The organism is Paenibacillus oenotherae, assembly GCF_019443105.1.
GTDB lineage: Bacteria > Bacillota > Bacilli > Paenibacillales > Paenibacillaceae > Paenibacillus_Z > Paenibacillus_Z oenotherae.
In genome coordinates this window covers 1-48,022 of sequence record NZ_JAHZIJ010000030.1, presented here as the reverse complement: position 1 = coordinate 48,022, position 48,022 = coordinate 1, and the positions used below count along the sequence as shown (strand labels likewise).

The following is a 48,022-nucleotide window of genomic DNA, read 5'->3' as shown; positions in this document are numbered from 1 at the left end:
ACATACAACGCTCGTTCAGAAACCCCGCTTTTGTTCATAAAAAGTCGTGGCCCACTGCTTCTACGAGAATCCGTGTACAGCGAATTGCCGCTCTCTATAGGTAAGCTAACTCTTTGCAAAATTTCTGCCTTAACGGCCGATTTTTTCCCAAATTCATGCATGATTGCAGGCATTGTATCATTTATGGCGTCTTGTAACCGAAATTCATGCACATTCGCAGGCTTCTTACTCCGCCACTCTGCCTAACCACACTTGGAGAAGGGGCGTCCAGAACGTTGTTGGATGATTTCAGAGGCTCCACTAGATCCCCTATGCAATAATAAAGATGCTTCCAGTTCCACTTATCAGTGGTTTGGAGGCATCTTTTTTATCATTTGGGTTTGACTCATTGGGATATTGGACTTTCGGACAGCCCCTTTGCAATGATAGGATTCTCAATGAAAATGTGATAAAGTAATGAAAGCTATAGAGATACCAAGATGGGATATCAACCGTTTGGTATCTCTTTGTGTCATACTTGAGGAATTTAGGTGATACATTAGATGGACTTATTTGACTTAAATCCAACAACAGACCACCAACCGCTTGCCGAACGTATGCGTCCCCAGACGCTTGATGAATATTTTGGCCAATCCCATATCTTGGCGCCAGGCAAAGTGCTGCGGAAGATTATTGAAACAGATAAAATCACGAGTATGATTTTGCAGGGTCCCCCAAGTAGCGGCAAGACAAGCCTTGCTTCTATCATTAGCCAGTCCACTAAAGCCAATTTCGTGCGTTTAAATGCGGTTTCCTTAACGGTTGCGGAACTTAGAGAAGCAATTAGCACTGCAAAAGACAATTTAAAATTGTACGGTCAAAAAACTATTGTAATGATAGATGAAATTCACGCTATGAAAAGCAATGTTCAGATGGCATTGCTCCCCCACGTAGAAGACGGAACGATTGTACTTATCGGACTGACCACAGAATCAATCAGTCATGATTTGATTCCGCCGCTGGTTTCCCGCTGCCGTACGTTTACCTTAAAGGCATTGGACCACAATGATTTACAAGAAATCATTCTTCGTGCGCTGAAAAGCAGCAAAGGTTTGGAAAATAAGTTTCAAATTGCGGATGAAGCGCTGGAGTATTTGGCTGATGTTTGTAATGGCGATGTGCGGAGCGCCTTTAATGCCCTGGAGATGGCAGCGTACTCGCTTCACGAAGGAAACCTGATTGAGCTGCTGCATATTCGCGAAGCATATGATTCCAGAGTGAACTCCATTACCACCACGGACTTTTATGATATTGTATCGGCGTTTTGCAAATCGCTGCGAGGCTCCCAAACGAATTCCGCTCTTTATTGGCTAGCACGAATGCTGGACTCTGGTGTGGATCCACTTTACATTGCCCGCAGACTTGTTGTTCACGCATCAGAAGACGTTGGGATGGCTAATCCAAATGCTCTGCAAATTGCTATGGCGGCGCAACAGGCCGTTGATTTTGTAGGAATGCCCGAGGGCCGGTTGGCCCTTGCTCACGCCACCGTCTACATTGCGGAGAGTCCGAAGTCCAACTCGGTCTATAAAGGGCTTGCAAGGGCTTTTCAGACGGTTAGAAACCATCGTGCTTATCCTGTCCCGGACAACATCAGAGATGGCTCCAAAAGCTATATAAACCCGATTGATAATCCCAACTCTAGAATGCAGTACCTACCGTCCGAAATCCAACACGAAAAGTTCTACTCCCCGCAAAATTCAGGCACCGAATCAAAAATATATGTCCGGTATCATGATAAAGAAAACAAGAAGTAATGCCTCCATACGGGGGCATTTTTTCATTTCCGAAAATTGGACTAACTTTAAACTTGACGCTCAAACAAAAACAAAGTATAGTCTTTTCATACCCATACGGGTATATGTATAAGAAGGTTCAATCGTTAGGATACCGTAAAGTTATAAATTTATTTGGCGGAATGAATAATTGGGTTGGAGAAATCGAATAAGGAGGCGTTAGTTCATGGCTATTAAAGTGGATAGAGTGTTGGATGCAAAAGGTCTCGCTTGCCCGATGCCCATCGTCAGATCGAAGAAAGCACTTGAAGAACTTGCAGCTGGTCAAGTGCTTGAAGTTCAAGCAACAGACAAGGGCTCGCTAGCAGATATTCAAAGTTGGGCAAGAACAACCGGTCATCAATATTTAGGCTCAAATCAAGAAGGAGACATCCTTCATCATTTTGTGCGGAAATCTGATCCCAGTGAGGTGAAAGAACAACGCAAATACCCAAATACAATCACAAATGAGCAGTTAGAACAGCGAATGAAGGAAAACCCCAATGTGAAGATTCTTGATGTGCGCGAGCCTGCTGAGTTTGCTTTTTCCAGAATACCTGGTGCAATTTCAATCCCTCTTGGAGAGTTGGAGCAACGGATCAATGAACTTGATCAAGAAGATGAGATCAACGTGATTTGCCGCACAGGCAACCGAAGCGATATGGCTTCACAGCTATTAAACGAAAAAGGGTTTAAAAATGTGAAGAACGTTATATCTGGAATGTCCGAATGGAAAGGCTTCATTGAATAGGAGGAGAAACCATAATGGAAACTATTGGATTAAAGGGAATGACTGCAGGGGAATTGACTAAAAAAGTTCTGGATAATACTGAGTTGTTTATCTTGGATGTGCGCAACGACAGTGATTATGATGACTGGAAGATTGAGGGTGCGACTATCGAGAGCATCAATGTTCCTTATTTTCATCTTATCGATGGTGTAGATGATGTTTTGGATAAAATTCCAGATGATAAAGAGGTAGTGGTTGTTTGTGCAAAAGAAGGTTCATCCGTATTTGTAGCAGGGCAGTTAGTTGAACAAGGAAAGCATCATGTTTCTTATCTTGTTGGAGGCATGAAGGCTTGGAGCGAGCATTTGGAACCAGTTAAAGTTGGCGATTTACAAGACGGTGGTTCTATTTACCAATTTGTGCGCATCGGCAAAGGTTGTCTATCTTATATGGTAGTCTCCAACGGTGAAGCTGCCGTTATTGATACATTGCGTATGACCGAAGTATTTGAGAATTTTGCAAAAGAACAAAATGCGGTTATTAAGCACACGCTGGATACCCACCTTCACGCTGATCATATTTCTGGTGGTTTGAAATTAGCTCAACATACAGGAGCAAAGTATTGGCTTCCGCCAAAAGACGCTGACGAAGTGGTCTTCAACTATAACCAGCTCGATGAACATGCAGAGATTACGGTGGGAAATACAAAAATTCATATTCAACCGGTTTATTCGCCAGGACATACAATTGGCAGCACTTCATTGATTGTTGACAATCAGTATTTGCTCTCAGGCGATATCCTGTTTGTTCAATCCATTGGAAGACCCGATTTGGCTGGCAAAGCCGAGGATTGGGTAAGCGACCTTCGCAATACTTTATACAGCCGTTATAAGCGATTGTCTGAAGATTTGATTGTTCTCCCCGCTCACTTTGGCAAAGCGACCGAATTGGGGGTAGGTGGTAAGGTATCTGCGCGTTTGGGTGATTTGTTCAAAGAAAATCCCGGTTTGAATATGGAAGATGAGGCAGAGTTTAGAAAAGCAGTGACCGAGAACTTGCCTCCTCAACCTCATGCCTATCAGGAAATTAGACAAGTCAATATGGGTAAAATTACACCAACTGATGAAGAGCAGCGTGATATGGAAACAGGCCCAAACCGCTGTGCCATTCACGATAAATAATAAGGAGGTCATCACTAATGCAAACAAAAATTACTGTTGATACGAAGGGAATGGCATGTCCTATGCCAATTGTAAAGGCTAAGAAAGCACTTGATAACTTAGAATCAGGTCAAATTATGGAGGTTCTATCAACCGATAAAGGCTCGGTAAACGACTTTCAAGCGTGGGTGAAGCAAACCAATCACGAACTAATTAAGCACGAAGAAGACAATGGTGTATATAAATTTTTTGTAAGAAAGAAGTAACCCTATTCTACTTGAGCTTCAATTCGAATTCTGCAAAGAAGGAGGATTTTATGGATGGACTACTATATCTAACTATGCTAATTCTTGGATTAGTTGGATCCTTCTTTTCGGGTTTATTAGGGATTGGTGGAGCGATTATTAATTACCCGCTGTTATTATTCGTACCGGCTTTTCTCGGGATTGTGTCGGGTATAGTCGGTGCTGGCGGTGCTTTTATTTTAATCCCCATTATGCTGACCGTGTTGAAAATACCGATAAGAACAACGATTGCTTCATCTCTTGCCATAGTATTTATTTCTGCGGTTGGTGGTGTTGTCGGCAAGGTATCAGCAGGACATATTCCTGTCGTACCTACGCTGTTCGTCATCCTGGGGAGCTTGATTGGCGCACCATTTGGTTCAAAAATAAGCTCAAAAATCAATGTAAGTGTATTGCGTTATGGTCTAGTTATCCTGATCGGGGCAACAGCAGTGAAGATTTGGTCTTCAGTTTTATAGTAGCGGGGTATATTTTTTTTAAACAATCACATACCCATACGGGTATATGTAAAGTAACGAACAGGGGGTTTATACAATGGAAAATGAAAAACAAAAAACAACTATCGTTTTATTTAGTGGTGATATGGATAAAGCAATGGCTGCTTTTATTATTGCGAACGGAGCGGCTGCTTATGACCACGAAGTAACTATTTTCTTTACATTCTGGGGCCTGAATACGATGAGAAAAGATGAAGTCGTCAAAGTGAAAAAAGGATTCCTGGAAAAAGCTTTTGGCTGGATGATGCCACGTGGACCTGGAAAGTTAGGTTTATCCAAGATGAACTTTATGGGAATGGGTCCTAAATTGATTCAGCACGTAATGAAGAAGCACAATGCGCTGACCCTACCTCAGCTGATCGAGTTAGCCCAAGAACAAGGAGTAAAACTGGTTGCATGCACAATGACGATGGACTTGTTGGGATTGAAGCAGGAAGAGCTAATAGATGGCCTTGAATATGCAGGTGTTGCCGGATATTTGGGCGATGCTTCAGATGCAAAAGTTAATTTATTTATCTAATATGGGTTTTTGTCTATAATACCTGTATAGGTATATAAATCAATTTGAAGGAGTGCAGATTCAGATGGGATACAACTACAATGATGATATAAAGAAGCGTTTGAGACGAATTGAAGGACAAGTCCGTGGAGTCCTCCGATTAATGGATGAAGAAAAACAGTGTAAGGAGGTTATTGCTCAAATTTCGGCGATCCGAAATGCGGCTGATAAGGCGATCGCTCAAATTGTGGCAGAAAATCTTCAACAATGTATTATCGAAGCGCAACAATCTGGTGAAGATTCGAATAAACTTGTTCAAGAGGCAATTGAGTTATTAGTCAAAAGCCGTTAATCATATCATAGGGAGTAAGCTGGCTATGGATTCAGGCGAAACATGCGAAACGGCATTAATTTTCTTATTTTTGGCCCCATGAAGGTGAAATGCCTGCCAGCGTGCAGGTATTTCACCTTCGTTTCCCCTTAACGGCCGATTTTTCCTCAAATTCATGCTTCCTCGCAGGAATGTTACCAATACGACGTCTTATAACCGAAAATCATGCACATTCGCAGGCTTCTTACTTCATCTGAATGAATTTGAAAGCCAGAAAAACAGGAGCGAAGGTCAAGATTAGGCAAAATCAGGCGCATAGAAAGTGAGAATAGCGGCCTTATCTCACATAAACGGAAGCAGGAGCAAGAAAATGGCGCATAATGACCAACCTTTGCCTCATAAACATTACTAATGACCGGAAAATGGCGAACGACAGCGTTTGAGCGGTTTGACGTAGCGGTTCGCTTCGACTAATCTTATATAAAGATCATTTATAATTTCGGATTCCAGAAGGAGGTGCACCTGTCGCTGTGATAGCTGTTCTTACACAGCAGCGGTTGACAGGGAATCGTTGAGTAGTGACCCGTTACCCTTATTGTTGAATGGTATTTTGATTTTATTTCTCGTATTTTTGAATGGCTTTTTCGTCGCAGCAGAATTTGCTATGGTGAAGGCGAGAAGCAGCCGGATCGACACAATGGTATTAGACGGCAACCGAAGGGCCCGTTTCGCCTCATTATTGACCAACAATCTGGACGCTTACTTGTCCGCGTGTCAGCTTGGTATTACACTAGCATCTCTTGGTCTTGGATGGATCGGAGAGCCAGCTATTGCAAGCGCGATAGAACCTTTCCTGCTGAAGCTTGGTTTTAATGAGGTTACTATTCATACCGTTGCGTTCATCATTGCTTTCTCGATCATCACGGTTCTCCACATTGTGCTTGGAGAGCTGGCGCCGAAAACCTTTGCAATCCGCAAAGCCGAAACGGTTACATTGTGGACCGCATTGCCGCTCATCGCCTTCTACAAAATCATGTATCCATTTATCTGGTTACTTAATGGTACTGCCAACTGGATGTTGCTACGAATTGGAATCGAACCGGCGAATGAACACGAGTCGGCTCACACGGAGGAAGAGATTCGGATCCTTATGAAGGAAAGCCACAAATCCGGATTGATTGACAACACAGAATTGACGCTTGTGGACAATATCTTTGATTTTGCCGAGACGAATGCCAGAGAAATTATGATTCCCCGCACGGAGATGGTATGTCTCTATGCCAACCTCAGCTTTGAGGAGAATCAGGCGATTACCCTCAAGGAGATGCACACGCGCTATCCGGTGTGTGATGGCGACAAGGACAATATTATCGGCTTCGTGCATATTAAGGATATGCTCAAGGTTACGGCACAGGGACTTCATGATATTCGTCCGATGACAAGAACGATCACAACGGTGCCTGAGTCCATGCAGATCAGTACTCTGCTCAAGCTCATGCAGAAGAAAAAGACGCAAATCGCCATTCTGATCGATGAGTATGGCGGGACGTCCGGCCTTGTTACGCTGGAAGACATCATGGAAGAGATCGTTGGCGAAATTCAGGATGAGTTTGATGAGGAACGCGCGGATATTGAGCGCAAGGATGATGATTCTCATTCCATCAATGGACTTATGTTAATTGAAGAAGTGAACAGCTATTTTGGATTGGATATTTCGAGCGATGATTACGATACGATCGGCGGCTGGCTTTATGCCCAGATTGAAATTCCGCCTTCTCGTGATCTGAAGATCTATCATCCGGCTGGCTATGATTTCATAATAGAAGAGACGGATCATTTAAGAATCTCCCGCATTCTTATTCGCAAGCGGGATGAGGAGCAGGAACCGGAGCTTCAAGCCGAGACCGGCTAGCAAGAACAAAGGGGCTGGACTATTCCGGGAGGATAGAGCCGGATAAGCTGGTTCTATCAATCCATGTAGAAGCAGCGGCGAACAGGACTGCGTAAGAGCAGGTTTTTCGCTCGTCACCACCTTCATAAGCCGAAATGCCTGCCACAGCGCATGCATTTCGGCTTATTTGTTTGTGATCAGCACATTTCTCCAGCTATTGCTGCGTCATCGCAGGTTTTTACTTCCTTTGGGCTGTTTTTGATGGAAATGGCTGCACTTTCGCAGGAATTCTACTCAGTTCTGGTTAGTAGTTCTGCTCCGTTCTGCTCTGCTGCAGCAAAAAAGCGCGAGTGCCAAGGGGAAATAACCCCGTACACTCGCGCTTTTTTCACAGATTAGCAGGTATTATGTTTGATGGACGATATCAATCGTGCCCCCGCCAAGACAAACCTCGCCATCATAGAAGACAACCGCCTGTCCCGGTGTAATGGCTTTTTGCGGGGTATCGAATACGACCAGTGCCGAGGAACCGTCAGCGTTCATCGATAAGGTTACCCCTTGATCAGGCTGACGATAGCGGAACTTGGCTGTGCAGCGCACAGGCTCTTCAGGTTTATGGGGCGAGATCCAGTTAATGTCGCTCGCTGTCAAGCTGTGCGAGTACAGGCTGGGATGTCTGTCGCCTTGTGTCACATAGAGCACGTTGTTCTCCAGATCCTTCGCTGTAACGAACCAGGGCTCACCTGTGCCTGAGCCGCCAATGCCAAGCCCCTGGCGTTGACCCAGCGTATAATACATCAGGCCGTCATGACGGCCCTTGGTCTCTCCGGTAAGAATATCGACCATATTGCCGGGCTGCGCTGGGAGATAGCTGCTCAGGAATTCCTTGAAGTTGCGCTCGCCGATGAAGCAGATGCCGGTGCTGTCCTTTTTCCTGGCAGTGGCAAGACCGGCTTCTTCTGCGATTCTTCGAACCTCCGGTTTCGGCAGATGGCCGATAGGGAACATCGCTTTGGCTAATTGGTCCTGGCTTAACGCATGAAGGAAATAGGTTTGATCCTTGTTGGAATCTACACCGCGCAGAAGCTTCGTTTCGCCATCCGCCGTCCGCTCGACACGGGCATAGTGGCCTGTTGCGAGATAGTCGGCACCCAAATCAAGCGCTTTGCGAAGGAAATCGCCGAATTTGATTTCCCGGTTGCACATTACATCAGGATTCGGGGTGCGTCCGCGTTTGTATTCTTCGAGGAAATAAGCAAATACTTTATCATGATAGGCCTGCTCGAAATTAACGGTATAATAAGGGATGCCGATGGCATCGCATACCCGGCGGACATCCTCAGCGTCCTCTTCAGCCGTGCAGTGGCCGAATTCATCGGTATCATCCCAGTTCTTCATGAAAATGCCGATGACATCATAGCCCTGCTGCTTCAACAGAAGTGCAGTTACGCTGGAATCCACCCCGCCGGACATGCCGACCACAACCCGAATGGATTTATTTGTGCTGCTCATAGCTCATTCACACCACCTTGTATAGAAAACAATAAGTTTTCTCATTGTATCACAAGTTGAACAACATTTTCATGAAGAAGACAACCTTTTTTCACCACAGCGTCCCGTAGTATGTTAACATAGAAGTGATATGGGAATACCATGAATTAGAAGCCCGCTTGTACACAAACAACCTGCACTATATATAACAACTGATGATTGTTCGTCGGAGAAGAGGTGTCGCTAATGAAAATTTCAACAAAAGGCCGCTATGGCCTGACGATTATGATGGAGCTATCGGGCAAATTTGGCGAAGGTCCTACATCACTAAAAAGCATTGCAGAGCGCAACAGTCTTTCCGAGCATTATTTGGAGCAATTGATCGCTCCTTTGCGGAATGCAGGACTGGTGAAGAGTATACGAGGCGCATATGGCGGATATGTATTGTCGCGCGAACCGGAATCGATTACAGCTGGCGATGTGATCCGCATTCTTGAAGGGCCTATATCTCCTGTCGATTTTACGGAGGAGGACGACCCGGCTAAGCGTGATCTGTGGCTGCGGATTCGCGACAGTATTGCAGAGGTGCTTGATTCCACCACACTGGCGGATCTGATCAACTTTAAAGGCGAAGGTCACCTGGATTCATATATGTTCTATATTTAATGGACTCCCGATGCATTCTTTTGGAGCCGTGTAAGGAAGAGATGCTCAATGGCACGATTTTATTTTGACCATGCGGCGACTACGCCCCTTCATCCGGAAGTCGCTGAGGCGATGATGGAAGTATACAGAGATACGACGGGCAATGCATCCAGTACGCATAGCTTTGGCCGTGATGCCCGGCTGCTGCTCAATCGGGCTCGCGACAAAGTCGCAGCCCTGCTGGGATGCTCGCCAAGCCAGCTTGTCTTCACTTCAGGCGGCACGGAAAGCGATAACCTGGCCATTATGGGCACGGCCAGAGCAATGCGCAAACGAGGTAAAACCCATATCATCACATCCGCAGTGGAGCATCATGCGGTATTACATACTTGCGAAGCGATGGAAAGTGAAGGCTTCCGCCTGACAGTGCTGCCTGTCGACGCTTTCGGCCGCGTATCGGCGGCTGATGTTGAAGCTGCGATCGGGCCCGATACCGGGCTTATTACGATTATGTATGCGAACAATGAGACAGGCACGATTCAACCGATCGAGGAGATCGGCGCCATTGCAAGGGCGCATGGCGTGTGGTTTCATGTAGATGCGGTGCAAGTGCTGGGCAAGGTTGCGATTGATCTTCGCACATTGCCGGTGGATCTGATGAGCTTCTCGGCGCATAAGGTGAACGGTCCCGTTGGTGTCGGGGCGCTCTTCGTTGGCGGACAGGTGCCGATCGAACCGATTATGCATGGCGGATTGCAGGAACGCAAGCGCCGCTCCGGTACTGAGAATGTGGCAGGTATTGCCGGATTGGCCCGAGCGTTTGAACTTTCTGTGAAAACAATGCAAGAGAAGAAACTTTTTCTGGACGAGCTCCGTCTTAAATGGATAGATAGTCTGCAAAAAGCGGCAGGTCAGCAGCAACTGGAGATTAATGGCCATGAATCGCTGCGGCTGCCGAATATAGTTAACATCAGCTTTATCGGAATCGATACGGAGACGATGTTAATGAATCTTGACATGGAAGGCATCGCTGCATCTAGCGGCTCTGCCTGCACGGCTGGTGCGCTTGAGCCCTCGCATGTGCTTCGCGCAATGGGAATTTCGGAAGAAAGATTGTCGTCTGCTGTGCGATTCAGCTTCGGTTTGGGGAATACTTTGGAGGAACTCGAAATTGCGGCTCAGAAAGTTGGAACTTTTCTGAACCGGATTCGTAGTACTGTCTAGGAGGCCTCTCCAAACTGTGATACGACTTCAGCATTTGATCGGTCTTCCTGTTATTGAAGTAGGCGCCGGCAAGCAGGTCGGACATGTTAAGGACGCATGGTTTAATGAGCATTGGCAGCTGGATGGCATCATTCTTGATGCCGGCAGAAGATTTCTGTCTGCGATGAAGGCTGTTCTATGCCGGGAAGTGCTTGTGTTCGGCGATGACGCTGTCCTTATTATGAATGAAAGCTCTGTTAGCAGGATGGAAACGGCTATCGTTCAGCGCTCTTTTCATACCGGCGTCATACGTTTAAAGGATCTGCCTGTAGTTACGGCCTATGGCGAACAGCTTGGCCGTGTGTCGGATGTTTATTTTGACGAATTACAGGGTACACAAATAGTAGGCTATGAGCTGACAGACGGTTTCATAGCGGATTTGATGGAGGGCCGCAAGTGGCTTCCCGCTCCGCTGGATGCTGACGCTGTCATGCTCGGGGAAAATGTTATTATCGTTCCGGCTGGCAGCGAAGCAAATTTGGAGCCGGTCGCCGTTTCTGATTTGAATATAGGGAGAAATGAACCATGAGATGCCCCAACTGCAACTCGAAGGATATCGGGAAAATTGGTTCTCATCAGTTCTACTGCTGGGGATGCTTCATTGAACTGAGTGTCAATGGTGAGAAGATGTCTGTCTACCAGGTTGAAGAAGATGGCACATTAAGCTCGCTTGACGATCTGTTCTTTGAAGACGAGATGCCGCAAGTACATGCCAATTAACAAACTTATTTAAGGAGACGGCCTTCTGGATGAAGGTCGTCTTTCTTTGTGTCTGGACCCCGGCAGTAATGTCTCAGGTGGCGGGGATGATTTGTCCATCTTGTACATATACTGTTATAAATCCATTATCGGACGGGCACATCGGAATTTTTACTGGAACTTGCAGGAAAGCGAGGAGGGGCGAGGCTGTGGAACGTTTTACGAACAACAGGTTATTCGGATGGCTGGTCTATACCATTCTTGGCTTGGTCACGCTCTACCTGCTGCTCCTGATCAAGCCGATTATCGTCCATGTATATGTGTTTCTGAAAGCTGTGCTTGCACCATTCCTTATCGCCATGATTATTTCTTATGTGCTCAACCCTATCGTTAGCCTTCTTAATGAACGCAAGGTGCCACGGACGATAGCTGTTCTGCTGATCTATGCTGTGTTCTGCGCATCGCTTGCTGTCGTGCTGCTTAACGCCATTCCCATGTTTCTTGAGCAGCTGCAGCAGTTGAATCACCACATGCCGGATTTGACGATGCGGGCACAAAATCTGGTCAATGATCTCAACAATTCGTCCTTTCTGCCGGAGAGCTTGCGAAGCGGAATTAACAATTCCCTCTACAAGCTGGAGAAACAGGCTTCGGAGGCGACCTTTGATTTCATTAACAATATCGGTGCGATGCTGAATGTGGTGTTTATTGCTTTTATTATTCCTTTTCTGGCGTTCTACATTTTGAAGGATTTCGAGGTGTTCGAACGAACGGTACTCACCTATGTGCCTAAGTCGCACCGGAAGCATGCTGTCAGGCTGCTCAAGGATATTGATAACGCGCTTGGCAGCTACATACGCGGCCAATTTCTCGTCTGCGTCATTGTCGGCGCTCTGGCTTATATCGGCTACCTCAGTATCGGCATGCCCTATTCCCTGCTGCTTGCAAGCGTCGTGGCCATTACGAACATCATTCCTTATCTCGGGCCTTTCTTCGGTGCGGCTCCTGCGCTTCTGGTCGCTTCGACTATCTCGCTCAAAATGATGCTGTTCGTGGTCGTGATCAACACGATCTGCCAAATACTCGAAGGGAATATCATTTCCCCGCAGGTTGTCGGGCGCACGCTTCATATGCACCCGTTATCGATTATTTTTGCGCTATTGGTCGGGGGGCAGGTGGCAGGTATTGTGGGGATGATTCTGGCTGTTCCGATCTTCGCTGCCATGAAGGTTGTCGTCCAGCATATGTTCGCCTATTATGTCAGGCGAAAGACGATTTGACATCATCCTGCAAGTCCCGATATACTAGTGAAAATAGGTAATTGCGCAACTGCATTATTGCAAAGCGATGAAGAAACTTTAGTAAGCCATAGCCCGCCAATCAGAGAAAGAATTCCAACGTGTGCGCATGAGCGCGCCGCTGGCTGCGAGAATTCTAATGGCGAAGAATGGCCGAATGCTGGTTTCGGAGTGTGAACGAACTTCACCGGATGGACCCGTTAACGTCTGTTTGAGGAGATTGCTTGTTTCCCTGCCGTCAGATCGGCCTGTGGAGAGCAATAACCAGGGTGGTACCGCGAATTGATTCGTCCCTGTTTTTGGGGGCGTTTTTTTTATTTTCATTTACTATTGGAGGCTGAATCGTATGAAAGCAAGTGAAATCCGTTCCAAGTGGCTGACTTTCTTCGAAGGCAAAGGCCATACAATCGAACCGAGCTCCTCGCTCGTGCCGCATAACGATCCTTCGCTGCTCTGGATTAACGCAGGCATGGCGCCGCTCAAGGCTTATTTTGACGGGCGCGTAATTCCGGACAATCCGCGGATCGCCAACTCGCAGAAATGTATTCGAACGAATGATATCGAGAATGTTGGGAAGACTCGCCGTCATCATACGTTCTTCGAGATGCTTGGCAACTTCTCTATCGGTGATTATTTCAAGGAGGAGGCGATCACCTGGGCATGGGAGTTTCTGACGGGCCCGCAGTGGATCGGTTTCGATCCGGAGCGCTTGTCGGTTACGGTCTATCCTGAGGATGAAGAGGCTTACCGCTTCTGGAATGAGAAGATTGGAATTCCGGCCGAACGAATCTACAAGCTGGATGAGAATTTCTGGGACATCGGGGAGGGGCCTTGCGGTCCTTGTACAGAAATATTCTATGACCGCGGCGACAAGTACGGTGATCTCAATGATCCGGAATGCTGGCCGGGCGGCGAGAACGAACGCTTCCTGGAAGTTTGGAATCTGGTGTTCTCGCAATTCAATCACAATAAGGATGGCAGCTACACCCCACTGCCTAATAAGAACATCGATACCGGAGCGGGGCTGGAGCGGTTCGCTTCCATTCTGCAGGATGTTGACTCCAACTTTGACACCGATCTTTTCCGTCCCATCATTGATCAGACCTGTGCTGTAGCGGGCGTGAAATATAAAGAGAATGAAGAGCATGATGTGGCGCTCAAGGTTATCGCTGACCATATCCGTACGGTTGCCTTCGCTGTCGGAGACGGCGTAGTGCCAACCAATGACGGACGTGGATACGTTATTCGCCGATTGCTGCGCCGTGCTGTCCGCTACGGGAAGAAGCTTGGCGTTGATCGCCCATTCCTCTATGAGCTGGTCGATACTGTCGGCGAGGTGATGGGCGTCTATTATCCGGATGTGGTGGAGAAACGCGACTACATCAAGAAGATTATCCGGATGGAGGAGGAGCGATTCCATGAGACATTGTCTGATGGTCTTGCCCTGTTGTCTGATCTGGTAGCGGCCGCTCCCAAAGCCGGCAAGAATGAGATTGGCGGCGCCGACGCATTCAAGCTGTATGATACGTTCGGTTTTCCATATGATTTGACGGAGGATTACGCTTCCGAGAATGGATTGACGGTTGACCGCGCTGGCTTTGATGCTGCGATGGAAGTGCAGCGCAGCACTTCACGGGGAGCGCGCCAGGATACGGGCGGCATGAATGTCCAGGGCGGCCCGCTGGCTGACTTTACGACGAAATCCGAGTTTATAGGCTACAGTGAGCTGGTTAATGAAGGGGCATCCATTATTGCGATCGTGGAAGGCTCATCCCTGGTAGATTCAGCCGGAGAGGGGAGCCAGGTGCTCGTCATTCTGGACCGGACACCATTCTACGCCGAGAGCGGCGGCCAAATCGGAGATAAAGGGATCATCACCGGCAGGGGCTTTACGATAGCGGTTGAGGATGTTACCAAAGCGCCGCATGGCCAGCCTGTCCATCATGCGGTTGTAACGAGCGGGACGGTCACTGTCGGCAGTTCGGTACAAGCTGCAGTTGCGGCTGACGTGCGGGAAGATATTATTAAAAATCATACAGCGACACATCTGCTGCACCGTGCGCTCAAGGATGTGCTTGGCGGGCATGTCAACCAGGCAGGCTCGCTCGTAGAGCCGGATCGGCTGCGGTTCGACTTCTCGCACTTCGGCAGTATCACTGCGGAAGAGCTCGCTGATATTGAACGCAGAGTCAATGAACAGATATGGCGTGGAACAGAGCTCCAGATCGACTTCAAATCGCTTGCTGAAGCGAAAGAGATGGGGGCAATGGCGCTATTCGGCGAGAAGTATGGCGATGTCGTGCGTGTCGTGCGTGTCGGGGATTACAGTCTTGAGCTGTGCGGCGGCTGCCATGTTGCGAATACGGCTCAGATCGGCCTCTTCAAGCTGGTGGGCGAGAGCGGCATCGGTTCAGGCGTACGCCGTATTGAAGCGTTGACTGGCCGCCACGCCTACTTGTATCTTGAGGGCCAGCTTGATCTGTTGAAGCAAGCAGCGGGACTGTTGAAGTCCAACGTCAGCGAGGTTCCTAAACGGATCGAAGCGCTGCATGCGCAAGTGAAGGAGCTCGGCCGCGAGAATGAATCGCTGCAGAGCAAGCTCGGACGGATTGAAGCGGGCTCTCTGGAGACGAAAGCGAAGACGGTTGGCGGTGTAACGCTGCTCGCTGCTGAGGTCAATGCTCCATCCATGGATGCGCTGCGAGGTATTGTCGATGAGTTGAGAGCAAAGCTGAGCAGTTCTGTCATCGTGCTTGCCGCAGCGTCAGAGGGGAAAGTGAACCTGGTGGCAGCGGTTTCTCCTGACCTTGTGAAGCAAGGATTTAACGCAGGCAAAATCATAAAAGCAGCAGCAGCAGCCTGCGGCGGCGGCGGCGGAGGGCGTCCGGATATGGCGCAAGCCGGGGGCAAAGATCCATCCAAAATGAATGAAGCGCTCCAAATTGCCGAAGAACTGGTTCTCTCACAGTCAAATGTGATATGATAAGGTTATGAAACGGCTGTTAAGCGGCTTGGAAAGTGAGGTGCTGGTGATGAATTCAATGGACAAGACGATGAAATTCGACGTGAAGGCTGAAGGAATGGAAGCTTCTTCTAAGGAGATCTTGCTGTCTGTATATGATTCGCTGCAGGAGAAGGACTACAATCCTATTAACCAGATCGTTGGCTATTTGCTGTCCGGAGATCCCGCATACATTCCGCGTCATAATAACGCCAGAAGTTTAATTCGCAGAAAAGAACGTGATGAGCTGATCGAAGAACTCGTTCGTTCCTATTTAAGTCAGCACCGCAGCTAACGTTTTGTCGGAAGAGAGGTCGTGAGTCGTATGCGCATTATGGGGCTGGACTACGGAGACCGGAATATTGGAGTCGCCGTCAGTGATGCATTCGGCTGGACCGGGCAAGGCGTCGGAGTCGTTCAGAAGCGACGTGACAACGGTGAGTTTGAAGCCATCGCGGACTTGGTTCGCGAGCATGAAGTGAGCGAGATCGTAGTTGGTCTACCTAAGAATATGAATGGCACTATCGGTCCGCGTGGCGAAATTTGCATCGCATTCGCACAAGATTTGCAGCAAAGGCTAAATGTACCCGTTCACCTTTGGGACGAACGGCTGACGACGGTCGCGGCCGAGCGCACTCTGCTCGAAGCGGACGTCAGCCGTAAGAAGCGAAAGCTAGTAATAGACAAAATGGCGGCAACGCTAATTTTGCAAAATTATCTCGATTCTAAAACGAAAAGGTGAGGGTAACGATGACAAAGGACGACATGCAGTACGAAGAGCCGGAAATCATCTATATTCCGGATGAAGAAGGCAATGAGGAAGAATTCGAGGTTGTCATGAAGTTTGAGGTAGACGGCTCTGACCAGAAATATATGATGGTGGTTCCGCTTAATTCCGAATCAGAGGATGAAGAGGCTGATGAAGTTTACGCTTTCCGTTATGAGGAAGAAGGCGACGAACTGAAGCTGTATACGATCGAGGATGAGGAAGAATGGAACATGGTGGAAGAAACATTCAATACGCTGCTCGCGGAGATTGATGAGAACGATTAAAGGATATCCTTGGTGCAGAAGGAGTGCTTGATGTGTCCGAGGTTGTGAAGATTTCCAAACTTAAGGATGTCTACGGTCGAGAAGTCGAGCTTGTTAGTGAAGAAGGCAATACAGAACCGTTCCGCATCGTTGCTGAGTTTGCCATTGGCGAGACGATGTATGCGGGACTGCAGTCTGATGCGATGCGCAAGCAAGACGAGGTTGCATTTTTCCGGTTCGTCATCAGCGGTGAAGGAGAGCCTGAGCTGGAATCCATTGATGATGAAGAGGAATGGGAAGTAGCAGCCGAAGCATTCGATGACTTAATGTTTGCAGGGGATGAGCGCCCGTGAGAAGCGTTCAAGATCCTGCAATTGAATAAGCAATGGAAGGGGCGGCCCCAAACCGCCCTTTTTCCGCGAATCTTGATGTAGTGCAGAATCGGAGGATAGGGCATTGGATCGATCAGAACAGCCGCCGGTTAATAATAAGCCGGTTCAGAACAAGAAACGCAAGGGGGGCCCGTCGAAAGCTCGTATTACAGCATGGGTTATTCTATCCCTGATCGGCATTATGGTTACCGTTGTGGCGGCATTTGCTCTCTACATCTGGAATGGCCTGCGGCCAACATCGGATGGCGCTGTTATTCAGATGGAGCTTAAGAAGGGGATGTCGCCCTTTGATTTTGCCGAGGAGCTTGAAGAAAACGGGATCATCCGGGATGCCTTCATGTTCAAATATTATTTGCGCTTGAAGGACGAAGGGCCGAATTTCCAGGCAGGCGTATACGAGCTGGCACCTGGAATGGATCGGGATGCGATTATTGCGAAGCTGAATGCGGGGGAAACCTTGAAGAAGGAAACGGTCCGCTTTACGATTCCGGAAGGCTTCACGGTTGAGCAGATCGCAGATACGCTCTCGACTGCAGGAATCGTGGGGAAGGAAGCTTTTGTCGCTTTGGCTGATACGGACAAGGTATGGGGAGATATTGATACGGTTCGCAGCATCCCTAAGGACAATAAGCAGCTGCGCCATCGTCTCGAAGGCTATCTGTTCCCTGAAACGTATGAGTTGGAGATAGGAAGCAAGCCGGAGGCCATCATTCTTCGCATGCTGCAGGAGATGGATCGCAAGCTGGACGCCTTGCCGGAGAATTGGGAAGAGACGCTCGCCGAGCGCAAGCTGGATTATCATTCGCTGCTGACCATTGCTTCACTTGTAGAACGGGAAGTTGTTGTTGATGAAGAGCGGCCCATCGTAGCAAGCATTATTTTCAACCGGATGAAGGAAGGCATGCCGCTGCAGATCGATGCGACGGTGCAGTATTCACTGGATAAGCCCAAAGAGCGTCTATATGAGAAGGACCTGCTCGTAGACAGTCCTTACAATACGTACCAGGTGAAGGGTCTGCCTCCGGGACCGATCGCTTCGCCGAGCTTGAAATCGATTGAGGCTGCCCTGTATCCGGCGGATACGGATTACTTCTACTATGTGACCAAGAAGGACGGCAGCAACGCGCATTTGTTCGCACGAACGCTCAGAGAGCATAACCGTAATATTAAGTTGAGCAATGAAATTGCCAAATAGGGAGATACAGAAGATGACAACAAAGCCGGAGCTGCTGACAAGCGCCGCTTCCTTAGAAGAGATGGAGCGTCTTATAGAGGCGGGAGCGGATGCGTTTGTTATCGGTGAATCCCGTTATGGATTGCGGCTGGCGGGCGAATTCGACGCTGCCATGATCGCGGAAGCGGTGAAGCTGGCACATCCGAGGGGTGTGCGGATCTACGCTGCTTTAAACAATTTGATGGACAATGTAACCGTTGGCACATTGCCTGATTACATTCGCAGTCTGCATGATGCTGGTGTGGATGCTCTGGTGTTTGGCGATCCGGCCGTTCTTATGGCGGCGCGCAGTGCAGCACCAGGCATGGCGCTGCACTGGAATGCAGAGATGACATCAACCAATTACGAAACGGCCAATTACTGGGGACGCAGAGGCGCTGTCCGAGTCGTGCTTGCCCGAGAGCTTAATATGGATCAGGTGCTGGAGGCTAAGGCGCACACATCACTTGCGGTACAGGTTCAAGTGCATGGCCTTACTAATATTTATCACTCCAAGCGTCCGCTAGTTCACAGTTACCTGGAGCATCAGAATGAGTCAGACACGAAGCCGCAAAAGGCGGAATCCAATTCCGGCCAGCCCCGTTATCGGGAGAATGAGCGGTATCTGATTGAGGTTGAGCGTCCGGACGAGCAGTTCCCGATCTATGAGGATGATAATGGCACCCATATTATGAGCTCGGACGACCTGTGCATGATTGAGAATTTGCAGGAATTGATGGAGGTCGGCATCGACAGCCTCAAGATTGAAGGTCTGTTGAAATCGATCGAATATAATGAAACGGTCGTCAGAGCCTACCGCGCTGTGATTGATGCTTATTGTGCCGACCCTGAAGGGTACACATTCCAGGAGCAGTGGCTGGACGCGATCAAGGAGCTGCAGAATCCAGCGAGAGAGCTTTCTTACGGTTTCTTTTACAAAGAGCAAGTGTATTAAGTGGAAGAACGAATAGCCCGGTCCATAGGTGCTGTTCAAATAAGATGCAGGAGATGAACGAGGATGTCAATCCAAACGAAGCCCCGCTACACAGGGAAACGTCATCGGCTTTCAAAGCCGGAGCTGCTTGCGCCTGCAGGCAATTTGGAGAAGCTGAAATTCGCTGTTCATTACGGAGCGGATGCAGTCTATATCGGCGGGCAGAAATACGGGCTTCGTTCCAATGCGGATAATTTCAGTTTTGCTGAAATGAAGGAAGGCGTCGAGTTCGCAAGCCGATATGGAGCGAAGGTATTTGTAGCTACGAATATTTATGCGCATAATGAGGATATTGCCGGCCTGGAGGATTATTTGCGCGCTCTTGAGGAAGCCGGAATCGCTGCCATTATTGCGGCCGATCCCATCATCATTGAAACGGCGCAGCGTGTAGCTCCCAAGCTTGAGGTGCATCTCAGCACGCAGCAATCGACCTTGAACTGGCAGGCTGTCCAGTTCTGGAAGGAAGAAGGGCTGCCGCGCGTCGTGCTTGCCCGTGAGACCAGCTTCGAGGATATCGCCGCGATCAAGGCGAATGTGGATATCGAGATTGAAGCGTTTATCCACGGCGCCATGTGCTCTTCTTTTTCCGGTCGCTGCGTATTATCCAATCACTTCACGGACAGAGATTCCAATCGCGGCGGATGCTCGCAATCATGCCGGTGGAAGTATGACATCTTTGAAGAAGACCTGCCTATGTTCAGTCCGGAAGAGGACAAATTTACGATGGGCTCCAAGGATCTGTGCATGCTTGAGTTTATACCGGATCTTATTGATGTCGGGGTAGACAGCTTCAAAATTGAGGGCCGCATGAAGAGTGTGCATTATGTTGCGACGGTTGTGAATGCTTACCGGCAGGCAATCGATTCGTATATGGCCGATCCGGAGCATTACGAGCTGAAGCAGGAATGGCTTGAAGACATACACAAAGCGGCGAACAGGCCGCTCAACACAGGATTCTTCTATGACACGCCGGGAGCTGAGGATCATATTTATGAGCCCGAGGATAAGCAGGCGCCATATGATTTTGCCGGGGTTGTATTGTCCTATGATGAGGAAAGCGGGCTTGCTGTTGTTCAGCAGCGCAACCATTTCAAGCCGGGACAAGAGGTGGAGTTCTTCGGGCCGCACGGAACCTTCTTCAAACAAACAGTCGGTGATATTGCTGATGAAGCCGGAAGCAAGCTTGATGCTGCCCGTCATCCATTGCAGCATATCGTGATGAAGACGGAGCACCCCGTGAAGCCGATGGATATGATGCGCAAGCGTGTCCGTCCATAGATCTGTAGAGCCTATCAGTCATCCAACCCTTTTCTGTACGTAAAGCTCGGCGGAAAAGGGTTTTTTGTGCGCTGTCCGCCTCTGTAATCGTCAGCTCTTATAACATATGGGATTGAAACAGCCGATATAAGAGTTAAGGTATTGCTGGAGTGTGTAGAAAGTCTTAGGTAATAGGGAGGATTTGGATTCATTACGTCGAATCTTTAACTAGAATTACATAATGCTTTGTTACGACAGCGACACATACCCACAGATCGATGACAACGTAGGATTCTAACATTAAGTAAGGTGGTGTCCATGATGCTGAAAAAAATCAAAAAAATGAAAACGCAACCAACCCAATCGGAATCACCTGCACAATCCCGCTACTCATCAGCAATTCAAAGCCTGAAAGGCATGAAGCTTGGCAATCCCATCAAATCGATCGGGGTTAAATTGTTTTTAATTATTTTCAGTGCGATTCTGATTTGTGTACTTATTGTAGGCTTATTCTCCTATTCGACTTCGAAGTCGATTATACAGGACAAGGTGACGGACTCCAGCTCTGTAGCTATCGCGCAGTCAACCGGCAAGCTTGATTTGATGTTCGACAACTACGAGAATCTGACGATGCAGATGCTGATGGACAAGAACCTTCAGGATGAATTGCGTGTCTTGACCCGGAGCAAGGACGAATATGAGAAGTTTCAAGGGAAGAAGAAGCTGACCGATATGCTCTTTACTTATCTAATGGGCAACAAAACCATCGCGGGCGGCAGTATTATTCCGATCAAAGAGGGAGAGAGCGGCATATCGTTCGGTATTACGACTCTCGACGTTCCTGCTGCGCAGAAATCGGACTGGATGAAAGCGATCCGGGATCAGGACGGGCGCAGCATATGGCTTCCGACGAAGCTGAAGGGGTACAACGGAGACTCCAATAAAGCGACTTTCGCAATTGGCCGGGTGCTGAAAAATTTAACGACCAGTGAAAGCAACTTTATATTGATTATCGAAGTATATTTGGATGAAATAGCGAAGCAGCTTGAGGATTTGCAATTGGGAGTCGGCAGTGATGTCACCATCATTGACCAGAATCACAGGGTCATATTTGATCAGAATGAAGAGCATCTGGAGAAGGAAGCTCTTGTCAAAATTCCTGCCGAGGAGACGAGCGGTTCGTTCGAGATGAAAGCAGCGGGCGGAGAAGATTTGCTCACGATCTATAACACATTTGAGTCTACGAAATGGCATTTGGTCGGCTCGATTCCGGTAGATGAGCTTGTGAAGGATGCCAAGCAAATTCGCAACATGACGTATATGATGGCAGGTCTGGCTGCTCTGCTGGCAATCTTGATTGGCCTGCTCGTCATCCGTATCGTAGCGATTCCGCTGATCAAGCTTCGCAATCTGATGAATGAAGGCGAGCGCGGCAATCTGTTTGTCAGATCCGATGTGAACAAGAAGGATGAGATTGGGCAGCTGTCACAGAGCTTCAACCAGATGATGGCTCAGATTACGACACTCGTTACCCAAGCCAATCAATCGGCACAGGATGTGCTGGCAACCGCAGGTCAGTTGACCGAGGCATCGAAGAAAACAGCGACCTCTGCCAGGGAAATTGCTGTAGCTACAGAGGAAATCGCAGGCGGGGCAACCAACCTGGCTGTTGAAGCCGAGAAGGGCAGCGATTTGACAGGCGAGATCAGCCAGCAGATGGCGCTTGTTATTCATGCCAATGAGCATATGGGGGCCGCGGCTTCCGAGGTGGAGAGAGCGAGTCAGCAAGGGACGTCGTACATGAATATTCTCATTGAGAAAACCGGCGTAACGGAAGAGATGACACGTTCCATGGTCGAGAAGGTTGACCGGTTGAAGGAGAGCACGCGCTCCATCCGGAAAATTCTTGAAGTGCTGAACAACATGACGAAGCAAACGAATATTTTATCCCTGAATGCAACGATTGAGGCGGCCAGAGCCGGTGCTGCAGGCAAAGGGTTCATGGTTGTTGCCGACGAGATCAGGAAGCTGGCGGATCAATCCCGTCAATCTATTGATGTAGTAGGCCAGATTACAGATATGATTCAGAAGGAAATTGATGAGACTGTTCTTGTGTTGTCTGATGCCTATCCGATCTTCAAGGAGCAGATCCAATCCGTTAAGGAAGCGAATCAAATTTTCTTGACGGTTCAGAACCATATGGGAGGTTTTGTGACGAAGCTGGAATCAGTCACGGAATCCATCAGCAATCTTAACCAGTCACAGCAGGTTCTATCCGGGGCAATGGAGAATGTCAGCGCGGTTGCTGAGGAAGCATCAGCTACATCGCAGGAAGTGGCGTCTCTTAGCAATGAGCAGACGAGTATTAGCGAAGGGCTCGTGGAGCTGTCTGACAAGCTCGGGACGGTATCCGCTGAGCTGAAGGAATCACTGTCACGATTCCGCACAGAATAATCGTATTCCGCTTTCCGTAAGGCTAGTTGAATAAAAAAGTATAAGAAATCGTTCCTTGAGTCAGTCGGGAGTTCAGTCCTCGATTGGCAATAAGGAGCGATTTTTTAATTTCCAAACGGGCCAGTAACGTGAAAGAAAGAAGGGGGCTGTCCCGAAAGTCCTTATTGGAAATCTCAACTCCCACTTTAAGAAGCTGTAAGATGTAGAATGTCTGCGATCATGGGACTGTTAACGTTCTCCTCGCCAGAGGACGATCCGTATTTCAAACGCCGATACAAACGAGATGCGAGCTAGGCGAAACATGCGAAACTGCAGTTTTTTTCTTGTATCTGACCCCATGAAGGTGAGATGCCTGCCAGAGTGCAGGCATTTCACCTTCATTTCCCATTAACGGCCGATTTTTTCCTAAATTCATGCATGATTGCAGGAATATTACTATAATAGCGTCTTGTAACCGAAATTCATGCATATTCGCAGGCTTCTTACTCCGTCTCTCTGCCTTCTAAACACTTGGAGAAAGGATTGTCTAGAAAGTTCTTCGATGAAGAGTCCTATTAAGTCCCCCATATACAATAAAAAGATGCTTCCAGTACCACTATTTGGTGGTTTCGGGAGCATCTTTTTACATCATTTGGAACTGACTCATTGGATATTGGACTTTTCGGACGGCACTCTTGATGTCAGGTATTCTCCGGCAAGCAGATTGTTAATCGCGGTTGGAGGAGAAGATCATAATATATTTCACCAGTGTAAGCAGTGAGATGAGCGCTGCTGCGACGTAGGTCAGGGCAGCTGCATTCAGAACCTTGGCAACACCGCGCTCCTCTTCATTGCGGATAAAGCCCTCCGCAACCATAAGCTCGCGCGCTCTGCTGCTGGCATTGAATTCAACAGGCAATGTCACAAGCTGAAATGCGACAGCTGCGGAGAAGAAAATAATGCCGATGCCGACGAGATTCATCGAGCTGAACAGAAATCCAGCTATCAGCAGAAAGGGCGCCGCTCCGGAAGCGAACCGGACAACGGGAAACATGCGGTGGCGCAGTGTCAGCATAGGATAATGCTGTTGATGTTGGATGGCATGGCCAACTTCGTGGCACGCCACTGAGATCGCCGAGATTGAGCTCTCGTAGTAGACAGGCTCGGACAATCTGACGGCACGGTGAATGGGATCGTAATGGTCTGACAGCTTGCCAGGGACGGCCTCGACAGGCACGTCGTGGAGCCCGTTGCTATCGAGCATCCTTCTGGCTGCATCGTATCCTGTCAGGCCGCTCATATTCTTAACCTCCGACCAGCGGTTAAACGTGCCGCTAACCCGGAATTGGGCCCATAACGAAAGCGCAAAAGCGATAATAATAAGGAAGTCCATCGGATGAAAGAGAAGCATAACTGATTCCCCCCATTATGTTGTGATGTGAGAGCCGGATGGTACTTGTTACATTAAACCGCTCTTATTCATTAATAACATAAGTGCTTCAACACAGGCCGCTGATTGCGGCACGATCCTCTTAAAAAGCAGTTGAGCCTGTTTAGGCTTGAGCTGGTTAATGACCGGTTCAAGCTCCTGTACTTCGCGCTGAAGCCGCTCTAGCTGCATCTGAAGGTCTGTGAGCTTGCTGGATACTTGCTCCTCTGAAGAAACCTTGCCCCAATGGTTCAAATTCTCCCTGATTTCATCAAGTGAATATTTGTCTTTCTTTAATTGAACGATACGTTTGAGGCGCAGCAATGTTTCGTCGCTATATAAGCGGTAATTCTTCGCTGAGCGCCGTTCCGGTTCAATTAAGCCCATAGAGGTGTAGAAATCAATCGTGCGGGGGCTGATTTCTGCTAGCTTAGCCAGCTCTCCGATTCGGTATAACGGCTTGTTTGCCAACGTCTTCACCTTCTTTCATAACATTCATGTGGGACGTGTACGCGTATTTTATTGTTCTATCTTATGATACCGAATCCCTAACCATACAGTCAAACGTTCTGCTTCTGTTGGATGAATCTGTAACAATCCTGACATACATTTTAATGTAAACATAGGGAGCGGAAATTAAACACAGCCATGGTGCTTAGGTGCTGGTAAAAGAAGTGAAAAGGCGAAGAATGAAGGCGTCAAATCGGCATTTTCCCAGCTAATTCGTGAAAAAACTTAACATTCGACCTTTTTAGAGAAGCTAATGTTAGATTTTTTTTATTAAAATGAAAAAACTATATTGTCAAATTGAGCACTTCTGACTATAATGACATTAAGCCTTTCATTACATGTGAATAAAGATAACATTTAGGGAGTGGTCGTAGTGATCAAGAAATTAGCTCTAGCTTCAGGTGTTCTATCTCTAGTGTTCCCGACAATGGCTTTTGCAGCGGATGAAGCATCCTCGCAAATGCTGAACATGGGGTTGAACACACTATGGATCCTCATCGCAGCAATTCTCGTTATTCTTATGCAGGGCGGCTTCATTCTTCTGGAAGCTGGTTCCACACGAATGAAGAATGCAGGTCACGTTGCAGGTAAGACGATCTTTACAATAGGACTTTGTTCCCTCGTTTATTGGGCAGTCGGTTATGGCATCACATTCGGTACTGATAATGTCGAGAATGAAACTTTAAGTAAAATAATCGGTTGGGGCAGCTTCTTCTTCGATCCTGCCATTGCTGGCGACCCGGCGAATGATAATTATCCGACCTCGGTATTCTTCTTGTTCCAACTGGCATTTGCAGCGATATCGCTGTCCATTGCCTGGGGCGGATTCGCAGAACGTGCGAAATTGTCCTCTTACCTCGTATTTACGGTTCTGTTCACAGCTGTTATTTACCCGGTTGTTGCACACTGGATCTGGGGCGGCGGCTGGCTGGCTCAAGATGGCGCGCAAGACTATGCAGGCTCGACAGTTGTTCACTTGACCGGAGCGCTCGCGGCGTTCGCAGCTACCGTATTGCTGAAGCCGCGTATCGGCAAATTTAACAGAGACGGCTCCGCCAATGAAATTCTTGGTCACAACCAAGTGTTCAGCGCTTTGTCCGTACTTCTCCTGTGGGTTGGCTGGTTCGGCTTCAATGCGGGCTCAGCAGTATCGGTTGGCGATGGTTTCTTCGCTTATGTAGCATTCAATACGCAGCTTGGAGCAGCGGCTGGTGCAGTAGCAGCGCTTCTAATCTCCTGGCTCATTACTGGCAAGGCTGATATCACGACAACTTTGAATGGTGCGCTTGCTGGTCTGGTTGCCATTACTGCATCCTGTGCATTCGTTGATCCGTGGGCAGCGGTTGTCATTGGTCTTGTCGCTGGCGTTCTTGTATTCTTCAGTGTCAAACTGTTCGAGAAACTTAAAGTCGACGATCCGATCTATGCACTGTCGGTTCACGGTATGGCCGGTATTTGGGGTACGCTTGCCAACGGTATCTTCGCTACACAAGTTCTTGCTGACAAAGTCGGCGTAGGTCAAGGCGGTCTGATCGATACAGGAAGCTGGTACCAACTGTGGGTTCAATTGGAATCTGTTGTTGTCTGTGGTGCATACGTACTTGGCGCTTCGTTCTTGATTCTTGGTGTAATGAAGCTTGTCATGGGATTCCGTGTAACGGAAGAGCAAGAAATTATCGGTCTCGACCTTTCCGAGCATGGTACTTACGGTTATCCGGAGCAAATGAAAAAAGCTCAACAAAATCTGTAATCCGTAAGTTGGCCTTGCATTCATCATGATTGAGAGGAGAGAGCCCCATGAGTGATCCGGTTGGTGCACAGCTTCTGTCACGAATCGGTACGGCCGATGAGGTCGTCACACTGCGCAGCTTGCGGGATAGAATCCACGAGCATATGGAGGGTCTTCTCTCTGAGCAACCGGTCGAACAATTTTATACGAATCTGAATGAGGCGCATGACGCATTAATAAAGCGTGCGATTGCCCTCGCAGAAGCGAATTTGGCACGGATGGGAAATTCTCCACCCGTGCCTTACGCTTATTTGTTGTTCGGGAGCGGCGGAAGAGAAGAGCAGACACTATCAAGCGATCAGGACAGTGGAATCGTATATGCGGATCCCGATGACGAATCAGGAAGGGAAGCTGCTGCACAATATTTCTCCCATCTGGCACAAGCAATTGTAGAGATGCTTCAGCAATTAGGCTATCCGCCTTGTGATGGCAATGTTATCAGCACGAATCCGGAGTGGTGTCTGTCGTTAACGGACTGGAAGAATAAGCTTAATGAATGGTTCGAGGAGCCGGATTGGGAGCGTGTCAGATATTTGCTCATTGTTGCAGACAGCCGCTCGATCTATGGAGAGGGCGGGCTGCTTCAGAAGCTGAAGGATCATTTCTATTCCGATATGCTGGATAATCCGGTCATTGTGCGCCATATGCTCAACAATACAATGCGTCACAAGATGCTGATCGGCGTGTTCGGGCAGCTGCTTCGCGAGCGCTATGGTGAGGATGCGGGGAGCCTGGATGTGAAATATGGCGCTTATATTCCGATGGTCAATGCGATTCGGATGATGAGCATACAATCAGGATTGCGCGAAACCTCGACATTAGCCCGAATACATAGCCTGCAACTGAAGGGAAAGCTGTCGGCAGAGGAGGCTTCTTCCTATGCGAAGGCATTCCGCTTGTTCATGCGGCTGCGGCTGCTGGCTACGGAACGGAATGTGGACGGGATGTACACGAATAATGGCAAGCTGTCGCGCAGGAAGCTTACGAAGGTCTTGATTGAAGAGCTCAAGCACGGACTGCGAACCGGCAAAAAGCTGCAGCGGCGTGTTTTTAAACAAACTAAAGTCAGGGTTTAGGTAAGGCGGAGGGATAAGCATGAAGGAGCAAAAAGGCGTCGGCCGGATGTGGCATCTATACAAAATGGGCGGCATTACACCTGCTATCGCCTCGATGCTGGGTGCTCAGAATGCTCAGCAGATGGCGTTTATTCGTTCGATGTCCAAAGGACAGCGCAAGGAATCCATTATGGAGCAGCCTTTGCGCGAACTGGAGGTCGTTGTATTTGATCTGGAGACAACGGGGTTCTATCCGAACAATGGGGATGAAATTCTGTCCGTAGGCGCGGTCACGCTGAGGGGCGGAGAGTTTGTCGAGAATCGCTCGTTCTACAGCCTGGTCAATCCAAAGCGCAAAGTACCCAAGCATATCGCGGAGCTGACAGGCATTACGAACGAAATGGTTGCGGATGCGCCTGATTTAATGCAGGTTCTTCATGACTTTATGGAGTTCGTCGGCAAAAGAATGATGATTGCCCACGCCAGCAGTCATGACAAACAGTTCCTGGACGCCGCCCTATGGCGGACCTCCAAGGTTAATCTCACGCACCGGGTGCTGGACACGATGATGGTAGCCAAATGGCTGGAGCCCAAACGGGACAGCTACAGTCTGGATGATCTTCTGATGAGCAATGGGATCGAAATAACGCAGCGGCATCATGCATTAGAGGATTCCGTTATGACTGCCAAGCTGTGGCTGCAGTATCTAAAGCGTATTCTGGCGCGGAATGTAGTGACGCTTAGTGACTTATATGCCTATTTGAGCAAGCATTAATGGCCGGAATGACTGGTCGCTGCTGCAGTAGCGGTACGGTTGAACAATTGGGGATTGTGGGTTGATCAACGATATTATCCAATAGGACATCGTAGCGCTGAAAGAAATGCCGGCATGATCTGCCGCAGATGGAATTGGCAAGGAGCCGGGATGACTATGGAACAAGCCGACAAGCGATTGTCGGTTTTTTTGCATGAGGTAGAGGGTGTCAATCCAATCCTGAGGATGGAATTGAAAGCTGTGCGCGGCAGCTGCTGCCACGTTGCGGATTGTATGAATGCGATTGACGGGAAGCAGGGAATCAACAGGGCACGCTGAGACAGTTGCAATATCTTCATCCATGCTGCATGCCAGAACACCGCAAGCTTCATGAGGCAGCCCCGCCTGACAGACTGCAATTAGTTGCCTGTATGCGCCTGCTGTTATTGTGGCATTAGCTTGAATGTGATTCATCGTTGTGTGCTCTCTTTCCGCTGGATAGATAGGCCAATTATAGCGTAATCCAGGGATTCATGAAAGCGCCGCAAACGCTTCGGCTAACCCTTTACTTGGTCAGGAGGGTGCACCAGGCCGGCGATCAGGCAGAGTCCGATGACAGATAAAGCGGCCACCACGCTGTACAGCAGCGTATCCGAACGATCGGCAAGCATGCCGAACAAGGGCGGGCCAAGTGCGACTCCGAAAAATCGCAGGCTGCTGTATAGCGAGGTAATCATCCCGCGATGTGACCGGTCTACAGCATTCGTAATGAGCGTATTGAGGCAGGGAAGCAGCAGTCCGGTGCCGATGCTGCTGAGCAGTGCGAACCCGATGAGGGCATACAGATTGCGGTGCATGAAAGCAGCAGCAGCCAAGGAGCAAGCCATCAAGGCAAGTCCGAGGATCATGAGCCGTCTCATCAGACGGCCGTTGCTTTTGATTCGATGTCCGGTCCAGTATGCTGTTATGACAAGTCCGAGAAGCGGGATCGCCAGCACACCGCCTTTGGCAACTCCATCGATATGATGCGGAGGATTCTCCAGCACATCGGACAATCGGAACAATACCCCGAACAAGATAAACAAGCCTAAGGAGCCGGAGGCGAAGGCGGCCAGCAGAAATCGGCCCTTCTCACGGAACAGAGCTGCAATATCCTTGAGATATTGCCCCACGGACGGTTTGTCCTTATCATTGGGCGGTTCTTGAATGAGCAGCAGCATGGCGAAGAAGGCGGCCGCGCAGAACAATGGGAACGCGAACAGGGGGGCAAACCATGCAAGCAGCGCCAGTACGGAGCCGAGTATGGGACTGATCACTTTGCCAGCGCCATTGGAGGCTTCGATCAGGCCGAGTGCTTCGCTTTCCTCGCCGTCCCGATACATGTCGCCAACGAGCGCCATAGCGATGGGAGCTGTTCCGGCAGCACCGATGCCTTGTATGGCGCGTGAGAGGATGAGCAGCGTGTAGGAGCCCGAGACGGCTGCGATTCCGGCTGCGATTCCGGCGATGCCATACAACGCCAGCGACGGGAGAATAATGGCCTTTCGCGAGAAGCGGTCTGACAGGTAGCCGGCGAAAGGAATGACAATTCCGGCTGCTACAGAGAACAGAGTGATGACCATGCTGGCTTGCAAAGTAGTTACGCCGAGCTTGCGCTCCATGTCCGGCAGTATAGGGACTAGCATGGAGTTGCCGAGAACGAGTACAAGCGGTACGGATGACAACGCAATATATTCGCGCAGCTTGGAGCCGCCTTTGTTGGAATTGGATACTTGCTGTGCCCGGTGCTTGCTGCTCTGGCTGCCCGTCCAGCTGTTTTTGACTTTTGTGCTCATATGTTATGCGCTCCCATGGATATACATTATGGGGGTAATATGTCCATCAACTTGAGCTTCCATTCCTCGTCATGGTAACATAATGGAGGACAGAGAATTGAATTAGCGGAAGGAAAGAAGGATTAGTATGAAACGGACGATTGTGCTGCTTTTTATAGTAGTCGTATTGACGGGCGCTGCGATATATCAGAATAATGACAAGAAGGAAGCGGCAATGGCGGCCTCATCGGAGATGAAGCCCAAGCCAGGCTTCACCGCTCCTGCCCTTGAGCTGCCTGATCTGGACGATAAGCCGTTAGCGGTAGGCGGGAAGAAGGATAAGCTGCTGCTGCTCAACTTCTGGGCGTCTTGGTGCGGCCCCTGCGAGCTTGAAGCGCCTGATTTGCAAGCCCTCTTCAAGAAGTACGGCGACAAGGTGGAGCTGTACGGGGTGAATGGGACTACCTATGACAAGGAGCGGCAGGCCAGGGAATTTGTGAAGGAGTTCAAGCTGACGTTCCCGATCTTGATGGATCGTGAAGGTGAAGCGACAGACCTGTATAAGGTAACGACCTTTCCAACAAGCTTTATTATCGACAGCAATGGTATCGTCAGGGAACGGATTCCGGGTGTTATCTCCATGAACGAATGGGAAGATTTGCTGGAGAAGTGGATTAAGGTGGAAGAGGAAAAGAAAGAGAAGGCTGCCGGGTAATGTACGACTGCAGCAGCCAGACATGAATAAAGCCAAGACATGGGCGCGCTGCGCTGCTGTCTTGGCTTTATTCATTCCCTGCTGATTAGTGATTCACGAGGCCAAGCTGTGCTCTCGGCTCTGCATGAATACTGTCTACCTTGGACATCGTGAGCAGTGCATAGCGGAAGCTGTCCACTAGAGCTTCCCAGCTCGCTTCGATAACGTTGCTTGATACGCCAACCGTATTCCAAGTGTTCTTGAAATCGGTGGATTCCATTAATACGCGCACCTTCGCGGCTGTAGCATCCTTCTCATCAATAACCCGCACTTTATAGTCGGCAAGATGGATGTTGTTGATGCTGGGATAGAATTGTACAAGCGCCTTGCGAAGCGCGTTGTCCAGCGCGTTGACGGGTCCGTTTCCTTCCGCTGCGGTGTACACGGTCTGCTCGTCAACCGTTACCTTGACGATCGCCTCCGCATTCATGGTGCCGCTTGTTTTCTCCACGAGCATCTTGAAGGATTCCAGCTGGAACATCTCTTTCATCTCTCCGAAAGCATCGCGAAGGAGCAGCTCCAGTGAGGCGTCAGCACCTTCGAATTGATAGCCCTGATGTTCAAGATCTTTGATCCGCTCCATAATTTGCTTGGTCTTATCGTTGTTGGAGTTGACATCAAGCCCAAGCTCCTGAGCCTTGGAAATAATGTTGCTCTGGCCTGCAAGCTCGGACACCAGGATGCGCTGCTTGTTGCCGACAAGACCAGGAGTGATATGCTCATAGGTTTTGGAGTCTTTCATAATCGCGGATACATGGATGCCGCCCTTGTGGGCAAATGCCGCGTTGCCTACGTAAGGCTGTCCGACAGGCATATGCACGTTGGCGATCTCGCTAACGTATCTGGCAGCAGTTGTAAGCGATTGAAGCTGGTCGTCGCTAATGCAAGGATAGTTCAGTTTAAGCTGAAGGTTCGGAATAATGGAGCAAAGATTGGCGTTGCCGCAGCGCTCGCCGTATCCGTTGATCGTACCCTGTACCTGTCTGGCGCCTGCTTGTACAGCAGCCAATGTGTTAGCCACTGCAAGCTCGCAGTCATTATGGGTATGAATCCCGATCGGAGCGGACAGCTCTGAGCGCACGCGTGAGACGATCTCGTGGATCTCCGAAGGCAATGTCCCTCCGTTCGTGTCGCATAGAACAATCCAATCCGCGCCAGCATCCTGTGCTTTGCGAAGCACGGACAAGGCGTATTCCGCATTATGCTTGTACCCGTCGAAGAAATGCTCGGAATCAAAGATCGCCTCGACACCGTTTCTCTTCAGAAAAGCAAAGGAATCATAAATCATGGACAGATTCTCTTCCAATGTCGTTTGCAGTGCGGTGTGCACGTGAAAATCCCATGATTTGCCTACCAGTGTAGCGGCAGGAACGCCGGATTCAACGATGCGCAGCAGGCTGCTGTCATGCTCAGCCAGACTGTTCTTGCGTCTTGTGCTGCCGAAAGCGGTAATTTTTGCACGGAGCTTCAATGCTTTGGCCCGCTCGAAAAATTCAATGTCCTTGCTGTTGCTGCCGGGGTTGCCACCTTCAATATAATGTACGCCTAGCTGATCAAGCTTCTGGGCGATCTTGAGTTTATCATCGGCTGAAAGGCTGATCCCTTCTCCTTGTGTACCGTCCCGCAGCGTCGTGTCGAAAATTGAGATTACGTTTGTCATAACCTGGACGCTCCTCCTTCGTGATTCCTTTGCAAAGTCAATCTTATTAATTATAGCATTACTTATGCGGGGAGAGAAGAAAAAAGACTGTATTTTCATATATAACAGCAAGGGGTAAAGTTGACGCCGGACATAGGCGATTGTATGCTGATATTAGCCGATGGGGATACATTAAATTCGGGAAGCTTGGGGAGGATGTATCATGATGATTGCCGCACCGTCATACAGGGGCCATTCAGCGCATATTGATTCCTCAGCCGGGTTGCGGCTATGAAGGCGGATGAGCTCAGTAAAGCAGGCAAAGGCCGGATTATTATTCATTTGGACATGAATGCGTTCTATTGCTCAGTTCACGAAGCTGAGGAGCCGCATATATATAAAGGGAAGCCGACAGCTGTCGCAGGAAGTGTGGAGCTTCGCAAAGGGATCATCGTAACGTCATCCTACACGGCTCGCATGAAGGGTGTCAAAACAGGGATGACGGTTCGCCAAGGCTTGAATTTATGTCCTGATCTGATGCTTATAACCCCTGATTTTGATCTGTATCGTAAATATTCACGCGGCTTTATGTCGGTAGCAAGGCAGTATACCCCGCTTGTTGAGGCGACCTCGATTGATGAATGCTATCTCGATATTACCGGTTCAACCCTGTTCGGTGAGCCGCTTGAGATCGCCAGAACCATTCAGAGCCGTATTCAAAGCGAGTGGAATTTGCCAAGCTCTATTGGTGTGGCGCCCAATAAGCTATTGGCGAAGATGGCCTCGGATATGCAGAAGCCTAACGGGTTCACCGTGCTTCGCATTCGAGATGTGCCGAAGCTGCTCTGGCATAAGCCATGCCAGTCGCTGTTTGGTATCGGGCGCAAAACAGCGGAGAAGCTGAAACGGCTTAACATTATGACGATCGGCCAGCTTGCAGCGGCAGAAGAGTCGCTGCTTGTGAAGCAGTTCGGAGTTGTGGGATCGTGGATGAAGGCTGCCGCTCACGGTTTTGATTATTCTCCGGTTAACCCGTCGCGGGAACAGAATAAGTCGATTGGACATACGACGACTCTTCCGCAGGATGTGACCGGGCGTGATGAGGCGCACCGTGTACTGCTGAATTTGGCAGATCAGACGGGCAGAAGATTGCGGCGGCAAAAGCTGCTTGCATCGACTGTGCAAATTGTGGTGCGCAAGCCGGATATGTCCACTGTCAACCGATCCTTCACACTGGCGGTTCCTACTGATACGACAGCAGACATTCACCGTGAGGCCTGCAAGCTCTTCGACAAGCATTGGCGTGAAGGCGACCCCGTCCGATTGCTGGGTGTAACGCTGCAAAACCTGTCCCGGCGAGAGGATACGGCTGTACAGCTTGATTTGTTCGATTACAAGGAGCAGCCGAAGCGGGAAGCATTGACGAAGGCAATGGATATGCTGAGGGACAAATTCGGGGAAGATGCCGTATTAACGGCAGGGATGCTGGGGGATGATCCCTCGGCACTTATTCGGAACAAGAGAATTCGCGGTACATCCTTGCAAACGGACGAGCATTTGTTATATAGTGATGAATGAAGGCTAGTCTTTGTTATTATGATGAGAGGCAAGCTGACACGCTTGCGAATTAATAGGAGGGAATACGATGGCGAAGTTTACTTGGGTTGAAAAAGATACCTGTATTGCATGCGGAGCTTGCGGTGCGACTGCACCAGATATTTACGATTACGATGATGAAGGTCTTGCTGAAGTAATCTACGCTAATGACGGCAACAAAGGAAATACGGAAATTCCGGAAGATTTGTACGATGATCTGCAGGATGCTGCTGACGGCTGCCCTACAGATTCCATCAAGATCGCAGATGCGGCTTTCAACAACTAATAGATTATGAATGCCAGTGGCATATAATAGAAGAAACCCATCCCTCGTATGGAACGAGAGATGGGTTTTTTCTGTTCTTACAGCGCTGTTTGCGCGCGGTTGGCCCTGCATGTAGCAGGTGTGCAGCCCATCGCACTGGAAACGACATTTTTCACTGTATTCGACATGTTTCTGTTGCCATAGTCTTGAAATTTGAACTAGAATAGAGGGAGATAAATAGGCTTATTCTAGCAATTGCAATTTGGAATAGGGGGACTTTATGCTTAAACGCAAATGGCTGATAGCATCAACCGCCTGTTTATTCATCTGTTTCTTCTGGTCGTTCCTGTACAGTCTTGGATCAGGAGGTTCATTGAATCAGTTGGAATCCGCTTTTCAGGATAGAGTCATGGTGCAGTCCGATGCGGAACGGGCGCCGGATACTGATATTAAAATTATTAAGATCGATCAGCAATCAATAGAAGCGTTAGGCCAATTTCCATGGGATCGCGGGCTGTACGCGGAGCTCATTACGAAGCTCGCCGAGGCAGGGGCCAAAGCGATTGCGCTTGATGTCGTGCTTGCGGAGCCGGGTAATGATCCCGTCAGCGATGGGATGATGGCGGAAGTGATGAAGAAGTATTCCAACGTTATTCTTCCTGTTGTATTTAATTTCAAAGCCAGGCAGGATGGGGTCGGGGAGATGGAGACGGAATCCATCCTCTATCCGGCAGACACGATCGGCGCTGGGCCAGATCAGGTCGGGCACATCAATGTTATGCAGGACCGCGACGGGACGGTTCGGATGCTGACGGTTGGCCTGGAGGCGGAGGACGGGAAGGCAATTCCGGCTTTCAGCGTGAAGCTGGCGAACTATCTGCTTGATGCGCAGCATCAGGTCTATTGGAATGAGCAGGAGGATGCCTGGTATCGTGGCATGGAGCGAATTCCGGTCAACAGCCGCAATCAGATCGCAACCGAATTCTACACGAAGCCCAGAGAAGAGATCAGCCTGGAAACCGGCTATGATTCACAGTCATTCGTTGATGTGCTTACAGGAGAAATCGACGCCGGATTCTATGAGAATAACGTGGTGCTGATCGGCCCTTATGCTTCGGGTCTGCAGGATGAATATATTACACCTCTAAGTTCGACGCTCAAGATGTTCGGAGTCGAAATTCATGCCAATATGGTGCAGTCGCTAGTCGCTGGCAAGTTCTTCACAAAGGCGCAGGCCCCAGTAAACTACGCTGTTATTATTGGACTGACACTGCTGTCGTTTCTTCTCTTCGAGCGCTTCATGGGGACGAGAGCATTTATCGTATATGGCTTGCTGGCTGTCTTGTTTCTGGGCGGCTGGGTAATGAGCTCATATTTTTTGAACTATTTCATTACCGTTACATATCCGTTTCTGGCGATGACGTCTATGTTTATCTTTACAGTCGTCATGCATTATGTGAGCGAACGGCGGGAACGGAGCAGAGTTACGAATATATTCGGCCGTTTCGTACCGCGCACAGTTGTTGATGAAATGCTTTCCTCCGGTGAAGAGGTAAAGGTTGGCGGACAGCGCCGGGATATCAGTGTGGTGTTCGTCGATATTCGCGGCTTTACTCCGATGTCGGAGAAGCTGGAGCCGGAGCAGGTCATTCAAGTGCTGAATGAGTATCTGGACATTTGTACAAAGGCTGTATTCAAATGCAGCGGCACGCTGGACAAATTCATTGGAGATGGCGTGATGGCGATTTTCGGTGCTCCGATCTCGCAGCCGAATCATCCGGAAATGGCGGTACGCGCTGCACTGGAGATGAAGCGGCAATCCGCTGAGCTGGAAGAGCGGTGTCTGCGTGAAATCGGCGTTCCGGTGCGATTCGGTGTCGGAATTAACAGCGGTCCTGCTGTAGTCGGCAATATCGGCTCGGAGATGCTGCGTCTCGACTACACGGCTATCGGAGACACGGTTAATCTTGCGGCCCGTCTGGAGGCCAATGCCAAGCCAGGCCAAATTCTGATCAGTGAGGAGACACTGGCTCGTGTGCAAGGACTTTTCAAGACGGAGTCGATTGGCGAGATTAAAGTCAAAGGGAAAGAGAAGCCGGTTCTCGTAACAGAGGTATTGGGAGATGCAGAGGCGTAAAGCGCTGCTGCCTATATTGAGGGGAGAGGAAGAAGAATGAGATCATTGAAGCGGATCGTAATGATGGCACTATGCCTGACACTGATTGCAGGACCTGCGGCATTATTGACAGGGGCTGGACATGCTTCGGCCCAAGTGATGAGGGTAGCCATCGTCAAATCATTGAATGGCACTGTTAATGTAATGAAATCAGGCGGTTCCAAAGCTTTCAAAGCATTCAAAAATATGAGCTTGAATGAAGGTGACCAGATCTCCACTGGCAAGGACAGCTCTGTCGAGCTTGAACTGGTAAGCGCGGATGCGGATAAAGATAATGTAACGATTGGCGCTAACTCGCAGGTGACATTCACGAAGCTCAAGGATAACAGCGGCGCCAAAACGAAAATGAGCGTATGGGCGGGTTCCCTGTGGCTGAAGGTCAAATCTGTATCCAATGCGAATGACCAGTTTGAGGTGGAGACGCCAACATCGATAATGGGTGTCAGAGGGACACAGCTGGGCGTAATAGTAGATCCGCTGAGTGGCCTTATCAAAACATTGGTTGCTTCAGGTGTCGTAAAATCGACTACTCGTGATGATCGTTACAACGAGAATATGCAGCAGCAGATTAGCAATCAACTATTCATCTACCCTACTCAACAAATTCTAGAGGCCGGAGGGAGCTCTAATGAAGGCATCGGAACATCGATTTCGATCGTTGATTTAGAGGCTTTCGTTGCAAATGTCGGTCCGGAAATTATTAAAAAAATAATTCAGGATGCCAGCAATATTAGAGCAGAGCAGGAGAAGTATTTGCAAAGCTTTAATAATGGCCTTGGCGGCAAAGGGCCGAAAGATATGACGCCTGAAGCGATGGCGGCGCTTGCGTTGAACTCCACAAGCGATCTGGAGCGGATTGCTGCGAACATGAACAACCTCATTTCTTTAATTGTGAAAGAGGCGATCAAACAGAATAAAGCAAGCGAAGAGGAGATTAGAAAATTAATTGATCAGGTCAACGCTAATGCCGGGAAAAAAGTAGTTGATATTGACAAGGTTTCCCCGTTGTCTTTGACTGAGAAGGAGAAGGAGCAGCAGAAAAAGGCGAAGGAACTGCTGGAGCTGCAAAAAAAGAAAGCGCAGGAAGAACTGGACAAGGAAAAAAGCAAGAAGGATAAGCTCACCCAGCTCTTGAAGGAAAAGCTGGAGGAAGCGGAAAAAAATAAAGAAAAAAATAAAAAGGCTGCTGAGGAGTTAAAAGAAAAAGCGGCTAAACAGCTCTTCGATCAGTTGAATGAAGAAGCGAAAAAGAAGTTCAATGAGAATCGTACGGACAATGGGCTGTCTCCATTTACGGGGGCTCCAGTCTTGAACGGCGGCGGATCTAACGGAGGAACTAACGGCGGATCGAATGGCGGCGGATCAAATGGTGGGGGATCAAATGGCGGCTCAAATGGCGGATCGAACGGTGGCTCGAACGGGGGGAATAATGGAGGAGGCTCCACAGACACCAATCCCGCCTCAAGCTTGAAATTCAGCAATCCGGATTATGCTGGCGGCAATGCGACTGTAACCGGAATCTCGCTGCCCTTTGATATTGAAGTTGTGCTTGGCGGCTTCTCTGGCAGCAGCAAGCGCATTTATGGCTATCAGATCGAAGTTGAATATGACCAGACCTATGCGGCATTGGATCAAAATGCTTTCAACAATCCACTGACAGCGCTGAATTATCGCAGTGGCGGGGGAATCTTCAAGGTTGAGCCGGAGGGCACTTCTGTAAACGGAGCTGACAGTGTGGATGATGTGCGGGTTGCCCAGGCTAATGGTAAAAGCTCGCTTATTTATACGGTGACGAAGTTTAAGGGCAGCGCGGAAGAGATCAGCGGCAATAAGACAGCGGTCAAGCTGCCATTCGTCCTTCATCGGCCGCAAGCTGCTCCTGGGCAATCGCCGGTACCGGTAACCTTCCGGATTAAGAAGATTGTAGCTGTAGATGAGCAAGGAAATTCAATTGCAGTCACTTCAGGCCCTAATTTAACGCTCCAGGTTAAATATGTGGAACTTCCAGTATAAGGAGCAGTGAATGATAATGAAAAAAGCAGGGTTACTTTCGTTGACGCTGGCAGCTGCAGTGTCTTTCACCACTGTAGGGGGGGCAGGAGCGGCTCAAGCTGAGGGCTCCCTGGATGCTCTATTGAAAAACAAGGCTCTCAACGAGGTTCATACATTTGCCGGTTCTGGCGATTACAAGCTTATGAACGGGGCGAGCCTGGACTCGGCTTTTCGTGAACCGCGCTCTGTTCTGTATGACGCTCAGAAGAAATCGCTGCTAATTGCAGATGCTGGCAATCAGCTGCTGCGTACTGTGGATAAGGGTACGGTTAATACTGCAGCAGGCGCTGAGCTTGGAACTGATGAGTACCGGCTGCCTGTTGGCGCATTGGCTGATGGTGCAAGCGCGCAGTCAGCTTTTCATACTCCTTCAGGGCTTGCGCGTTCGCAGGATGGTACGGTATATGTCGCGGATGCGGATAATCATGCGATCCGCGTCATTGGGCCCAGTGGCACGGTGAAGACGATTGCCGGCAATGGCGTGGTCGGCCATACTGACGGTTCGGCTGGGGAAGCGACGTTCCATTATCCGCTTGATGTGGCAGTGAATAAGGACGGCGTTGTATATGTCGCGGATACGTTGAATCATGTTATTAGACAAATTAAAGACGGTAAAGTAACGACACTTAATGCAGCCTCACAGCGTGTAGTGGAATATGCGCCTGGCGGCGTTGATACGGCAGGCGATTTCGCTGACGGCCCGCTTGGCAGTGCGAAGTTCAATGAACCGAGCGGCTTGGCGCTTGATGCCAAGGGAAATCTCTATGTGAGCGATACAGGCAACCAGCGTATTCGGTACATTGATTTCGCCTCGGGCACAGTATCTACCGTTGCCGGCGGAGAATCCGGCAAGGCGTCCTACGGCGCTGGGGCGCTTTATATGGAAGGCGGATTTGCGGATGGCTCCGCAGCAGGAGCGAAGTTTCATGCGCCGCGCGGAATTGCGGCAACGCCGGATGGCGGCTTGCTCATCGCGGATTCGCTTAATCATGCCATCCGTTATTTGAAGGACAGCAAAGTTACGACAGTAGCGGGAATCGCAGGTGAGGCGGGAAGAGCGGACGGCTTAGCTTCCACATCAGAATTCAATCGTCCTGTCGATGTGGAGTGGATGGGCAACGGCTCCTTCTCGGTTGCGGATTCCGGTAATAATACGATACGAGTTGTTGAGCCATACCGTGTCCCGCAAGGCATCAAGGCTGCGAAGAACATTCATTTGCTATACGGGAATTCCGTTATCGTCTCTGATGCACCGCCACTGACGCTTAATAATTCGACGTTTGTTCCGGTACGCGTACTTACAGAGAAACTTGGTTTCAAGGTGGGCTACAGCAGCGGGAAGACCACATTAACACGGGGCACGGTGTCCTATGTGGTGCAAGCGGGCTCGATGAATGTTGTGAAGTCGGTGGAAGGACAAGCTGCCCAGACGATCAAGCTGGCTGCTTCTCCGGTTAACAAAGGGAACAGGCTTTACCTTCCGGTTCGTTTCTTCGCTGAAGAAATCGGGCTTGATGTGCAATGGTTATCCGATGTTCGGGCTGTTCTAATTCGCGACAAATAGGCCATTCATAAAAATTCTTTCCTTAAATTGCCGTCCGATGCGAAATCGGGCGGCTTTTTTGCCGATATAAAGAGTAAGAAGGAAGCCAGGGAGGGATAAGGATGGAGCACGAAGACATATCTTATCTGAAGCGCTATGTGCAGAATCATCCTGATAACCGGATGGCGTGGTACTTGCTCGGGAAGCAGTATATGCTTGAGGATAAGGAAGCGAAGGCGAATTACTGTTTTTTGCAGGCAGGCAGCATTTATGAGGCTTATGAAAGAAAACAGCATCCGTTAGCCAAGGCGCCCAAATTAATGATCGCGGATTGGAACCGCAAGCGCCGCATAAACAAGCTTCTGAGGCGATCAGCTGTCATTGCCCTGCTGCTGCTTGGCATTACAATTATTAACCCCTTCTCCAGCGGAAACAAGGAGCAGGAAGAGGCTCTGACTGCCGCTGTCATGGAGGCATCCGACCGGATGGCGGTTGTATTTGTTAAGCCTGCGACGGAGGAAGGGCTCGGCAGAGCGCTTGGCGCTCTAATAGAAGACGGGGCACAATCCCCGGCATATGGAATTGCCGCCATGCTGGAGCAGGAGGGAAACTGGCGCAAGTGGACAGGGGCAACACGTTTGCTGCTATCGACGCAGCGACAGGGCTCGGGCGAAGCATTCGAGGTGGGAATGCTGGATGCGCTTGCGTGCGACTGCCAGCCTGCGGATGCGACGGAAGCCTATAGTAAGTTTCAGGAGTGGAGCGCGGTACAGGAGCAGCGTTGGACGCTTAGAAGCGCCATCATCCATTATCGGGAGCTGTTTAAGCGCTGGCCCGAGGAGCTGAATGATATGGTGCGTCCTTATCCCAATAACGTGCTGGCCGGTGAAACCGACTATATGAAGCAGGCATTCGCCGGAATTTTAGAAGAGATCAGGCGTTCCGGTGCTGGCGGCAAGTCGTCCCAGGGGGACGGTAAGACAGGAGCGGGCCGGGATCGAGCGGGACAAGGCGGAGAAGCGCTGCCCGATCAACCGTTATCGGTCGTTGTGGATACGTCTAACTACCGGCTTGCAGTAATCAGTGGAGATGTGATCGTCCGCAGCTATCCCATTGGATTAGGCGGGGAGAAAACGCCGAGCGGCAGCTTCTATATCAGTGAGAAGGTGAAGAATCCGAACGGCAAGGATGACGGTGAATTTGGCAGCAGGGGGATGACGTTATCAGGGACGCGTTATGCCATTCACGGGACGAATGAGCCGGACAGCATCGGCAAGGACGAGTCGCTTGGCTGTGTCAGAATGCTGCGGGAGGATGTCGAGGAGCTGTATGATTTGGTGCCGCTCGGAACGAAGGTGACAATTAAAAACGGGGTCCTTCCCGAATCCGGAACATCGCATGCACAACGATTTCAGTTGCAGCCGATGCAGGATGAGACGAACCCCGCTGTTATATACCGTTGGTTGTAGCAAATGTGTCGATTATTTGTCCAAGATGAGAAGTAGAGCCATTCCGATAATAATGACAAGGAGTATGGAGCCGATCCATACAAGTGCTTTCTTGTTTACTTCTTCTTTGGGTTTGTTGTTTTTCATAATGGGCGGCTTTTTCTTTGCTTGACTCATAGGGACCAACCTTTCTCTTACGCTTTATAGTCACGTAAATATATTGTAACCGTTTCCGTGAAAGGCTGCAATGAAATTCCTGAATAGGAACCTTTGTCTGCTGTGCTGCCGCAGCAAGGGCTCTTTCTTTTTGTCGTCGAAGGAGTTAAACTGTTCCATAGAGTTTACATCATGATCGGAGTGATTCCAGTTGCTATATTCCAAAATAGGCAAGCCGCTTTTTTTTCGTATGGACCCTGAGAAGGCCCATCATCTCGTTATTGACGGGCTCAGCACCGCAGGAAAGATTCCCGGTATTCCATCCCTGACACGGGGGATGTATGGTGTCGCTGAGTGCAAGGAGCTTGCGGTTGATTTGTTCGGATTGCATTTTCCTAACCCGATCGGTCTTGCGGCTGGTCTGGACAAAAATGCGAAAGCGGTGGATATGTTCGCTAATATCGGATTAGGCTTTGCCGAGGTTGGTACGGTAACGCCTAAGGGACAAGCCGGCAATGAGCTGCCGCGGTTGTTCCGGCTGCCGCCTGATGAGGCGCTCATCAACCGGATGGGCTTTAATAATGAAGGCGCGGATGCGATGGTTGAACGTCTTGCCGCCGGCAAGAAACGGAGCATCCCTGTAGCGGTTAATATCGGGAAGAACAAGGTAACGCCTAATGAGCTGGCACATGAGGATTACCGGGCATGTCTCCAGAAGCTGTATAAATACGGCGATTTCTTCGTCGTGAATATAAGCTCTCCCAATACGCCAGATCTGAGGGCGCTGCAGCATGGTGACGAGCTGCGTCTTCTGCTCCGTACTGTGATGGAAGAAATGAATGCTCAGAGCGGCATCCATGGCGGGGCGCGCAAGCCTGTGCTTGTGAAGATAGCGCCTGATATGACGGATGAACAATTGGGATATACAGTAGATACTATCGCGCAGAGCGGTGTCTCCGGCATCATTGCGACGAATACGACGCTTAGCAGAGAAGGGCTGACGCACAGCAGCGCGGGTGAGATGGGCGGCCTAAGCGGGAAGCCGCTCAAGGAGCGGACGACTGAGGTTATACGGGCTGTATATAGACAAACGGGCGGCAAGCTGCCTATTATTGGCTCGGGCGGAATTTTCTCTGCGGACGATGCATACGATAAAATTCGCGCGGGAGCAAGCCTGGTTGAGATTTATACGGCGCTTATTTACAAGGGGCCGGAACTGCTTAGGGAAATGGCCCAGGGCCTGAAGGAAAGATTGAGAAGAGACGGATTGCGCCATATAACAGAAGCTATTGGAGCAGATCATCGGAAATAGACAGGAGGTGGCTGGATGGACGGTAGAGACTGGAGCCTGTTTCTGCAGCCATATGAGCAAGCGGTAGAAGAATTAAAAGTGAAGTTCAAGACGCTGCGGTCAGAGTTGAAGTCGAGGGAATCCTATACACCAATCGAATTTGTAACAGGAAGAGTGAAACGGACTTCCAGCATTCTGGAAAAGGCAAAGCGGCTGCAGGTGCCGATGGATCAGATCGAGACCGGTATTGAGGACATCGCAGGCATCCGCATTATGTGCCAGTTCGTTGAAGATATTCATCGGGTCGCCGAGATGATCCGAATCCGGAAAGATCTGTCGCTTGTGTATGAGAAGGATTATATCACCAATTACAAGGACAGCGGGTATCGCAGCTTTCATATGATTGTCGAATATCCAGTACAGACCTCGCTGGGGCTCAAAAATGTGCTGGCAGAGGTTCAAGTGCGCACGCTGGCGATGAATTTCTGGGCTACGATTGAGCATTCCCTTAATTATAAGTATCAGGAAAGCTTGCCTGACGATGTAAGGGAGCGGCTTAGAAAAGCGGCTGAGGCTGCTTTCCTGCTCGATACGGAGATGTCGAGCATCCGCAATGAAATTCTCGATGCCCAGCGCGGCTTCGAGGTGAAATCGAATATTGTCTCCAGTGTGCTGAGCGATATACAGAAGCTATACTTTTTCCATCGTGTCAGAGAGGCCGTCCATTTCCAGCTACGGTTCAACGAGCTTTGGGAGAAGGAAGATACGGGCGGAATCCGCTTGCTGTCCGATGACATTCAGCAGGCATTGTCCAGAGCGAAGAAGGGCGGTGCTCCTAAATGACCGCCGAGACGTCTTATGACGACCGGTTCGTGCATTTCGTCGTCCTCTTCAATGTAGATGAGGATTATTATGAATGCCACGAGGTCATGGAGGAGCTATGGCTGGAGGAAGGCCGCAACCTTCTGTATCAAGGGCTGCTGCAAGCTGCGGTCGGACTTCATCATTGGCGCAATGATAATTATTCCGGAGCTGTGAAGCTGTTCTCGCAAGCTGAGAATAAGCTGGCCCACTATCCGGAGAGGGCCATGGGCCTTGATTTGGCGAACCTGCGCACTCATACGGCGGGGGCGCTTGTGCTCCTGCGCGAATGGGTGGAGCGGGATGGAATCCATGAAGGCGGGACCGGAATCCATGAAGATGAGGCCGGAGTCCATGAAAGCGGGGCCAAGGCCAGCACCGATAAGGCACCGGAGCAAGTGCCGCCGCCCTTTCAGCCGTTTCCCCTCGCGGTAGTGGACGAGAAGCTTGAACGGCTCGTTCAGGAGATGGCGCTCATACCATTCGATCAACGTCTTCACGGAGAGGATTAGAGATGATTCATGTAGAAGGGCTTTCCAAGATCTATCGTGTGCATGTTCGTCAACCGGGCTTCGCGGCTTCGATGCGCAGTCTGTTCCATCGCGAGTATCGTGAGGTTCGCGCCGTTGACGGGATCAATTTTCACATCCCGGAAGGACAGATCGTCGGTTTTCTTGGTCCGAACGGCGCTGGCAAGACGACAACAATGAAGCTGCTTACCGGATTGCTGCACCCCTCATCGGGGCGCATCGAGGTAGGCGGCTTCGTTCCGTTTCGCCAGCAGAATGCATTCAAGAAGCGAGTCAGCCTTGTGATGGGGCAGAAGAGTCAACTGATATGGGATATTCCAGCCTCGGAGACATTCCTTATTCACAAAGAGATTTATGAAATTCCGGAGCAGGCGTTCAAGGAACGTCTCGATTATTTTACGGAGATGCTGGAGCTGGCTCACATTATGGATAAGCCGGTGCGGCAGCTGTCGCTCGGTGAACGGATGAAATGCGAGCTTGTCGCTGCGCTGCTGCACAGACCGGATATTGTGTTCCTGGACGAGCCTACGATTGGCCTTGATGTGAATATGCAGGAAGCGATGCGGCGGTTCATACAGTCCTATAATCGCGATTATAAGGCGACCATTCTGTTAACAAGCCATTATATGGCGGATGTCTCGGCGCTCTGTGAGCGTGTGCTTGTTATTAATGACGGCAAGCTGATCTACGATGGCGCAATCAGCAAGATGATTGACCGCTTCTCGCCTATGAAGCGCATAACGCTGGTGCTTGGCGCTCAAGCTGATATCCCCGCTGTAGAAGCCGCTGTTGCCGAGGGGGGAGGACGCATCGTCGTTTATGACTATCCGCAGCTTGAGGTGGAAGTGCACCGTGAGGATGTGACGAGCCTGTCCGCGAAGCTGCTTACCAAGCTTCCGGTAAGCGATCTGACGATAGAAGATCCGTCCCTGGAATCGGTCATCGGCCTGGCTTATGCCGAGGCAGGGTCGCAGGAGGCAAAAGGATGAGCGGGGCTGCTGCTTTCTGGCGGAAGTATGGGGTGCTGTTCAAGACAGATTGGGCGATTATGATGATTTACCGCAGCGAGACGTTGATATGGATGGTTGGGGCGTTCATACAGCCGCTTGTGAGTCTGGCGGTATGGGTCTCGCTCAGCGGATCGGGTTCTATTGCCGGATATACGGCTTCGGACTATGTGCTCTACTTTACGGGGGTGCTGGTCGTTGACCGTCTGACACGCGCATGGGATGTTTATGAGCTTGACCGCGATATACGGGAAGGAACATTCTCTGCTAAATTGTTGCGGCCCTTCCACCCTATCCATTGGAGCATAAACGGGAATATCGTCTATAAAGCTTTCTTTGCCATTCTTATGCTCCCTGCCTGGCTGCTGCTTGCGGTGTTCTTCCCGGCAATGCGGCTATCTGTGGATGCGGGCACACTCGGGCTGGTCATTATCGCGGTTCTGCTGTCTTCCGCGATGCGGTTCGTCATTGGCTATCAGTTTGGTCTGCTGGCATTCTGGAGCAATCGGGCGACAGCGATGTATGCTCTGTATGAGGCGATACATATGTTTTTGTCCGGACGTATTGCCCCGTTGTCGATGTTTCCGGACTGGGTTGCGGCTGCTGCGCGGGTACTGCCATTCTATTCGACGGTTGCTTTTCCCGTCGATCTGTTGAGCGGACGGCTTGCGGATACGCCGGAAGCTGTATGGCAAGGATTCGCGCAGCAGATTGGCTGGCTGCTGCTGCTCGTATTGTCCTTGCGGTTAGTCTGGCGTGCAGGCTTGAAACGATACGGTGCGGCGGGAGGATGACAGATGATGCGGACTTATCGATTGCTGCGGACTTTTTTTCAAGCGTGTCTCGCCGAGGAATTTGAATATCGTGCTAATTTCGCTGCCAATATCGCAATGACGCTGTTCTCGCTGGGCATGTCAGTTCTGACGGTGCTGCTGTTCTTCTATCGCTCAGAATCGCTTGGCGGCTGGTCGTTCTATGAGGTGCTGGCGCTGCTCGGTATTTTCAATGCGCTGCACGGATTTATTGAGCTGTTCCTGCAGCCGAACATGTCGCGCCTTGTCTCGCATATCCGGCAGGGTACGCTGGATTTTGTGCTGCTGAAGCCAGTTGACAGCCAATTCTTCGTCAGCTTTCGGCATCTGGTGCTGTGGCGCGCTGCGGATATCGCTCTGGGGCTTGGGTTGACGGGATTTGCAGTGTGGCGGCTTGACGGGCCGCCATCCTGGTCGGAGCTGCTGCTGTTCCTGCTGCTGCTGGGGGCCGCATTGGCCATCATTTATTCGCTCTGGACGGGAATGATGGTCATGTCGTTCTGGGCGGTGAAGGTCGATAATTTATCCTTTCTGTTTCACTCTTTATTCGAAACATCCCGCTATCCTGTGTCGGTATACAAGGGAGCGCTTCGGCTAGTGCTGCTGTATGTGCTGCCAATCGGGCTCGTTACGACGGTTCCGGCAGAAGCCATTGTCGGGCGCCTGGATCTTGCAAATGCGCTGGGCGCAATCGTGCTTGCTGCCCTGTTTCTGCTGGGCGCCCGATGGCTGTGGAAGCAGGCGCTGCGTGCGTATACGAGCGCAAGCAGCTAAGGCAGGGGCGTGTCTTGCTGGCGCGCGATAGCGGGAATGGCCCAGCGGCGGGAACGCTGGGCGCGGTTTTAGGGCCAGGCGCGATAGCGGCAGGTTGGCTTCGCTGCTTGGCGGTGAATGAGGCTTGTGCGCTTGCAGCAGGTTGGTTTTGCTGCCTGGCGGTGAATGAGGCAGGCTTGCGCGCTTGAGGCAGGTTGGTTTCGCTGCCTGGCGGTGAATGAGGCTTGCGCGCTTGAGGCAGGTTGGTTTTGCTGCCTGGCGGTGAATGAGGCTTGCGCGCTTGAGGCAGGTTGGTTTTGCTGCCTGGCGGTGAATGAAGCTTGCGCGCTTGAGGCAGGTTGGTTTCGCTGCCTGGCGGTGAATGAGGCTTGCGCGCTTGAGGCAGGTTGGCTTCACTGCTGCCTGGCAATGAAGGAAGCCTGCAAAAGGGCATCAATTTCTATCTGGAGAAGCATTTGGAGGTAGAATACATGCGATTAAGCAGGAATATGGGGCGAAAATGACCGAAAAGGGGCAATTAAGGCGAAATCGATGCTCATTGGCAGGTATTTTGAATTTAACAGGTCGAAATGAGGTAGCGTCAAGAAGTTTGTGTAAGCTTGTAGATATATCCATCGGGTGTTGGTGGGGGTGGAGGAATCCGCCCCCGCCATAGTGGTTTAACTTTCGATCCGAGGATCCGACTGAACAGAATCCGAGGAATAGCGCTTTTCAAACATCTCATTAAGTTTTTGTTTGACAACGGGATCGCCAAAACCTGGGATGACACGGTTCTCAAAACGTTCGTTGTAGGCGATGGTGTCCAAGTATACAATTTTTTCT

Annotated in this window: 47 protein-coding genes; 39 read left to right on the top strand and 8 right to left on the bottom strand. The window is 49.8% G+C overall.

What is annotated here, in order from left to right; genetic code table 11:
- Positions 1-212 (bottom strand): hypothetical protein (locus K0T92_RS23860; protein ID WP_219875126.1); only part of this gene is annotated, 212 nt, incomplete at its 3' end.
- 330 nt (positions 213-542) lie between these two features.
- Here K0T92_RS23860 and K0T92_RS23855 point away from each other — a divergent pair.
- The 8 genes from K0T92_RS23855 to K0T92_RS23820 all read left to right on the top strand — a co-directional run bounded on the left by K0T92_RS23855 (position 543) and on the right by K0T92_RS23820 (position 7,248).
- Complete coding sequence (locus K0T92_RS23855) at positions 543-1,796, top strand: replication-associated recombination protein A (RefSeq protein ID WP_219875125.1); 1,254 nt, start codon at positions 543-545, stop codon at positions 1,794-1,796.
- A 205-nt stretch (positions 1,797-2,001) separates the two neighbouring features.
- Positions 2,002-2,565 (top strand): sulfurtransferase TusA family protein, encoded by a 564-nt coding sequence (locus tag K0T92_RS23850; RefSeq protein ID WP_219875124.1) that lies wholly within the window; start codon positions 2,002-2,004, stop codon positions 2,563-2,565.
- A gap of 14 nt (positions 2,566-2,579) precedes the next feature.
- Positions 2,580-3,725 (top strand): MBL fold metallo-hydrolase, encoded by a 1,146-nt coding sequence (locus K0T92_RS23845; protein WP_219875123.1) that lies wholly within the window; start codon positions 2,580-2,582, stop codon positions 3,723-3,725.
- 17 nt (positions 3,726-3,742) lie between these two features.
- Positions 3,743-3,970 carry a sulfurtransferase TusA family protein gene (locus K0T92_RS23840; protein WP_219875122.1) on the top strand — a complete coding sequence of 76 codons (228 nt, stop codon included), beginning with the start codon at positions 3,743-3,745 and terminating at the stop codon, positions 3,968-3,970.
- A 50-nt stretch (positions 3,971-4,020) separates the two neighbouring features.
- On the top strand, positions 4,021-4,467 hold the full coding sequence (locus K0T92_RS23835; protein ID WP_219875121.1) for a sulfite exporter TauE/SafE family protein: 447 nt from the start codon (positions 4,021-4,023) through the stop codon (positions 4,465-4,467).
- Positions 4,468-4,543: 76 nt separating this feature from the next.
- A complete protein-coding gene (locus K0T92_RS23830; protein WP_219875120.1) occupies positions 4,544-5,026 on the top strand; it encodes a DsrE/DsrF/DrsH-like family protein in 483 nt (160 codons plus the stop codon).
- A gap of 64 nt (positions 5,027-5,090) precedes the next feature.
- Entirely contained in the window at positions 5,091-5,357 is a 267-nt protein-coding gene (locus tag K0T92_RS23825; protein ID WP_219875119.1) for a metal-sensitive transcriptional regulator, read from the top strand.
- Positions 5,358-5,907: 550 nt separating this feature from the next.
- The gene (locus K0T92_RS23820) at positions 5,908-7,248 is read left to right on the top strand and encodes a hemolysin family protein (protein ID WP_219875118.1); all 1,341 of its coding nucleotides are present in this window, start codon (positions 5,908-5,910) and stop codon (positions 7,246-7,248) included.
- 384 nt (positions 7,249-7,632) lie between these two features.
- Here the strand turns inward: K0T92_RS23820 and mnmA are convergent, their stop codons facing one another.
- Entirely contained in the window at positions 7,633-8,739 is a 1,107-nt protein-coding gene (gene mnmA / locus K0T92_RS23815; protein ID WP_219875117.1) for a tRNA 2-thiouridine(34) synthase MnmA, read from the bottom strand.
- Positions 8,740-8,964: 225 nt separating this feature from the next.
- Between mnmA and cymR the strand changes: the two genes are divergently transcribed.
- The 14 genes from cymR to K0T92_RS23745 all read left to right on the top strand — a co-directional run bounded on the left by cymR (position 8,965) and on the right by K0T92_RS23745 (position 22,966).
- Positions 8,965-9,384: a cysteine metabolism transcriptional regulator CymR gene (cymR, locus tag K0T92_RS23810; protein ID WP_219875116.1), complete on the top strand. Its 420-nt coding sequence runs from the start codon at positions 8,965-8,967 to the stop codon at positions 9,382-9,384.
- A gap of 48 nt (positions 9,385-9,432) precedes the next feature.
- On the top strand, positions 9,433-10,587 hold the full coding sequence (locus K0T92_RS23805) for a cysteine desulfurase family protein (protein ID WP_219875115.1): 1,155 nt from the start codon (positions 9,433-9,435) through the stop codon (positions 10,585-10,587).
- Positions 10,588-10,603: 16 nt separating this feature from the next.
- Entirely contained in the window at positions 10,604-11,155 is a 552-nt protein-coding gene (locus K0T92_RS23800; RefSeq protein WP_219875114.1) for a PRC-barrel domain-containing protein, read from the top strand.
- The gene (locus K0T92_RS23795) at positions 11,152-11,346 is read left to right on the top strand and encodes a hypothetical protein (RefSeq protein ID WP_219875113.1); all 195 of its coding nucleotides are present in this window, start codon (positions 11,152-11,154) and stop codon (positions 11,344-11,346) included. The genes K0T92_RS23800 and K0T92_RS23795 overlap by 4 nt, the downstream gene beginning before the upstream one ends.
- Before the next feature lie 188 nt (positions 11,347-11,534).
- Entirely contained in the window at positions 11,535-12,605 is a 1,071-nt protein-coding gene (locus K0T92_RS23790) for an AI-2E family transporter (protein ID WP_219875112.1), read from the top strand.
- A gap of 364 nt (positions 12,606-12,969) precedes the next feature.
- Complete coding sequence (alaS, locus tag K0T92_RS23785) at positions 12,970-15,606, top strand: alanine--tRNA ligase (RefSeq protein ID WP_281423189.1); 2,637 nt, start codon at positions 12,970-12,972, stop codon at positions 15,604-15,606.
- A 49-nt stretch (positions 15,607-15,655) separates the two neighbouring features.
- Positions 15,656-15,919 (top strand): IreB family regulatory phosphoprotein, encoded by a 264-nt coding sequence (locus K0T92_RS23780; protein ID WP_219875133.1) that lies wholly within the window; start codon positions 15,656-15,658, stop codon positions 15,917-15,919.
- Positions 15,920-15,949: 30 nt separating this feature from the next.
- Positions 15,950-16,366, top strand: a complete 417-nt coding sequence (gene ruvX / locus K0T92_RS23775; RefSeq protein WP_219875132.1) for a Holliday junction resolvase RuvX — start codon at positions 15,950-15,952, stop codon at positions 16,364-16,366.
- 8 nt (positions 16,367-16,374) lie between these two features.
- Positions 16,375-16,677 (top strand): DUF1292 domain-containing protein, encoded by a 303-nt coding sequence (locus tag K0T92_RS23770; protein WP_219875111.1) that lies wholly within the window; start codon positions 16,375-16,377, stop codon positions 16,675-16,677.
- 32 nt (positions 16,678-16,709) lie between these two features.
- Positions 16,710-17,009, top strand: coding sequence for a DUF1292 domain-containing protein (locus K0T92_RS25180; RefSeq protein ID WP_343223785.1), 300 nt, complete (start codon positions 16,710-16,712; stop codon positions 17,007-17,009).
- A 103-nt stretch (positions 17,010-17,112) separates the two neighbouring features.
- Positions 17,113-18,243 carry an endolytic transglycosylase MltG gene (gene mltG / locus K0T92_RS23760; RefSeq protein ID WP_246628392.1) on the top strand — a complete coding sequence of 377 codons (1,131 nt, stop codon included), beginning with the start codon at positions 17,113-17,115 and terminating at the stop codon, positions 18,241-18,243.
- 13 nt (positions 18,244-18,256) lie between these two features.
- Positions 18,257-19,216 (top strand): peptidase U32 family protein, encoded by a 960-nt coding sequence (locus K0T92_RS23755; protein ID WP_219875110.1) that lies wholly within the window; start codon positions 18,257-18,259, stop codon positions 19,214-19,216.
- A 63-nt stretch (positions 19,217-19,279) separates the two neighbouring features.
- Positions 19,280-20,533: a peptidase U32 family protein gene (locus tag K0T92_RS23750; protein WP_219875109.1), complete on the top strand. Its 1,254-nt coding sequence runs from the start codon at positions 19,280-19,282 to the stop codon at positions 20,531-20,533.
- A gap of 300 nt (positions 20,534-20,833) precedes the next feature.
- Positions 20,834-22,966, top strand: a complete 2,133-nt coding sequence (locus K0T92_RS23745) for a methyl-accepting chemotaxis protein (protein WP_219875129.1) — start codon at positions 20,834-20,836, stop codon at positions 22,964-22,966.
- Between the two features lie 706 nt (positions 22,967-23,672).
- Here the strand turns inward: K0T92_RS23745 and K0T92_RS23740 are convergent.
- Together K0T92_RS23740 and K0T92_RS23735 are read right to left on the bottom strand one after the other, a co-directional pair.
- Entirely contained in the window at positions 23,673-24,356 is a 684-nt protein-coding gene (locus tag K0T92_RS23740; RefSeq protein WP_219875108.1) for a zinc metallopeptidase, read from the bottom strand.
- A 48-nt stretch (positions 24,357-24,404) separates the two neighbouring features.
- Positions 24,405-24,845 carry a MerR family transcriptional regulator gene (locus tag K0T92_RS23735; RefSeq protein ID WP_219875107.1) on the bottom strand — a complete coding sequence of 147 codons (441 nt, stop codon included), beginning with the start codon at positions 24,843-24,845 and terminating at the stop codon, positions 24,405-24,407.
- 412 nt (positions 24,846-25,257) lie between these two features.
- On the opposite strand from K0T92_RS23735, the gene K0T92_RS23730 reads away from it, so the two are divergent.
- From K0T92_RS23730 to K0T92_RS23720, 3 genes are read left to right on the top strand one after another with little or no spacing between them, the layout of a single operon-like run.
- Complete coding sequence (locus K0T92_RS23730; RefSeq protein ID WP_343223784.1) at positions 25,258-26,634, top strand: ammonium transporter; 1,377 nt, start codon at positions 25,258-25,260, stop codon at positions 26,632-26,634.
- A 47-nt stretch (positions 26,635-26,681) separates the two neighbouring features.
- Positions 26,682-27,749, top strand: a complete 1,068-nt coding sequence (locus K0T92_RS23725; protein ID WP_219875106.1) for a DUF294 nucleotidyltransferase-like domain-containing protein — start codon at positions 26,682-26,684, stop codon at positions 27,747-27,749.
- A 19-nt stretch (positions 27,750-27,768) separates the two neighbouring features.
- Complete coding sequence (locus K0T92_RS23720; protein WP_219875105.1) at positions 27,769-28,503, top strand: 3'-5' exonuclease; 735 nt, start codon at positions 27,769-27,771, stop codon at positions 28,501-28,503.
- Here K0T92_RS23720 and K0T92_RS23715 read toward each other — a convergent pair.
- Together K0T92_RS23715 and K0T92_RS23710 are read right to left on the bottom strand one after the other, a co-directional pair.
- The gene (locus tag K0T92_RS23715; RefSeq protein WP_219875104.1) at positions 28,477-28,956 is read right to left on the bottom strand and encodes a M67 family metallopeptidase; all 480 of its coding nucleotides are present in this window, start codon (positions 28,954-28,956) and stop codon (positions 28,477-28,479) included. The genes K0T92_RS23720 and K0T92_RS23715 overlap by 27 nt on opposite strands.
- 83 nt (positions 28,957-29,039) lie before the next feature.
- Positions 29,040-30,317 (bottom strand): MFS transporter, encoded by a 1,278-nt coding sequence (locus K0T92_RS23710; protein ID WP_219875103.1) that lies wholly within the window; start codon positions 30,315-30,317, stop codon positions 29,040-29,042.
- A 127-nt stretch (positions 30,318-30,444) separates the two neighbouring features.
- Here K0T92_RS23710 and K0T92_RS23705 point away from each other — a divergent pair, with 127 nt between their 5' ends.
- Positions 30,445-31,011, top strand: a complete 567-nt coding sequence (locus tag K0T92_RS23705) for a TlpA family protein disulfide reductase (RefSeq protein WP_219875102.1) — start codon at positions 30,445-30,447, stop codon at positions 31,009-31,011.
- 85 nt (positions 31,012-31,096) lie between these two features.
- Here the strand turns inward: K0T92_RS23705 and cimA are convergent, their stop codons facing one another.
- On the bottom strand, positions 31,097-32,710 hold the full coding sequence (gene cimA / locus K0T92_RS23700) for a citramalate synthase (protein ID WP_219875101.1): 1,614 nt from the start codon (positions 32,708-32,710) through the stop codon (positions 31,097-31,099).
- A gap of 270 nt (positions 32,711-32,980) precedes the next feature.
- Between cimA and K0T92_RS23695 the strand changes: the two genes are divergently transcribed.
- The 6 genes from K0T92_RS23695 (at position 32,981) to K0T92_RS23670 (ending at position 41,790) form a co-directional block, all read left to right on the top strand.
- The gene (locus K0T92_RS23695) at positions 32,981-34,267 is read left to right on the top strand and encodes a DNA polymerase IV (RefSeq protein ID WP_219875100.1); all 1,287 of its coding nucleotides are present in this window, start codon (positions 32,981-32,983) and stop codon (positions 34,265-34,267) included.
- A 67-nt stretch (positions 34,268-34,334) separates the two neighbouring features.
- Positions 34,335-34,571, top strand: a complete 237-nt coding sequence (locus tag K0T92_RS23690) for a ferredoxin (RefSeq protein WP_219875099.1) — start codon at positions 34,335-34,337, stop codon at positions 34,569-34,571.
- Positions 34,572-34,830: 259 nt separating this feature from the next.
- Entirely contained in the window at positions 34,831-36,687 is a 1,857-nt protein-coding gene (locus tag K0T92_RS23685; protein ID WP_219875098.1) for a CHASE2 domain-containing protein, read from the top strand.
- Between the two features lie 36 nt (positions 36,688-36,723).
- On the top strand, positions 36,724-38,739 hold the full coding sequence (locus K0T92_RS23680; protein WP_219875097.1) for a FecR family protein: 2,016 nt from the start codon (positions 36,724-36,726) through the stop codon (positions 38,737-38,739).
- Positions 38,740-38,755: 16 nt separating this feature from the next.
- Positions 38,756-40,342, top strand: coding sequence for a stalk domain-containing protein (locus K0T92_RS23675; RefSeq protein WP_219875096.1), 1,587 nt, complete (start codon positions 38,756-38,758; stop codon positions 40,340-40,342).
- Between the two features lie 101 nt (positions 40,343-40,443).
- On the top strand, positions 40,444-41,790 hold the full coding sequence (locus tag K0T92_RS23670; RefSeq protein ID WP_219875095.1) for a L,D-transpeptidase: 1,347 nt from the start codon (positions 40,444-40,446) through the stop codon (positions 41,788-41,790).
- A gap of 12 nt (positions 41,791-41,802) precedes the next feature.
- On the opposite strand, the gene K0T92_RS23665 is transcribed toward K0T92_RS23670, so the two are convergent.
- Positions 41,803-41,946, bottom strand: a complete 144-nt coding sequence (locus K0T92_RS23665) for a hypothetical protein (RefSeq protein WP_219875094.1) — start codon at positions 41,944-41,946, stop codon at positions 41,803-41,805.
- Between the two features lie 190 nt (positions 41,947-42,136).
- Between K0T92_RS23665 and K0T92_RS23660 the strand changes: the two genes are divergently transcribed.
- From K0T92_RS23660 to K0T92_RS23630, 7 genes are read left to right on the top strand one after another with little or no spacing between them, the layout of a single operon-like run.
- Positions 42,137-43,237 carry a quinone-dependent dihydroorotate dehydrogenase gene (locus tag K0T92_RS23660; RefSeq protein ID WP_219875093.1) on the top strand — a complete coding sequence of 367 codons (1,101 nt, stop codon included), beginning with the start codon at positions 42,137-42,139 and terminating at the stop codon, positions 43,235-43,237.
- A gap of 15 nt (positions 43,238-43,252) precedes the next feature.
- Positions 43,253-44,059: a GTP diphosphokinase gene (gene yjbM, locus K0T92_RS23655; RefSeq protein ID WP_219875092.1), complete on the top strand. Its 807-nt coding sequence runs from the start codon at positions 43,253-43,255 to the stop codon at positions 44,057-44,059.
- Complete coding sequence (locus K0T92_RS23650) at positions 44,056-44,589, top strand: DUF309 domain-containing protein (protein WP_219875091.1); 534 nt, start codon at positions 44,056-44,058, stop codon at positions 44,587-44,589. The genes yjbM and K0T92_RS23650 overlap by 4 nt, the downstream gene beginning before the upstream one ends.
- A 2-nt stretch (positions 44,590-44,591) precedes the next feature.
- A complete protein-coding gene (locus K0T92_RS23645; RefSeq protein WP_219875090.1) occupies positions 44,592-45,596 on the top strand; it encodes an ABC transporter ATP-binding protein in 1,005 nt (334 codons plus the stop codon).
- Entirely contained in the window at positions 45,593-46,408 is an 816-nt protein-coding gene (locus tag K0T92_RS23640) for an ABC transporter permease (protein ID WP_219875089.1), read from the top strand. The genes K0T92_RS23645 and K0T92_RS23640 overlap by 4 nt, the downstream gene beginning before the upstream one ends.
- 3 nt (positions 46,409-46,411) lie before the next feature.
- On the top strand, positions 46,412-47,200 hold the full coding sequence (locus K0T92_RS23635; RefSeq protein WP_246628390.1) for an ABC transporter permease: 789 nt from the start codon (positions 46,412-46,414) through the stop codon (positions 47,198-47,200).
- On the top strand, positions 47,152-47,388 hold the full coding sequence (locus K0T92_RS23630) for a hypothetical protein (RefSeq protein ID WP_219875135.1): 237 nt from the start codon (positions 47,152-47,154) through the stop codon (positions 47,386-47,388). Before K0T92_RS23635 ends, K0T92_RS23630 begins: the two co-directional genes overlap by 49 nt.
- Positions 47,389-48,022 lie beyond the last annotated feature (634 nt).

Excerpts from the sequence above, each read along its gene's own strand:
- K0T92_RS23855 (WP_219875125.1), top strand. The coding sequence starts at position 543 with ATGGACTTATTTGACTTAAATCCAACAACAGACCACCAACCGCTTGCC.
- K0T92_RS23850 (WP_219875124.1), top strand. The coding sequence starts at position 2,002 with ATGGCTATTAAAGTGGATAGAGTGTTGGATGCAAAAGGTCTCGCTTGC.
- K0T92_RS23845 (WP_219875123.1), top strand. The coding sequence starts at position 2,580 with ATGGAAACTATTGGATTAAAGGGAATGACTGCAGGGGAATTGACTAAA.
- K0T92_RS23840 (WP_219875122.1), top strand. The coding sequence starts at position 3,743 with ATGCAAACAAAAATTACTGTTGATACGAAGGGAATGGCATGTCCTATG.
- K0T92_RS23835 (WP_219875121.1), top strand. The coding sequence starts at position 4,021 with ATGGATGGACTACTATATCTAACTATGCTAATTCTTGGATTAGTTGGA.
- K0T92_RS23830 (WP_219875120.1), top strand. The coding sequence starts at position 4,544 with ATGGAAAATGAAAAACAAAAAACAACTATCGTTTTATTTAGTGGTGAT.
- K0T92_RS23825 (WP_219875119.1), top strand. The coding sequence starts at position 5,091 with ATGGGATACAACTACAATGATGATATAAAGAAGCGTTTGAGACGAATT.
- mnmA (WP_219875117.1), bottom strand. The coding sequence starts at position 8,739 with ATGAGCAGCACAAATAAATCCATTCGGGTTGTGGTCGGCATGTCCGGC.
- cymR (WP_219875116.1), top strand. The coding sequence starts at position 8,965 with ATGAAAATTTCAACAAAAGGCCGCTATGGCCTGACGATTATGATGGAG.
- K0T92_RS23805 (WP_219875115.1), top strand. The coding sequence starts at position 9,433 with ATGGCACGATTTTATTTTGACCATGCGGCGACTACGCCCCTTCATCCG.
- K0T92_RS23795 (WP_219875113.1), top strand. The coding sequence starts at position 11,152 with ATGAGATGCCCCAACTGCAACTCGAAGGATATCGGGAAAATTGGTTCT.
- alaS (WP_281423189.1), top strand. The coding sequence starts at position 12,970 with ATGAAAGCAAGTGAAATCCGTTCCAAGTGGCTGACTTTCTTCGAAGGC.
- K0T92_RS23780 (WP_219875133.1), top strand. The coding sequence starts at position 15,656 with ATGAATTCAATGGACAAGACGATGAAATTCGACGTGAAGGCTGAAGGA.
- ruvX (WP_219875132.1), top strand. The coding sequence starts at position 15,950 with ATGCGCATTATGGGGCTGGACTACGGAGACCGGAATATTGGAGTCGCC.
- K0T92_RS23770 (WP_219875111.1), top strand. The coding sequence starts at position 16,375 with ATGACAAAGGACGACATGCAGTACGAAGAGCCGGAAATCATCTATATT.
- K0T92_RS23755 (WP_219875110.1), top strand. The coding sequence starts at position 18,257 with ATGACAACAAAGCCGGAGCTGCTGACAAGCGCCGCTTCCTTAGAAGAG.
- K0T92_RS23750 (WP_219875109.1), top strand. The coding sequence starts at position 19,280 with ATGTCAATCCAAACGAAGCCCCGCTACACAGGGAAACGTCATCGGCTT.
- K0T92_RS23745 (WP_219875129.1), top strand. The coding sequence starts at position 20,834 with ATGCTGAAAAAAATCAAAAAAATGAAAACGCAACCAACCCAATCGGAA.
- K0T92_RS23740 (WP_219875108.1), bottom strand. The coding sequence starts at position 24,356 with ATGCTTCTCTTTCATCCGATGGACTTCCTTATTATTATCGCTTTTGCG.
- K0T92_RS23725 (WP_219875106.1), top strand. The coding sequence starts at position 26,682 with ATGAGTGATCCGGTTGGTGCACAGCTTCTGTCACGAATCGGTACGGCC.
- K0T92_RS23720 (WP_219875105.1), top strand. The coding sequence starts at position 27,769 with ATGAAGGAGCAAAAAGGCGTCGGCCGGATGTGGCATCTATACAAAATG.
- K0T92_RS23715 (WP_219875104.1), bottom strand. The coding sequence starts at position 28,956 with ATGAATCACATTCAAGCTAATGCCACAATAACAGCAGGCGCATACAGG.
- K0T92_RS23710 (WP_219875103.1), bottom strand. The coding sequence starts at position 30,317 with ATGAGCACAAAAGTCAAAAACAGCTGGACGGGCAGCCAGAGCAGCAAG.
- K0T92_RS23705 (WP_219875102.1), top strand. The coding sequence starts at position 30,445 with ATGAAACGGACGATTGTGCTGCTTTTTATAGTAGTCGTATTGACGGGC.
- cimA (WP_219875101.1), bottom strand. The coding sequence starts at position 32,710 with ATGACAAACGTAATCTCAATTTTCGACACGACGCTGCGGGACGGTACA.
- K0T92_RS23695 (WP_219875100.1), top strand. The coding sequence starts at position 32,981 with ATGAAGGCGGATGAGCTCAGTAAAGCAGGCAAAGGCCGGATTATTATT.
- K0T92_RS23690 (WP_219875099.1), top strand. The coding sequence starts at position 34,335 with ATGGCGAAGTTTACTTGGGTTGAAAAAGATACCTGTATTGCATGCGGA.
- K0T92_RS23685 (WP_219875098.1), top strand. The coding sequence starts at position 34,831 with ATGCTTAAACGCAAATGGCTGATAGCATCAACCGCCTGTTTATTCATC.
- K0T92_RS23680 (WP_219875097.1), top strand. The coding sequence starts at position 36,724 with ATGAGATCATTGAAGCGGATCGTAATGATGGCACTATGCCTGACACTG.
- K0T92_RS23675 (WP_219875096.1), top strand. The coding sequence starts at position 38,756 with ATGAAAAAAGCAGGGTTACTTTCGTTGACGCTGGCAGCTGCAGTGTCT.
- K0T92_RS23670 (WP_219875095.1), top strand. The coding sequence starts at position 40,444 with ATGGAGCACGAAGACATATCTTATCTGAAGCGCTATGTGCAGAATCAT.
- K0T92_RS23665 (WP_219875094.1), bottom strand. The coding sequence starts at position 41,946 with ATGAGTCAAGCAAAGAAAAAGCCGCCCATTATGAAAAACAACAAACCC.
- yjbM (WP_219875092.1), top strand. The coding sequence starts at position 43,253 with ATGGACGGTAGAGACTGGAGCCTGTTTCTGCAGCCATATGAGCAAGCG.
- K0T92_RS23650 (WP_219875091.1), top strand. The coding sequence starts at position 44,056 with ATGACCGCCGAGACGTCTTATGACGACCGGTTCGTGCATTTCGTCGTC.
- K0T92_RS23645 (WP_219875090.1), top strand. The coding sequence starts at position 44,592 with ATGATTCATGTAGAAGGGCTTTCCAAGATCTATCGTGTGCATGTTCGT.
- K0T92_RS23640 (WP_219875089.1), top strand. The coding sequence starts at position 45,593 with ATGAGCGGGGCTGCTGCTTTCTGGCGGAAGTATGGGGTGCTGTTCAAG.
- K0T92_RS23635 (WP_246628390.1), top strand. The coding sequence starts at position 46,412 with ATGATGCGGACTTATCGATTGCTGCGGACTTTTTTTCAAGCGTGTCTC.
- K0T92_RS23630 (WP_219875135.1), top strand. The coding sequence starts at position 47,152 with ATGGCTGTGGAAGCAGGCGCTGCGTGCGTATACGAGCGCAAGCAGCTA.